60 protein-coding genes and 1 tRNA gene (2 of these 61 only partly in view) are annotated in these 54,001 nt (G+C 74.5%); 26 read left to right on the plus strand and 35 right to left on the minus strand.

Going from position 1 to position 54,001, the window contains the following annotated elements:
- Nucleotides 1-1,014: the 3' portion of an NADP-dependent phosphogluconate dehydrogenase gene (gndA, locus tag FGD68_RS13780; RefSeq protein ID WP_119373162.1), read on the plus strand. It extends 441 nt beyond the left edge of the window; the window shows 1,014 of its 1,455 coding nt (coding positions 442-1,455); its start codon lies off the left edge, out of view; its stop codon occupies nt 1,012-1,014.
- Between the two features lie 111 nt (nt 1,015-1,125).
- Here the strand turns inward: gndA and FGD68_RS13785 are convergent, their stop codons facing one another.
- On the minus strand, nt 1,126-1,518 hold the full coding sequence (locus tag FGD68_RS13785; protein WP_147361667.1) for a hypothetical protein: 393 nt from the start codon (nt 1,516-1,518) through the stop codon (nt 1,126-1,128).
- A 159-nt stretch (nt 1,519-1,677) separates the two neighbouring features.
- On the opposite strand from FGD68_RS13785, the gene FGD68_RS13790 reads away from it, so the two are divergent.
- Nucleotides 1,678-2,052: a hypothetical protein gene (locus FGD68_RS13790; RefSeq protein WP_104234960.1), complete on the plus strand. Its 375-nt coding sequence runs from the start codon at nt 1,678-1,680 to the stop codon at nt 2,050-2,052.
- Nucleotides 2,053-2,096: 44 nt separating this feature from the next.
- On the opposite strand, the gene FGD68_RS13795 is transcribed toward FGD68_RS13790, so the two are convergent.
- The 3 genes from FGD68_RS13795 to FGD68_RS13805 all read right to left on the minus strand — a co-directional run bounded on the left by FGD68_RS13795 (nt 2,097) and on the right by FGD68_RS13805 (nt 4,753).
- Nucleotides 2,097-3,074: a ribose-phosphate diphosphokinase gene (locus FGD68_RS13795; RefSeq protein WP_012038964.1), complete on the minus strand. Its 978-nt coding sequence runs from the start codon at nt 3,072-3,074 to the stop codon at nt 2,097-2,099.
- A 14-nt stretch (nt 3,075-3,088) separates the two neighbouring features.
- Nucleotides 3,089-4,630, minus strand: coding sequence for a bifunctional UDP-N-acetylglucosamine diphosphorylase/glucosamine-1-phosphate N-acetyltransferase GlmU (gene glmU, locus FGD68_RS13800; protein WP_119373160.1), 1,542 nt, complete (start codon nt 4,628-4,630; stop codon nt 3,089-3,091).
- Between the two features lie 48 nt (nt 4,631-4,678).
- Nucleotides 4,679-4,753, minus strand: a tRNA-Gln gene (locus tag FGD68_RS13805).
- 129 nt (nt 4,754-4,882) lie between these two features.
- Between FGD68_RS13805 and FGD68_RS13810 the strand changes: the two genes are divergently transcribed.
- Nucleotides 4,883-5,386 (plus strand): MarR family winged helix-turn-helix transcriptional regulator, encoded by a 504-nt coding sequence (locus FGD68_RS13810; protein WP_119373159.1) that lies wholly within the window; start codon nt 4,883-4,885, stop codon nt 5,384-5,386.
- 30 nt (nt 5,387-5,416) lie between these two features.
- Here the strand turns inward: FGD68_RS13810 and FGD68_RS13815 are convergent, their stop codons facing one another.
- Genes FGD68_RS13815 through FGD68_RS13825 form a run of 3 tightly spaced genes read right to left on the minus strand, consistent with a single transcriptional unit; the run spans nt 5,417 to nt 7,609 of the window.
- Nucleotides 5,417-5,767 carry a TraR/DksA family transcriptional regulator gene (locus tag FGD68_RS13815; RefSeq protein WP_237609572.1) on the minus strand — a complete coding sequence of 117 codons (351 nt, stop codon included), beginning with the start codon at nt 5,765-5,767 and terminating at the stop codon, nt 5,417-5,419.
- Between the two features lie 10 nt (nt 5,768-5,777).
- Nucleotides 5,778-6,785 (minus strand): LLM class flavin-dependent oxidoreductase, encoded by a 1,008-nt coding sequence (locus FGD68_RS13820; RefSeq protein WP_119373842.1) that lies wholly within the window; start codon nt 6,783-6,785, stop codon nt 5,778-5,780.
- Between the two features lie 2 nt (nt 6,786-6,787).
- Nucleotides 6,788-7,609 (minus strand): LysE/ArgO family amino acid transporter, encoded by an 822-nt coding sequence (locus tag FGD68_RS13825; RefSeq protein ID WP_317207882.1) that lies wholly within the window; start codon nt 7,607-7,609, stop codon nt 6,788-6,790.
- Between the two features lie 69 nt (nt 7,610-7,678).
- On the opposite strand from FGD68_RS13825, the gene FGD68_RS13830 reads away from it, so the two are divergent.
- Complete coding sequence (locus tag FGD68_RS13830) at nt 7,679-8,575, plus strand: LysR family transcriptional regulator ArgP (protein WP_119373464.1); 897 nt, start codon at nt 7,679-7,681, stop codon at nt 8,573-8,575.
- A gap of 34 nt (nt 8,576-8,609) precedes the next feature.
- Here FGD68_RS13830 and FGD68_RS13835 read toward each other — a convergent pair whose 3' ends face one another.
- Genes FGD68_RS13835 through FGD68_RS13845 form a run of 3 tightly spaced genes read right to left on the minus strand, consistent with a single transcriptional unit; the run spans nt 8,610 to nt 11,237 of the window.
- On the minus strand, nt 8,610-9,269 hold the full coding sequence (locus FGD68_RS13835; RefSeq protein ID WP_119373465.1) for a methionine ABC transporter permease: 660 nt from the start codon (nt 9,267-9,269) through the stop codon (nt 8,610-8,612).
- Between the two features lies 1 nt (nt 9,270).
- Entirely contained in the window at nt 9,271-10,308 is a 1,038-nt protein-coding gene (locus tag FGD68_RS13840; RefSeq protein ID WP_119373466.1) for a methionine ABC transporter ATP-binding protein, read from the minus strand.
- Entirely contained in the window at nt 10,305-11,237 is a 933-nt protein-coding gene (locus FGD68_RS13845; RefSeq protein ID WP_119373467.1) for a MetQ/NlpA family ABC transporter substrate-binding protein, read from the minus strand. Before FGD68_RS13845 ends, FGD68_RS13840 begins: the two co-directional genes overlap by 4 nt.
- Before the next feature lie 357 nt (nt 11,238-11,594).
- Here FGD68_RS13845 and FGD68_RS13850 point away from each other — a divergent pair, with 357 nt between their 5' ends.
- The gene (locus FGD68_RS13850; protein ID WP_237609573.1) at nt 11,595-12,482 is read left to right on the plus strand and encodes a hypothetical protein; all 888 of its coding nucleotides are present in this window, start codon (nt 11,595-11,597) and stop codon (nt 12,480-12,482) included.
- A 61-nt stretch (nt 12,483-12,543) separates the two neighbouring features.
- Nucleotides 12,544-13,380 carry a hypothetical protein gene (locus tag FGD68_RS13855; RefSeq protein WP_237609574.1) on the plus strand — a complete coding sequence of 279 codons (837 nt, stop codon included), beginning with the start codon at nt 12,544-12,546 and terminating at the stop codon, nt 13,378-13,380.
- 12 nt (nt 13,381-13,392) lie between these two features.
- Here FGD68_RS13855 and FGD68_RS13860 read toward each other — a convergent pair whose 3' ends face one another.
- Nucleotides 13,393-15,210 carry an ABC-F family ATP-binding cassette domain-containing protein gene (locus FGD68_RS13860; protein ID WP_104234971.1) on the minus strand — a complete coding sequence of 606 codons (1,818 nt, stop codon included), beginning with the start codon at nt 15,208-15,210 and terminating at the stop codon, nt 13,393-13,395.
- A gap of 150 nt (nt 15,211-15,360) precedes the next feature.
- On the opposite strand from FGD68_RS13860, the gene FGD68_RS13865 reads away from it, so the two are divergent.
- Complete coding sequence (locus FGD68_RS13865) at nt 15,361-16,662, plus strand: MFS transporter (RefSeq protein ID WP_119373532.1); 1,302 nt, start codon at nt 15,361-15,363, stop codon at nt 16,660-16,662.
- Between the two features lie 336 nt (nt 16,663-16,998).
- Here the strand turns inward: FGD68_RS13865 and FGD68_RS13870 are convergent, their stop codons facing one another.
- From FGD68_RS13870 to FGD68_RS13885, 4 genes are read right to left on the minus strand one after another with little or no spacing between them, the layout of a single operon-like run.
- Nucleotides 16,999-17,430: a molybdenum cofactor biosynthesis protein MoaE gene (locus FGD68_RS13870; protein WP_012039001.1), complete on the minus strand. Its 432-nt coding sequence runs from the start codon at nt 17,428-17,430 to the stop codon at nt 16,999-17,001.
- Entirely contained in the window at nt 17,427-17,975 is a 549-nt protein-coding gene (locus FGD68_RS13875) for a MogA/MoaB family molybdenum cofactor biosynthesis protein (RefSeq protein ID WP_237609575.1), read from the minus strand. The genes FGD68_RS13870 and FGD68_RS13875 overlap by 4 nt, the downstream gene beginning before the upstream one ends.
- Nucleotides 17,972-18,469 carry a cyclic pyranopterin monophosphate synthase MoaC gene (gene moaC, locus FGD68_RS13880; RefSeq protein WP_119373924.1) on the minus strand — a complete coding sequence of 166 codons (498 nt, stop codon included), beginning with the start codon at nt 18,467-18,469 and terminating at the stop codon, nt 17,972-17,974. Before moaC ends, FGD68_RS13875 begins: the two co-directional genes overlap by 4 nt.
- On the minus strand, nt 18,462-19,757 hold the full coding sequence (locus FGD68_RS13885; RefSeq protein WP_237609576.1) for a molybdopterin molybdotransferase MoeA: 1,296 nt from the start codon (nt 19,755-19,757) through the stop codon (nt 18,462-18,464). The genes moaC and FGD68_RS13885 overlap by 8 nt, the downstream gene beginning before the upstream one ends.
- A gap of 132 nt (nt 19,758-19,889) precedes the next feature.
- On the opposite strand from FGD68_RS13885, the gene FGD68_RS13890 reads away from it, so the two are divergent.
- From FGD68_RS13890 to FGD68_RS13915, 6 genes are all read left to right on the plus strand, one after another.
- Entirely contained in the window at nt 19,890-20,114 is a 225-nt protein-coding gene (locus FGD68_RS13890) for a hypothetical protein (RefSeq protein ID WP_104235152.1), read from the plus strand.
- A 97-nt stretch (nt 20,115-20,211) separates the two neighbouring features.
- On the plus strand, nt 20,212-20,985 hold the full coding sequence (locus FGD68_RS13895) for an isocitrate lyase/PEP mutase family protein (RefSeq protein ID WP_119372951.1): 774 nt from the start codon (nt 20,212-20,214) through the stop codon (nt 20,983-20,985).
- A gap of 58 nt (nt 20,986-21,043) precedes the next feature.
- On the plus strand, nt 21,044-21,808 hold the full coding sequence (locus FGD68_RS13900) for an MBL fold metallo-hydrolase (RefSeq protein ID WP_119372950.1): 765 nt from the start codon (nt 21,044-21,046) through the stop codon (nt 21,806-21,808).
- Nucleotides 21,809-21,882: 74 nt separating this feature from the next.
- On the plus strand, nt 21,883-22,785 hold the full coding sequence (locus tag FGD68_RS13905) for an MTAP family purine nucleoside phosphorylase (RefSeq protein WP_119372949.1): 903 nt from the start codon (nt 21,883-21,885) through the stop codon (nt 22,783-22,785).
- Nucleotides 22,782-23,846, plus strand: a complete 1,065-nt coding sequence (locus FGD68_RS13910) for an NAD-dependent epimerase/dehydratase family protein (RefSeq protein ID WP_119372948.1) — start codon at nt 22,782-22,784, stop codon at nt 23,844-23,846. The genes FGD68_RS13905 and FGD68_RS13910 overlap by 4 nt, the downstream gene beginning before the upstream one ends.
- A gap of 121 nt (nt 23,847-23,967) precedes the next feature.
- Nucleotides 23,968-24,417 carry a hypothetical protein gene (locus FGD68_RS13915; protein ID WP_119372947.1) on the plus strand — a complete coding sequence of 150 codons (450 nt, stop codon included), beginning with the start codon at nt 23,968-23,970 and terminating at the stop codon, nt 24,415-24,417.
- Between the two features lie 53 nt (nt 24,418-24,470).
- Here the strand turns inward: FGD68_RS13915 and FGD68_RS13920 are convergent, their stop codons facing one another.
- The 4 genes from FGD68_RS13920 to FGD68_RS13935 form a co-directional block, all read right to left on the minus strand.
- Entirely contained in the window at nt 24,471-25,259 is a 789-nt protein-coding gene (locus FGD68_RS13920) for a glucose 1-dehydrogenase (protein WP_119372946.1), read from the minus strand.
- A gap of 76 nt (nt 25,260-25,335) precedes the next feature.
- Nucleotides 25,336-26,352, minus strand: a complete 1,017-nt coding sequence (locus tag FGD68_RS13925) for a CPBP family glutamic-type intramembrane protease (RefSeq protein ID WP_237609577.1) — start codon at nt 26,350-26,352, stop codon at nt 25,336-25,338.
- 97 nt (nt 26,353-26,449) lie between these two features.
- Nucleotides 26,450-26,914, minus strand: a complete 465-nt coding sequence (locus tag FGD68_RS13930; RefSeq protein WP_119372945.1) for a Dabb family protein — start codon at nt 26,912-26,914, stop codon at nt 26,450-26,452.
- Nucleotides 26,915-26,988: 74 nt separating this feature from the next.
- Complete coding sequence (locus FGD68_RS13935) at nt 26,989-27,171, minus strand: hypothetical protein (protein ID WP_104234983.1); 183 nt, start codon at nt 27,169-27,171, stop codon at nt 26,989-26,991.
- Nucleotides 27,172-27,299: 128 nt separating this feature from the next.
- Here FGD68_RS13935 and FGD68_RS13940 point away from each other — a divergent pair, with 128 nt between their 5' ends.
- The 5 genes from FGD68_RS13940 to FGD68_RS13960 all read left to right on the plus strand — a co-directional run bounded on the left by FGD68_RS13940 (nt 27,300) and on the right by FGD68_RS13960 (nt 33,081).
- The gene (locus FGD68_RS13940) at nt 27,300-28,418 is read left to right on the plus strand and encodes a hypothetical protein (RefSeq protein ID WP_119372944.1); all 1,119 of its coding nucleotides are present in this window, start codon (nt 27,300-27,302) and stop codon (nt 28,416-28,418) included.
- Nucleotides 28,415-29,476, plus strand: coding sequence for a serine/threonine-protein kinase (locus FGD68_RS13945; protein ID WP_237609578.1), 1,062 nt, complete (start codon nt 28,415-28,417; stop codon nt 29,474-29,476). The genes FGD68_RS13940 and FGD68_RS13945 overlap by 4 nt, the downstream gene beginning before the upstream one ends.
- A gap of 414 nt (nt 29,477-29,890) precedes the next feature.
- Nucleotides 29,891-30,781 (plus strand): permease, encoded by an 891-nt coding sequence (locus tag FGD68_RS13950; RefSeq protein WP_104235155.1) that lies wholly within the window; start codon nt 29,891-29,893, stop codon nt 30,779-30,781.
- A complete protein-coding gene (locus tag FGD68_RS13955; protein ID WP_237609579.1) occupies nt 30,768-31,682 on the plus strand; it encodes a TIGR03943 family putative permease subunit in 915 nt (304 codons plus the stop codon). Before FGD68_RS13950 ends, FGD68_RS13955 begins: the two co-directional genes overlap by 14 nt.
- Before the next feature lie 7 nt (nt 31,683-31,689).
- Nucleotides 31,690-33,081, plus strand: a complete 1,392-nt coding sequence (locus FGD68_RS13960) for a hypothetical protein (protein WP_119373584.1) — start codon at nt 31,690-31,692, stop codon at nt 33,079-33,081.
- Between the two features lie 128 nt (nt 33,082-33,209).
- Here FGD68_RS13960 and FGD68_RS13965 read toward each other — a convergent pair whose 3' ends face one another.
- On the minus strand, nt 33,210-33,902 hold the full coding sequence (locus FGD68_RS13965; RefSeq protein WP_104234986.1) for a hypothetical protein: 693 nt from the start codon (nt 33,900-33,902) through the stop codon (nt 33,210-33,212).
- 264 nt (nt 33,903-34,166) lie between these two features.
- Between FGD68_RS13965 and FGD68_RS13970 the strand changes: the two genes are divergently transcribed.
- The gene (locus FGD68_RS13970) at nt 34,167-34,850 is read left to right on the plus strand and encodes a PadR family transcriptional regulator (RefSeq protein ID WP_104234987.1); all 684 of its coding nucleotides are present in this window, start codon (nt 34,167-34,169) and stop codon (nt 34,848-34,850) included.
- 76 nt (nt 34,851-34,926) lie between these two features.
- Here the strand turns inward: FGD68_RS13970 and FGD68_RS13975 are convergent, their stop codons facing one another.
- The 4 genes from FGD68_RS13975 to FGD68_RS13990 form a co-directional block, all read right to left on the minus strand.
- Nucleotides 34,927-35,181 (minus strand): hypothetical protein, encoded by a 255-nt coding sequence (locus FGD68_RS13975; protein WP_119373809.1) that lies wholly within the window; start codon nt 35,179-35,181, stop codon nt 34,927-34,929.
- A 116-nt stretch (nt 35,182-35,297) separates the two neighbouring features.
- On the minus strand, nt 35,298-36,917 hold the full coding sequence (locus FGD68_RS13980; protein WP_237609580.1) for a molybdopterin-dependent oxidoreductase: 1,620 nt from the start codon (nt 36,915-36,917) through the stop codon (nt 35,298-35,300).
- Entirely contained in the window at nt 36,914-38,176 is a 1,263-nt protein-coding gene (locus FGD68_RS13985) for a sensor histidine kinase (protein WP_104234989.1), read from the minus strand. The genes FGD68_RS13980 and FGD68_RS13985 overlap by 4 nt, the downstream gene beginning before the upstream one ends.
- Nucleotides 38,173-39,009: a response regulator transcription factor gene (locus FGD68_RS13990; protein WP_119373656.1), complete on the minus strand. Its 837-nt coding sequence runs from the start codon at nt 39,007-39,009 to the stop codon at nt 38,173-38,175. The genes FGD68_RS13985 and FGD68_RS13990 overlap by 4 nt, the downstream gene beginning before the upstream one ends.
- A gap of 148 nt (nt 39,010-39,157) precedes the next feature.
- Here FGD68_RS13990 and FGD68_RS13995 point away from each other — a divergent pair, with 148 nt between their 5' ends.
- From FGD68_RS13995 to FGD68_RS14005, 3 genes are read left to right on the plus strand one after another with little or no spacing between them, the layout of a single operon-like run.
- Nucleotides 39,158-39,865, plus strand: a complete 708-nt coding sequence (locus FGD68_RS13995) for a glycosyltransferase family 2 protein (protein ID WP_043583485.1) — start codon at nt 39,158-39,160, stop codon at nt 39,863-39,865.
- The gene (locus FGD68_RS14000; RefSeq protein ID WP_104234992.1) at nt 39,862-40,545 is read left to right on the plus strand and encodes a TIGR04282 family arsenosugar biosynthesis glycosyltransferase; all 684 of its coding nucleotides are present in this window, start codon (nt 39,862-39,864) and stop codon (nt 40,543-40,545) included. The genes FGD68_RS13995 and FGD68_RS14000 overlap by 4 nt, the downstream gene beginning before the upstream one ends.
- The gene (locus FGD68_RS14005; RefSeq protein WP_104234993.1) at nt 40,542-41,243 is read left to right on the plus strand and encodes a class I SAM-dependent methyltransferase; all 702 of its coding nucleotides are present in this window, start codon (nt 40,542-40,544) and stop codon (nt 41,241-41,243) included. Before FGD68_RS14000 ends, FGD68_RS14005 begins: the two co-directional genes overlap by 4 nt.
- On the opposite strand, the gene FGD68_RS14010 is transcribed toward FGD68_RS14005, so the two are convergent.
- Nucleotides 41,192-41,671, minus strand: a complete 480-nt coding sequence (locus FGD68_RS14010) for a hypothetical protein (RefSeq protein WP_119373394.1) — start codon at nt 41,669-41,671, stop codon at nt 41,192-41,194. The two genes, FGD68_RS14005 and FGD68_RS14010, sit on opposite strands and share 52 nt — an antisense overlap.
- Nucleotides 41,671-42,918, minus strand: a complete 1,248-nt coding sequence (locus FGD68_RS14015; RefSeq protein ID WP_119373395.1) for a molybdopterin-dependent oxidoreductase — start codon at nt 42,916-42,918, stop codon at nt 41,671-41,673. Before FGD68_RS14015 ends, FGD68_RS14010 begins: the two co-directional genes overlap by 1 nt.
- Nucleotides 42,919-42,996: 78 nt before the next feature.
- Here FGD68_RS14015 and FGD68_RS14020 point away from each other — a divergent pair, with 78 nt between their 5' ends.
- Nucleotides 42,997-44,445 carry a glycosyltransferase family 87 protein gene (locus FGD68_RS14020; protein ID WP_237609581.1) on the plus strand — a complete coding sequence of 483 codons (1,449 nt, stop codon included), beginning with the start codon at nt 42,997-42,999 and terminating at the stop codon, nt 44,443-44,445.
- Here the strand turns inward: FGD68_RS14020 and FGD68_RS14025 are convergent, their stop codons facing one another.
- From FGD68_RS14025 to FGD68_RS14040, 4 genes are read right to left on the minus strand one after another with little or no spacing between them, the layout of a single operon-like run.
- Nucleotides 44,446-45,513 carry an ABC transporter ATP-binding protein gene (locus FGD68_RS14025; RefSeq protein WP_237609582.1) on the minus strand — a complete coding sequence of 356 codons (1,068 nt, stop codon included), beginning with the start codon at nt 45,511-45,513 and terminating at the stop codon, nt 44,446-44,448.
- Nucleotides 45,510-46,367 (minus strand): ABC transporter permease, encoded by an 858-nt coding sequence (locus FGD68_RS14030; protein ID WP_237609583.1) that lies wholly within the window; start codon nt 46,365-46,367, stop codon nt 45,510-45,512. Before FGD68_RS14030 ends, FGD68_RS14025 begins: the two co-directional genes overlap by 4 nt.
- Nucleotides 46,357-47,163: a molybdate ABC transporter substrate-binding protein gene (gene modA / locus FGD68_RS14035; RefSeq protein WP_237609584.1), complete on the minus strand. Its 807-nt coding sequence runs from the start codon at nt 47,161-47,163 to the stop codon at nt 46,357-46,359. The genes FGD68_RS14030 and modA overlap by 11 nt, the downstream gene beginning before the upstream one ends.
- On the minus strand, nt 47,163-47,675 hold the full coding sequence (locus FGD68_RS14040; protein WP_119373381.1) for a TOBE domain-containing protein: 513 nt from the start codon (nt 47,673-47,675) through the stop codon (nt 47,163-47,165). The genes modA and FGD68_RS14040 overlap by 1 nt, the downstream gene beginning before the upstream one ends.
- Nucleotides 47,676-47,768: 93 nt before the next feature.
- Here FGD68_RS14040 and moaA point away from each other — a divergent pair, with 93 nt between their 5' ends.
- The 3 genes from moaA to FGD68_RS14055 are packed head-to-tail and all read left to right on the plus strand — an operon-like array spanning nt 47,769 to nt 49,506.
- Nucleotides 47,769-48,854, plus strand: a complete 1,086-nt coding sequence (moaA, locus tag FGD68_RS14045; RefSeq protein WP_390611053.1) for a GTP 3',8-cyclase MoaA — start codon at nt 47,769-47,771, stop codon at nt 48,852-48,854.
- A gap of 1 nt (nt 48,855) precedes the next feature.
- Nucleotides 48,856-49,122 carry a MoaD/ThiS family protein gene (locus FGD68_RS14050; RefSeq protein WP_119373382.1) on the plus strand — a complete coding sequence of 89 codons (267 nt, stop codon included), beginning with the start codon at nt 48,856-48,858 and terminating at the stop codon, nt 49,120-49,122.
- A 54-nt stretch (nt 49,123-49,176) separates the two neighbouring features.
- Nucleotides 49,177-49,506, plus strand: coding sequence for a hypothetical protein (locus tag FGD68_RS14055; protein WP_119373383.1), 330 nt, complete (start codon nt 49,177-49,179; stop codon nt 49,504-49,506).
- 187 nt (nt 49,507-49,693) lie between these two features.
- On the opposite strand, the gene FGD68_RS14060 is transcribed toward FGD68_RS14055, so the two are convergent.
- The 5 genes from FGD68_RS14060 to FGD68_RS14080 all read right to left on the minus strand — a co-directional run.
- Nucleotides 49,694-50,173: a VOC family protein gene (locus FGD68_RS14060; protein WP_119373384.1), complete on the minus strand. Its 480-nt coding sequence runs from the start codon at nt 50,171-50,173 to the stop codon at nt 49,694-49,696.
- A 109-nt stretch (nt 50,174-50,282) separates the two neighbouring features.
- Nucleotides 50,283-51,248: a DUF1648 domain-containing protein gene (locus tag FGD68_RS14065; RefSeq protein WP_119373385.1), complete on the minus strand. Its 966-nt coding sequence runs from the start codon at nt 51,246-51,248 to the stop codon at nt 50,283-50,285.
- On the minus strand, nt 51,245-51,595 hold the full coding sequence (locus FGD68_RS14070; RefSeq protein WP_119373386.1) for a GntR family transcriptional regulator: 351 nt from the start codon (nt 51,593-51,595) through the stop codon (nt 51,245-51,247). Before FGD68_RS14070 ends, FGD68_RS14065 begins: the two co-directional genes overlap by 4 nt.
- Before the next feature lie 44 nt (nt 51,596-51,639).
- Complete coding sequence (locus tag FGD68_RS14075; protein WP_237609585.1) at nt 51,640-52,671, minus strand: LacI family DNA-binding transcriptional regulator; 1,032 nt, start codon at nt 52,669-52,671, stop codon at nt 51,640-51,642.
- A protein-coding gene (locus FGD68_RS14080) for an aldo/keto reductase (protein WP_119372383.1) crosses the window boundary here: on the minus strand, nt 52,650-54,001 show its 3' portion. The gene runs 682 nt beyond the window's last position; only the last 1,352 of its 2,034 coding nucleotides appear in the window; the start codon falls outside the window, past its right edge; the stop codon is at nt 52,650-52,652. The genes FGD68_RS14075 and FGD68_RS14080 overlap by 22 nt, the downstream gene beginning before the upstream one ends.

The raw sequence follows: 54,001 nt of genomic DNA on the forward strand, positions 1-54,001 counted from the left end.
CCCGGCGGAACGGCAGAGGCGTACGAGACGCTCGGCCCGATCCTCGAGTCGATCGCCGCGGTCGCGGAGGGCAAGCCCTGCGTCACCCACATCGGCACCGACGGCGCCGGCCACTTCGTGAAGATGATCCACAACGGCATCGAGTACGCCGACATGCAGCTCATCGCGGAGTCCTTCGACCTGCTGCGCCGCGTCGGCGGCCACGAGCCGGACGCCATCGCCGACGTGTTCGAGGAGTGGAACGGGGGCGACCTCGAGTCGTACCTCATCGAGATCACCGCCGAGGTGCTCCGCCAGGAGGACGCCGCGACCGGGAAGCCGCTCGTCGACGTCATCGTCGACCAGGCCGGATCCAAGGGCACGGGCGTCTGGACCGTCCAGAACGCGGTGGGCCTCGGCGTGCCGGTGGGCGGGATCGCGGAGGCCGTGTTCGCGCGCGCCGTGTCCTCCAAGCCCGAGCAGCGGAAGGCCGTCCAGGCCACCATCACGAGCCGTCCGGAGATCCAGTCGGGCGGCGACACCTTCGAGGACGACGTGCGCGCCGCGCTCTACGCGAGCAAGGTCGTCGCGTACGCGCAGGGCTTCGACGCGATCATCGCGGGCGCGACGGAGTACGGCTGGGACATCGACAAGGGCAAGGTCGCGGAGATCTGGCGCGGCGGCTGCATCATCCGCGCGCAGTTCCTCAACCGGATCGTCGAGGCGTACGAGAAGGACTCCGGTCTCGCGACGCTGCTCGAGGACCCGTACTTCGCCAAGGCCGTCGCGGACGGCGAGCAGGCGTGGCGCCGGGTCGTCTCGGTCGCCGCGCTGTCGGGGATCCCGGTGCCCGGCTTCGCGTCGGCGCTGAGCTACTACGACTCGCTCGCCTCCGAGCGCCTGCCCGCCGCCCTCGTGCAGGGCCAGCGCGACTTCTTCGGCGCGCACACCTACCACCGCACCGACAGGGAGGGCACCTTCCACACGCTGTGGTCGGGCGACCGCTCCGAGGTCGAGGCGGAGGACACGCACTAGGCACGTCCCGCGCGACAGAGAGGCCCGCCGGTCATCGACCGGCGGGCCTCCGTGCGTCGCTGCTCAGTCGTGCCAGAACGTCAGGACCGGCGGATTCGGGTGCAGCCTGTCCTAGCCCGACGTGTACTCGTAGATCTTGTTGACCTGCGGGCCGAGGCACTCGTCGGAGCCGCGATCGGCGCCGATCCGCGAGCTGAACACCTCGCACGTCACCATCGCGAAGCTCAGCTGCGCGCTCGACCCCGGATACGCCTGGGCGTAGTACCTCCTCATGAAGTCCATCTTCTGGGTGCAGGTCTCTTTGTTCTCGTCGTCCTTGTAGATCTTCACCATGAGGCCCGTGCCGTACTGGCCGCCCGTCGCCGAGTTGTACACGCCGCACACGCGGTACCCCGACTCGGCGTGCGCGGCCGCGGCCGGCCCCATCACGGCGCCGGTCACCCCCAGCGCGATCGCGAGCAGCGCCGCGGGGGCGATCACCCTCGCGTGGATCCATGCCCTCATCTCTTCCGTCCTTCCGGGAACGCGGTGCAGGAGGCCACGGACCGATCGCCGCGGTCGCGCGCAGCCCAGGGAGGACTCCCCCCACGGCCGCGGGCTCCGTGCACCGCAGCCGCCTGCGCGCTCCCGGCAGCCCACGGGGCGTCTGCCACACTGGACCGGATGGACGACGACGAGCACCCCGAGCTCGCGGGCTACGAGCCGCACCGCCCGAAGAGCCTGCGCAGCCGGCGCACGCTGCTCGTGATGCGCGTGGTCGTCGTGGTCGGGATCGTGAGCCTGCTGCTCCCCGGCGTCGTCACCATGGTGCGCGTGGGTGCCAGCACGGCCGACATGGCCTGCGCCGACTTCGTCGCGTACGAGCGGCCCGACTCCCCGTCGTACGAGGTGCGGTTCCAGCTCTTCGGCCCCGGCGTCGTGGGCTACGAGTGCTACACGAAGTACGCATTCGGCGGCGACGAGCACATCGTGTCGCTCGGGCTCATCCCCTCGGGCCGCGTCGCGCGCGAGGTCGTCGAGCGGAACTCGCGGGACTGAACCCCGGGCGCCGGAGTCGCCGGCCCCGACCGCGCTGCTGGGGACTAGGCCGCGCCGTCGAACATGCTCGTGACGGATCCGTCGTCGAACACCTCGTGGATCGCGCGGGCCAGCAGCGGCGCGATGGGCAGCACCGTGAGCTTGTCCCAGCGCTTGTCCTCGGGGATCGGCAGCGTGTCGGTGACCACGACCGAGTCGATGTGCGGGCTGTCGAGGATCTGCGTGGCCGGGTCGGAGAAGACCGCGTGCGTGGCCGCGACGACGACGCCCGTGGCGCCGTTCTTCTTCAGGGCCTCGGCGGCGGAGACGATGGTGCGGCCGGTGTCGATCAGGTCGTCCACCAGGAGGCACACGCGGCCGGCGACGTCGCCGACGATCTCGTGGACGGTGACCTGGTTGTGCACCTTCGGGTCGCGGCGCTTGTGGATGATGGCGAGCGGCGCGCCGAGCTTGTCGCTCCAGATGTCGGCGACGCGCACGCGGCCCATGTCGGGCGAGACGACCGTGAGGGTCTTGGAGTCGAGCACGGAGCGCATGTGCTCGAGGAGCACGGGCATCGCGAAGAGGTGGTCGACGGGGCCGTCGAAGAAGCCCTGGATCTGCGCGGCGTGCAGGTCGACCGACATGATGCGGTCGGCACCGGCGGCCTTGAAGAGGTCGGCGACGAGGCGGGCGGAGATCGGCTCGCGGCCGCGGCCCTTCTTGTCCTGCCGGGCGTACGGGTAGAACGGGGCGACCACGGTGATCCGCTTGGCCGAGGCCCGCTTCATCGCGTCGACCATGATGAGCTGCTCCATGAGCCACTCGTTGATGGGCGCGGTGTGGGACTGGATGACGAACGCGTCGCTGCCGCGGACGCTCTCGTCGTACCGGATGTAGAGCTCGCCGTTGGCGAAGGTCCGCGCGTCGGTGTGCACGAGGGTCGTCTCGAGCTCCTCGGCGATCTGCTCGGCGAGCTCGGGGTGCGCGCGACCGGTGACGATCACGAGCCGCTTCTCTCCGGCGGTCTTGATTGCGGACACGGGACTCCGTCTCGTCAGTGCTGCTCGGTGTGCTCGGTCCCGGACGGATCGTCCTGGTGCCCCTCGGCCGCCTCGACGGCGGCCCGGGACTCGGGGGTACCCGGTCGCTTCGCCTCGGTCCAGCCGACCATGTTGCGTTGCGGCGCCACCGAGATGCCGAGTGCGCCGGGCGGGACGTCCTTGCGGATGACGGCACCGGCACCCGTGTAGGAGCCGGTACCGATCCTAACCGGTGCGACGAGGACGTTCCGCGAGCCGAGGTGCACGTGGTCGCCGACCTCCGTGCGGTGCTTGGAGACGCCGTCGTAGTTCGCGAAGACCGCGCCCGCGCCGATGTTGGTGTGCTCGCCGATGGTCGCGTCGCCCACGTAGCTGAGGTGCGGGACCTTGCTGCCCGCGCCGATCTCCACGTTCTTCGTCTCGACGTAGGCGCCGATCTTGCCGTCGTCGCCGAGGCGCGTGCCGGGGCGCAGGAAGGAGAACGGGCCGACCGTCGCGCGGGCCCCGATGACGGCCAGCTCCGCGTCGGTGCGGCGGACGGTCGCGTCCTCGCCGACCTCGGTGTCGCGGAGGGTGGTGTCGGGGCCGACCGTCGCGCCGGCGGCGACCGTGGACGCGCCGAGGATCTGCGTGCCCGGGAGGACCGTGACGTCGGCGGCGAGCGTCGCCTTGACGTCGATCCAGGTGGTGCGCGGATCCTGGATCGTCACGCCCGCGAGCTGCCAGCGGCGGATGATGCGCGCGTTCAGCTCGGTGGCCGCGGCCGTGAGCTGGACGCGGTCGTTGATGCCGGCGACGAGCCAGCTGTCGCGCACCGGCAGGCCCTCGATGGCGCCGCCCGCGCGGCGGATCACGTCGGCCGCGTCGGTGAGGTACTTCTCGCGCTGCGCGTTGTCGGTGCCGATCGCGCCGAGGGTCTGCCGGAGCGCCTCGGCGTCGAAGACGTAGACGCCCGCGTTGACCTCGTCGATGCGGAGCTGCTCGCCGGTCGCGTCCTTCTGCTCGACGATGGCCTCGAACGCGCCGTCCTGGCCGCGGATGATGCGGCCGTTGCCGGTCGGGTCGTCGAGGCGGGCGGTGAGGAGCGTGAGGTCGTTGCGCGCCTGGCGGTGCGCAGAGACGAGCGAGCGGAGCGTGGCGGCGTCGAGCAGGGGCACGTCGCCCGAGAGCACGACGACCTGGCCGGTGAAGCCGTCGGGCAGGGCCGTGATGCCCACCTCGACCGCGCGGCCGGTGCCGGGGATCTCGTCCTGGTCGACCACGAGGGCCTCGGGCGACAGCGCGCGCACGACCTCGACGACCTGGTCGCGATCGTGGCGCACGACCGTGACGATGTGGCGCGCGCCGAGCTCCTCGGCGGTCGCGAGCACGTGGCCGACGAGCGGCAGGCCCGCGAGCGGGTGCAGGACCTTCGGCAGGCGGGAGCGCATGCGGGTGCCCTGGCCGGCGGCGAGGATCACGACCGCGATGGAGGGGCTGCGCGGCTCGCCGTCGACGTCGAGCTCGCCCGTCACGATGGGGATCTCGCGCGTCGTCGGCGTGTCGTGGTCGGTCATGGCGATCTCCCTGGTCCTCGTGCGTCTGTCCGGCGCGGCCGGCGGGCGTGGCTCCGCCCCCAGGATTCGAACCTGGACCTCACAGCTCCAAAGGCTGAAGTGCTGCCGTTACACCAAGGCGGACCGCTCACGGTCCGGCCGTGCGCAGGACGAGTCTGCCAGAGGTGCCCGCGGGCGGAGACCGGCACGCGGCGGGTGGTCAGGCGTCGCGCGCGGCGCGGGCGGGAGCCCCCGGACCGGCATGATGGGGGGATGCCCAGCCGCGACGAGGTCGACCGCATCGTCGACGCGTGGCGGCGCGAGCGGCCCGACCTCGACTTCTCCCCGCTCGAGGTGCTGTCGCGGGTCGGCCGCCTGTCGCGGCTGCTGGAGCGCGCCCGGCGCTCGGCGTTCCAGGAGTCGGAGCTCGAGTCGTGGGAGTTCGACGTGCTGTCGGCGCTCCGGCGGGCGGGCGATCCCTACCAGCTGAGCCCCAAGGCCCTCCTGCAGCAGACGCTCGTCTCCTCCGGGACCATGACCAACCGCATCGACCGGCTCGTGGCGCGCGGGCTCGTGGAGCGGCGGACGGACCCGCACGACGGGCGCGGGATCCTCGTGATCATGTCGGACGCGGGCCGCACGCGCGTCGACACCGCGATCACCCGGCTCGTCGCCGAGGAGGCGGAGCTGCTGGAGACCCTGCCCGCGGCCGACCGCGACGTGCTCGCGGGGCTGCTGCGGCAGCTGATCCTCGACCTCGACGACGACGGGGCCTGACCCCCGACGCGCGCCGGCCTGCCGCACGGCTCAGGCGTGCGCGACGCAGCGGCGCGCGGCCGGGCGGATCTCGAGCCGGCCTGCGGGGATCGCCTCGCCGCAGACCTCGCAGCGCCCGTAGGTGCCGGCGTCGAGTCGCGCGACCGCGGCGTCGACGTCGGCGAGGCGCATGCGTGCCTCGCGGATCATCGCGTCGGACTGCGAGCGCTCGAACGCGAGGGTCGCGCCCTCGGGGTCGTGCTCGTCGTCGGAGTTCGCGTCCTGGCGGGCCTCGACGATCGCGGCCACGTCGCGGTCGAGGCCGCGGATGAGCGCGAGCGTGTCGGCGCGCACCGCCTCCAGGGCCGCGCGCGCGTCCGCCGGCGCGGCGTCGTCGGCCATGGATCCCGCGCTACGCGGCGACGAGCGCGTGCGCGTCCGCCATCAGCTCGACCGAGCGGAGGCGCTCGGGCGTCCGCTGCGACGCGTGCCCGACGATGACCTCGTCGACGCCCGCCTGCTCGGCGAACCGGTTGGCGTAGTCGGAGACCTCGGCGCCCGTGCCGACGGCCGTGTAGGTCATCATGCTGGCGACGTGCGCGCCGACCGGGGCCTCGAGGAGCCGGTCGAGCTCGTCGTCGCTGAAGGTCTGCGTGGCCGGGATCTGGCCGCTCTGTCGGAGCAGCATCATCAGGCGCGCACGGCGGACGCCGGCGAACTGGCGCTCGGCGTCGGCGCGGTCGTCGGCCGCGATGGCGTTGATGCCGGCGATCGCGTACGGCGCGTCGAGCTGCTCCGACGGGCGGAAGTCGCGGCGGTAGATCGCGATGGCGTCGAGCAGCATGTCGGGCGCGAAGTGCGACGCGAAGGCGAAGGGCAGGCCGAGGGCCGCCGCCAGCTGGGCGCCGAAGGTCGAGGATCCGAGGATGTAGAGGGGGACGCGCGTGCCGGCGCCGGGCGTCGCGGACACCCCGGGCACCTGGCTCTCGCCGGCGAGGAAGGCCTGCAGCTCGACGACGTCCTCCGGGAAGCGGTCCGAGGATCCGGGGTCGCGGCGGAGCGCGCGGAACGTGGCCTGGTCGCTGCCGGGGGCGCGGCCGAGGCCGAGGTCGATGCGGCCCGGGTGCAGCGTCTCGAGCGTCCCGAACTGCTCCGCGATGGTGAGCGGCGAGTGGTTCGGGAGCATGACGCCGCCGGACCCGAGCCGGATGGTGGACGTCTGGCTGGCGACGTGGGCGATGAGCACGCTCGTGGCGCTGGACGCGATCGACGCCATGTTGTGGTGCTCGGCGTACCAGACGCGACGGTAGCCGCTCCGCTCGGCCTGCTGGGCGAGGGCGACGGACGCGGCGAAGCTGTCGCGGGCGGTCTCCCCGGGGGCGATGGGGGCGAGGTCGAGGATGGAGAGCGGGACGGTCATGCTCATCTCAACAGCGCGGACGCCTCGACTGTTCCGAGCCCGTCCGGGGCGGGGGCGACGGGCGCGTCGGTCGTCGCCTCGTCGCAGCGAGCCGCGTCCGCGTCCGCGTCCGCGCGACGACGGCGCATGACCGACCACACGGCCACGGCGCCGGCGAGCGCCGCGCAGATCGCGGTGGCGACGGCGATCCGCGCCCCCACTCCCAGCCCGGCCGGCGTCAGCGGCAGCAGGATCTGCACGGCGAGCACGAGCATCACCCCGGCGATCACGGTGTCGAGCACGCGCCAGGCGGCCGGCCGGGCGAGCACGGGCGCGAAGACGCGGGCGGCCGTCGCGAGGAGCGTGAACCAGACGCAGCTGGCGACCATCGCGCCGACCCCGAACGCCCAGCGTCCGTCGCCGTGGCCGGCGGCGACGGATCCGACGAGGAGCACGGTGTCGAGGTAGACGTGCGGGTTCAGCCAGGTGAGCGCGAGGCACGCGGCCACCACGGCGCCGAGCGCGCGCGGTGCCGACGCGGCGACGGCGAGGCCCTCGGGCGCGACGGCGCGCAGCAGCGAGAGGGCCGCGTAGCCGGCGAGGAAGCAGGCGCCGAGGATGCGGATGACGACGATCGCGACGGGCGCCGCCTCGATGACCGCGCCGATCCCCGCGACGCCGAGGCCGATGAGGATCACGTCGGAGACCGCGCAGATGAGGACGACGACGAGCACGTGCTCGCGCCGCGTGCCCTGCCGGAGGATGAAGGCGTTCTGCGCGCCGATCGCCGCGATGAGCGAGAAGCCGAGGCCGAAGCCGGAGAGCGCGTGCGCGAGCGGGTGCATGGCCTCCACGCTAGGCACCGGGCACGCATCAGACCAGCTCATGTTCCTGCGGCACCATTAGCATCGCTGATGATGGACATCCGCACCGAGCACCTGCGCACCCTGGCCGCCGTCATCGACACGGGCACGCTCGACGCGGCCGCCCGGGCGCTCCGGCTGACGCCCTCCGCGGTGAGCCAGCGGATCACGGCGCTCGAGCGCAGCGCCGGACGCGTCCTCCTCCGCCGCACGCGACCCGCGACCACCACCGAGGCGGGCGATGCCGTGCTGCGGCACGCACGCCAGGTGCTGCTGCTCGAGCGCGACCTCGACGGGCTGCTCGGCGTGGGCGACGGCGAGGCACCCCGCGCGGGGACGGCGGCCGTGCCCGTGGTCGTGAACGGCGACTCGCTCGCGTCGTGGCTGCTGCCCGCGTTCGCCGCGCTCGCGGCCGAGACCGGCCAGGCGGTGGAGGTGCTGCGCGAGGACGAGCACCACTCCCTCGACCTGCTGCGCGACGGATCCGCGATGGCCGCCGTCACGAGCGTGAAGGACCCCGTGCAGGGCTGCACCTCGGAGCGCCTCGGCCGGATGCGGTACCGCGCGCTCGCGACGCCCGCATACGTCGCCGCGCACCTGCCCGACGGTCCCACTCCGAGCGCGCTGGCGGTCGCGCCGCTCGTGATGTTCGACCGCAAGGACGCCATGCAGGACCGCTGGCTGCGCGGCCGCCGCGCGTCCGCGGGACAGCCCCGGCACTACGTGCCGTCGTCGGCCGAGTTCGTCACCGCGGTCACGCTCGGCATGGGCTGGGGCATGCTGCCCGACCTGCAGAGCGAGGAGCTCGTCGCGTCGGGCGCGCTCGTGCCGCTCGACGCCGGATCCCACGTGGACGTGGCGCTGCACTGGCAGCGCTGGAGCGTCGACTCCCCCGTGCTCGCCGACCTCACCCGGCACGTGCGAGCCGCGGCCGCCTCGCTGAGGTAGCGGGGCGGCCGCGGGTCACGCCGAGGGGACCGCGTCAGCGCCGCAGCGCCGCCCGCGCCATCCGGTTGCCGGCGAACTGCACCACCTGCACGAGCACGATGATGATGAGCACGGCCGCCCACGTCACGACCGGCTCGAACTGCCGGTAGCCGTAGACGATCGCGAAGTTGCCGAGGCCCCCGGCGCCGATCGCACCGGCGACCGCGGTCATGTCGACGATGCCGACGAAGATGAACGTGTAGCCGAGGATCAGCGGGCCGAGCGCCTCCGGGATCAGCAGCGTGAAGATGATCCGCACCGGGCTCGCGCCCACGGACCGGGCGGCCTCGATCACGCCCGGCTGCACGGTGAGCAGGTTCTGCTCGACGATGCGGCTGATCGCGAAGGACGCCCCCAGCGACAGCGTGAAGATGATCGCCGGCTGCCCGATGCCGTTGCCCGTGACCAGGCGGGCGAGGGGCTGGGCCGCGACCAGGAAGATCACGAACGGGATCGGCCGGAAGGTGTTGACGACCAGGTTGAGGACGGCGAACACGGCGCGGTTCGGCAGCAGGCTGCCGGCGCGCGTGAGGTAGAGCCCGAGGCCCATGATCAGGCCGCCGAGCCCGCCGAACAGGAGCGTGAGCAGCACCATCACGAGCGTCTCGACCGTCGACCGGCCGAGGAGCGGCAGGAGCGGGGTCAGCGCGTCCATCTCAGACCACCTCCGTCACGGTGACGCCGGCGCGGTCGGCCGCGAGCACCTCGTCGATGCGCGCGGGGTCGCCCCCGAGCGCGAGGGTCAGGTTGCCGAACGTGCGGCCCTGGATGTCGGTGATGCCGCCGTGCACGACCTCGAACGCGATGCCCGCATCCGCGAGCGCCCGGAACACCTCGGCCTGCGTCGCGCCGCCGTCCGCGAAGGACAGCGTGACGAGGCGCCCCGGGTGACGGCTGCGGAGGCGCTGGACCTCGTGCGGCTCGGGCACGCCCGCGACCACGGTCGACACGAAGCGGCGCGCGGCATCGCTCGTCGGCCGGGAGAACACGTCGAAGACCTGGCCCTGCTCGATGACGCGGCCCGAGTCCATGACGGCCACGCGGTCGGCGATGGACTTGATGACCTCCATCTCGTGCGTGATGACGACGATGGTGACGCCGAGCTCCTCGTTGACCCGGCGCAGCAGCGCGAGGACCTCGCTCGTGGTCTCGGGATCCAGGGCGCTCGTGGCCTCGTCGGCCAGGAGGATCGCGGGGCTCGTGGCGAGCGCACGGGCGATGCCGACGCGCTGCTTCTGGCCGCCGGACAGCTCGTCGGGCCGGGCGTGCGCCTTGTCGGCGAGGCCGACGAAGTGCAGCAGGTCGCTGATCCGCCGCTGCTGCTGGTCCTTCGGCATGCCGGCCACCGTGAGCGGGTACGCGACGTTGCCCCACACCGTCTTCGAGGTGAAGAGGTTGAACTGCTGGAACACCATGCCGATGCCGAGGCGCAGCTTCCGCAGCTCGCGCTCGGGGAGGGCCTGGATCTCCCGCCCGTCGACCGCGACGGTGCCGGCGGTCGGCCGCTCGAGCGCGTTCACGAGCCGCACGAGCGTGCTCTTGCCCGCGCCGGAGTAGCCGATGATGCCGAACACCTCGCCGCGGCGGATGTCGAGGTCGACGTCGGCGAGGGCGTGGAGCCCCGCCTCCCCCTTCGCGCGGGGCGGGTACTGCTTGCCGACGCCGCGCAGGGAGACGTGCGGGGCGTCCGTCATCGAGCCGCCTTCTTCTCGGCGACGGCCTTCTCGGTGGTGGTGAGGAGGCTCTGCAGCTCGTCGGCCGGGGTCTGCAGCGGGATGGCGGTGCCGCCCGAGTTCTCGACGACCGCGTCCACGACGGCGGGGGTGTCCCGGAAGATCTGCGCGAGCTTGAGGTAGGTCTCGTTCTCGGCGTCGGCGGCGCGGGCCGCGAAGACGTTGACGTAGGCGAGCGCCTTCGGGTCGCTGGGGTCGTCCTGCGCGATCGCGTCGCCGGCGGTGAGGCCGGCGTCGGTGACGAAGTCGTTGTTGATGATGACGGCGTCCGCGTCCGGCAGCGAGGTGGCGGTGAGCGCGGCGTCCACCGTGGTGACGCTGACCTGCGAGGCGCCCTGGTCGATGTCGTCGAGCGTGGAGACGCTGGATCCGCCGCCCTTCAGCGTCAGGAGGCCCTCGCGCTGGAGCAGGAGGAGGCCGCGCGCGAGGTTCGACTCGTCGTTGGGCAGGATCACGGTGCCGCCCTGCGGGATGTCGGCGACCGACGCGTGCTTCGACGAGTACAGCCCGAGCGGGTAGATCGCCGTGGCGCCGATGGGCGTGAGGTCCTCGCCCGCGCCCTCGTTGTACTGCGCGAGGTAGACGAGGTGCTGGAACTGGTCGAGGTCGATCTCGCCCTCGCTGAGCGCCGGGTTCACCTGCGGGTACTCGGTGAAGTCGACGATCTCCACGTCGATGCCCTCCTCCTTCGCCGCCTCGACGAACAGGGGCCACTGCGGATCGCTCGCGCCGACGACGCCGATCTTCACGGCCTTGCCGCCGCCCGCGAACGCGCCGGTGGCGAAGAGGACGGCCGCGACGATCGCGACGACGACGACGACCGCGCCGATGATGAGTCCGAGGCGGTTCCTCCGCTTCGGGGCGTCGATCAGGGGTGCCTGGGTGGTCATGGTGGTCCTCTCGGTGGTGCGGGGCCGGTGCTGTCCGGTGGTGGCGCGGATGCGGTCGTGCGGGGATGCGGTCGTGCGTATGCGGTCGTGCGGGGATGCGGTGGCGGCCGGATGGCGCGCGGGTGCGCGCGCCGACGAGGTCGAGCGGAGGCACCAGGACGTCCGGACGGGATGCCTCGCGGGAGGAGTCGGGACGACGCTCCCGCCTGCGGTGCGGGACGCCGACGACGGCCGGTGGCCGCGTCCCTGCAGCACCTCGACGGTAGGCGGACGGACGGGGCGTGTCGAACCGGGCCGTAACACGGGGACACCCCGCATCGCCCGCGGGATGTGGCAGTGTCAGCCACGGAGGTGCCCATGCACGAGGACGACGACGCCGTCTCCGCGCTCCCCGTCGAGGAGCTGCGACGCCGCGTCTACGCGCAGGGGGCCGACGAGGCCGACGAGCGGTGGATCCGCGCGGCCGCCGAGCTCACCCGCCGCGAGCGCGCGTCCCGGCCCGCCGCGGGCGACGCCGTCCTCGCGGCGGGAGCGGGCGCCGGCGCCGGCGGGCGGGCGGATGCTGCGGCCCCCGCGGCGGCGGACGACGGGTCCTCCGACGACGACGACGACGACGACACCGCGACCTCCGCCGCCCCTCCCCGCGGATCCCGACGCGTCCTCGTCGGGATCGCCGCCGCCGCGCTGGCCGTCGGCCTCGCCGCGGGCGGGGCGGTGGGCGCATCGCTCGGCGCCGGATCCGCAGCGACGACGTCCGCCGACAGCACCCCGAGCCCCGGCGCGGATGCGCCGCCGGTCGCCGCGGGATCCACCCCGGCGGCCGCCGCGAGCCCCGACGGCCCCGCGCTCCTCGGCCCCGACTCCCTCTCCGACCAGCGCAGCCGCCCGGTCGGCGCGATCTTCGACGGCCCGCAGGAGGACGGCGACCGCCCGCCCAAGGCCGTCCGCGCCGACGTCGACGCCACCACGATCCGCGCCGTGCAGAGGAGCGTCGGCCTGTACGCCGGGCTCACCGTGTCGGGCGACCTGTGCCTTCTGGTGTTCCCGAGCGACGGCGCGGGCGTCGTCACGTGCGCGTCGCCCGACAGCATCGCCTCCGACGGCCTCCGCATCGCGTGGACCACCGAGTTCCCGTCGCGCAACCGCGACGGCTCGACGGGCCTGATCACGGGCGACGTGACGGCGACCTGGTCGGGCGACGACCTCATCACGCTCACCACGCCGGACCGCATCCTCGCGTACTGATCGGCGTCTCCGGGACCGCGTCGGACGTGTGGGAGGGTCGTCGCGGGAAGGGGCCACCACCATGGACGCACGCGCATCGGGGTCGGACGACGACCTCACCACGCTCCCGCTCGACGCGCTCCGTCAGCTCGTCTACGCGGAGGGCACCGACGAGACCGACGAGCGGTGGATCCGCGCGGCCGCCGAGCTGACCCGCCGCGAGCGCGCGGCCTCCCCCGCCACCCGCCCGGCGGATGCGGACGGACCGGACGCGGAGAGCGACGAGGCCGACGCGGCGGATCCGCCCGCGCGCTCCCGTCGGACGCTCGCGTGGGCCGGCGGCGCCCTCGTCGTCGGACTGCTCGCCGGCGCGGGCATCGCCACCGGGGTCGGCGGATCCACGGAACCGTCCGCCGGCGCGACTGCGACCCCCTCGGCCGCAGTCACCGACGAGGCCGCGCCGCCGCCGGATCCCGCGGGAGTGCGGTCGCTGCTCGGCACCGACATCAGCCGCACCTCGGACCCGATCGCGGTCGACGCGATCCTCGCCGCTCCGCAGACGGAGGCCGACACGCCGCCGCGCTCGCCGGGCGGCGACATCGACCTCACGTCCATCCGCGGGGTGCAGACGAGCGTGGGCCTCTACGTCGCGCGCACGATCTCCGGCGACGCGTGCCTGCTCGTCTACCCGTGGACGGGATCCGCCCCGGCGGCGGGGAACAGCCCCGGTTCGGGCGTCGCGTCCTGCGCGCCGCCCGCGCAGCTCGCCGTCTCGGGCCTCGAGATCACGTGGATCGCGGACGTCCCGGCGCGGGCCTTCGACGGCAGCGTGCGGATGTCCGGAGGCGGCCTCAGCGTCGTCTGGTCGCCCGACGGCACGCTGACGCTGAGCTCGCCGGACGTCCTGCTCGCCTACTGACCCCGCGGTGGATCAGCCCTCGAGCAGCTCGCTGAGCTCCATCCAGCGTGACTCGAAGGCCTCGACCTCGGCCTCGATGGCGCGCACGCCCTCGTTCGCCTTCGCCAGCCCCTCGTAGTCGTTGGGGTCGTGCTCGGCCATGGCGTCGAGCGCCTGGCGGCGGCGCGTGTCCGCCTTCTCGAGCTTCCGCGTGATGCTCGCGAGCTCCTTCTGCGCGTTCCGCAGCTCGGCGCCCTGCAGCTGCGAGCCGCCGGATCCGCCGAGCGTCGCGGTCGCCTGGCCGCCGACCTCGTCGGGCCGGGCGACGGTCGCCTTCTCGGCGTTGCCGGGCTGCGACCGGAGCTTCAGGTACTGCTCCACTCCGCCGGGGAGGTGGCGCAGGTTCCCGTTCATCACCGCGTACTGCTGGTCGGTGACGCGCTCGATGAGGTACCGGTCGTGGCTCACGACGAGGAGCGTGCCGGGGAACGAGTCGAGCAGGTCCTCCATCGCGGCGAGCATGTCGGTGTCGAGGTCGTTGGTGGGCTCGTCGAGGATCAGCACGTTCGGCTCGTCGAGCACGATGAGGAGGAGCTGGAGGCGGCGCTTCTGCCCGCCCGAGAGGTCCTTCACCGGGGTCGAGAGCTGCGCGCTCGTGAAGCCGAGGCGCTCCAGCAGCTGGCCGGGCGTCATCTCCTTGCCGCCCGCGACGTAGGTGGTGCGCTGGCGGCCGATGACCGTGGAGACGCGGTCCTCGAGCACGTCCTTCAGCTCGTCGAGCTGCTGCGTGAGCACCGCGACCTTGATGGTCTTGCCGCGCTTCACCCTGCCGGTGGTCGGCTGCAGGGATCCGGCGACCAGCGACAGCAGCGTGGACTTGCCCGCGCCGTTCACGCCGAGGATCCCGGTGCGCTCGCCGGGGGCGATTCGCCACTCGACGTCCTTCAGGATCTGCTTCTCGCCGTAGCTGACGGAGACGTCGAGGAGGTCGACGACGTCCTTGCCGAGCCGCTGCATGGCCATCGACGCGAGCGACACGGTGTCGCGTGCGGGCGGCTCGTCGGCGATGAGGGCGTTCGCCGCCTCGATCCGGAACTTCGGCTTGGCCGTGCGCGCGGGCGCCCCGCGGCGCAGCCACGCGAGCTCCTTCTTCATGAGGTTCTGGCGCTTCGCCTCGGAGACCGCGGCGCTGCGGTCGCGCTCGACGCGCTGCAGGATGTACGCCGCGTACCCGCCCTCGAACGGCTCGATGAGGCGGTCGTGGACCTCCCACGTGGCGTTCGCGACCTCGTCGAGGAACCAGCGATCGTGGGTCACGACGATGAGGCCGCCGGAGTTGGGCGCCCAGCGGCGACGGAGGTGGCCGGCGAGCCAGGCGATGCCCTCGACGTCGAGGTGGTTGGTGGGCTCGTCGAGGAAGAGGATGTCGTGGTCGCCGATGAGGAGCTTCGCGAGCGCGACCCGGCGGCGCTGGCCGCCCGAGAGGTTCGCGACGTCGGCGTCCCACGGCACGTCGGAGGCGAGGCCGTCGATCACGTCGCGGACGAGCGGGTTGCCCGCCCACTCGTGCTCGTCGATGCCGCCGACGATGGCCTCGCCGACGGTCTGGCCGTCCGGCAGGGTGTCGCTCTGGTCGAGCACGCCGATCGTGATCCCGCGGCGGCGCGTGACGCGACCGCGGTCGGGCTCGAGGCGCCCGGCGAGGAGGGAGAGGAGGGTCGACTTGCCGTCGCCGTTGCGTCCGACGATGCCGATGCGGTCGCCCTCGTTCACCCCGATGGTCACGTCGTCGAAGATCACGCGCGTCGGGAACTCGAGGTGGAGCGCTTCGGCTCCCAGCAGATGGGCCACCGCACGAGCCTAGGTGACCCCCGGCCGGGGAATTCCCGCGAGCCGCCCGCCGTTGCCCCTCATCGTGGCCCGCGCAGGGCCGCGCGCTCGACGGGGAGCAGCCCGCCCCGCCGCCCGTGCGCGGGGATCCGCCCACCGCGAGGAGCGCACATGACGACCAGCCGCACCGAGACCGCATCGATCCCCGTCTCCGGCTCGAGCGCCGCATCCGCCGCGGACGCCGCGTCCCCCGCCCGCCGCGAGTCCGCCGCCGGCCTCCTCGTCTACGCGCTCACGCTGCTCGTCCTCGTCGCATCCGGCGCCGCTCCCTCGCCGCTCTACCCCGTGTACCAGGAGGAGTGGACGCTGCCGCCCGTGGTGCTCACGCTCGTGTTCGCCGTCTACGTCGCCGGCCTCCTCGCGACCCTGCTCACGGCCGGCCGGCTCTCCGACCACATCGGCCGCCGCCCCGTGATCCTCGGCGCCCTCGTCGTGTCCGTCGCCGCCATGCTCGTCTTCGCCTTCGCGCACGAGGGGCTCGCGCTCGTGGTCGCGCGCATCCTGCAGGGCCTCGCCATCGGCCTCGCGACCGGCGCCCTCGGCGCCGGGATGATCGACCACCAGCCGTCGCGCCGATCCGGCCTCGCCGCCTTCCTCAACGGCGTCGTGCCGCCCGTGGCGCTCACGGTCGGCGCGCTCGGCAGCGGCTTCCTCGTCGCCTACGGCCCCGCGCCCGAGGAGACGGTGTTCCTCGTGCTCGCCGCGCTCATGGTCGCCGCGGGCGTCGCCGTCGCGTTCGTGCCCGAGCGCCAGCCGCGCCGCTCGGGCGCGCTGCGCTCGCTCGTCCCGTCGGTCGCCGTGCCGCGCGCCGCGCGCCGCGTCTTCACCGCGGTCGTCGGCGGCATGATCGCCAGCTGGGCGCTCGGCGGCATGTTCCTGGCCTTCATCGGATCCGTGCTCGGCACCACGTTCGGCCTGCACAGCGCCGCGCTCACGGGGACCGCGATCGCGCTGTTCACCGGGACGGGTGCCATCACCGGCATCGTGATCCGCACCCGCGACGCCCGCCGCAGCCTCATCGTCGGCGTGGTCGCGCTCGTGCTCGGCCCGATCGGCCTCGTCGCCGCGATCTGGACCGCGTCGCTCCCCCTCTTCGCGATCGCCGCGGTGATCGGCGGCGTCGGCTTCGGCGCGGGCTTCCAGGCGGGCCTCCGGCTCGTGCTCGCCGAGGCGCCCGTCGACCAGCGCGCGAGCCTCCTCTCCTCCGTCTACGTCGCGAGCTACCTCGCCTTCGGCGTCCCGAGCATCATCGCGGGCGTCTTCGTCGAGGCGGACGGGCTGCCGATCGTGCTGACGGTCTACGGCGCCTTCGTCGCGGCGAGCGCCCTGGTCGCGCTCGTGCTGCAGCTCACCGGGCGCCGCACGCGCCGGGCCGAGCGGATCGCCGACGCGCTCGACGCTGCCGCGCGCTGAGCTCCCCGCCCGGCCGGCCCCGATGCCACCCCGCCCGGTCGCCGGCCGGGGTGGCATCGGGCGCCGCGCGGAGGATCCAGGTGCCCAAGCGCGCCCCTCCCCGGCGCCGTTCCGGCCGGTCCCGAACGTGAGGTCACCCCGTCGCGTCGATCGTCGTCCTGCTGGTCCTCGGGCTGAGCCTCACGGTGGTCGGCTTCCCCGTCGAGGGCCTCATCTGGCTCGGGATCATCGGCATCATCCTGATCCTCGGGACGATCGCCCTCGGCAGCCTGCGCCGCCGCTGCAGCGCCGCGAAGACCCCCCATGCGCAGCTCCGGTCGGTCGCCTCGGATCGGGTCAGCCGAGCGAGGCCACCCACTCGCTCGTGCCGTCGTCGAAGGCCTGCTGCTTCCAGATGGGGACGCGCTGCTTCACCTCGTCGACCAGCAGGCCGCACGCGGCGAAGGCGTCCGCGCGGTGCGCGGAGGAGACGGCGCAGGTGAGCGCGACGTCGCCGATGCCGAGGCGGCCGATGCGGTGCTCGACGGCGATCCGCACCTCGGGGTACCGCGCGGAGACGTCGAGCGCGACCTGCCGGATCGCCTGGCGGGCTGCCGGATGCGCGGAGTAGTCGAGCCAGAGCACGCCGCGGCCGTCGTCGTGGTCGCGCACCACGCCCTCGAAGGTCACGACGGCGCCCGCGTCGTCGGCGCGCACCGCGTCGGCGCAGTCCTCGACGCGGATCGCCCCGCCGGCGATGCGCGCGAAGAGGACGCGATCGGCGGTCACGAGCCGGCTCCGGCGCGGTCGGACGACGGGTCGGTGTCGGCCGCCGCGTCCGTCGCCGGGTGCACGGCGCCGCGGGCCTGCTCGAGCACGTGGTCGAGGATCCGGTCGAGGAGGCCGAGGCCGTCGCGCACACCGCCCGGCGAGCCGGGCAGGTTCATGACGAACGCGCCGCCCGCGAGGCCCGCGTGCCCGCGCGTGAGGACGGCCGTGGGCGTGTGGGCCGTGCCGATGCGGCGCGCCTCCTCCATGATCCCGGGGATCTCGAGGTCGAGCAGCGGCGCCGTCGCCTCGGGTGTGCGGTCGGTGGGGGTGATCCCCGTGCCGCCCGTGGTGAGGATCACGCGCGCGCCGCCCGTCACGGCCTCGGCGAGCGCCGCGGCGACCCCGGGGCCGTCGGCGCGGACGACCGGCGCGCCCACCTCGAACCCGCGCTCGGCGAGCCAGGCGGCGATGACGGGGCCGGTGCGGTCCTCGTACTCCCCCGCGGCGGCGCGCGTGGAGGCGACGATCACGACGGCGCGGCCGCGCGGATCCGCCGCGCTCACGGCCGGGCCCAGTCGCCGGACTTGCCGCCCTGCTTCTCGCGCACGAGCACATCGGTGATGACGGCTCGCGCGTCGACGGCCTTGACCATGTCGTAGAGCGTGAGCGCCGCGACCGAGGCCGCGGTGAGCGCCTCCATCTCGACGCCCGTGACGCCCGTGGTGCTCACCGACGCGACCACCGTGAGCCGGTCGTCGTCGCCCGTGATGTCGATCTCGATGCGGCCGAGGGGCAGCGGGTGGCACAGCGGGATGAGGCTGGAGGTCTGCTTCGCCGCCATGACCCCCGCGATGCGCGCCGTGCCGACCGCCTCGCCCTTGGGGAGGTCGCCCGAGATCACGGCCGACACCACCTCGGGCCGGGTCACGAGCACGGCCTGCGCGACGGCGCGGCGCTTCGTGACGGCCTTGTCGGTGACGTCCACCATGTGCGCGGATCCGTCCTGCCGCAGGTGGGTGAGGGACGGCGCGGCGGCGCCCGTCGCGGGATCAGTCATCGATGCTCCAGACGGTGACGGGGTCGCCGGCCTCCAGCCGGACGACACCTGCGGGGATGTGGACGAGGTGGGTGGCGGTCGCGTACGCATGCAGGAGGTGCGATCCGGGTCCGCCGACCGCGACGACCCGGCCGTCGGCGTCGAGGCGCCCGCGCCGCACCTGGTGCTTGGCGGCGGGCGAGTCGAGGCGCGCGGCGAGCGGCGCCTCGCGGGACGCACGCTCGGGCCGCGGGTGCCCGGCGATCTCCCGCAGGACCGGGCGCAGGAACAGCTCGAAGGACACCAGCGCGCTCACGGGGTTGCCGGGGAAGGCGACCACGGGGATCCGCGCGCCGCCGACCTCCGCCGACCCGAGCCCCTGCGGCCCGCCCGGCTGCACGGCGACGGAGGCGAACTCGACGCCGCCGCCCTCGAGCACGTCGCGGACGACCTCGTAGGCGCCGGCGCTCACGCCGCCCGTCGTGAGGAGGAGGTCGATGCCGGCGGCGGCATCGCGGAGAGCGTCGCGCACCCGGTCGGCGTCGTCGGACGCGACCTGCAGCGTGCGGACCTCCGCCCCCGCGCCGGAGAGCGCGGCGGCGAGCGCGACCGAGTTGGCGTCGTGGATCTGCCCGTGAGCGAGCTCCTCACCGGGCCCGCGCAGCTCGAGGCCCGTGGCGAGGAGGAGCACGACGGGTCGGCGGCGCACGGCGACGGTCGCGATGCCGGCCGAGGCGAGCACGCCCCAGTGCGACGGGAGGAGGCGCGTGCCCGCCGCGACCAGCACGGCACCCGCGGCGAGGTCGCTGCCCTGGGCGCGGACGAAGGCGCCGGGATCCACGGGGGCGGTGAAGGAGACGATCGCGTCAGTCGCCTCCTCGTCGACGAAGCGGTCGGGGTTCGCGGCCTCGATGGGGACGATGGCGTCGGCGCCGGGCGGGACGGGGGCGCCGGTCATGCAGGGCGCGGCGGTGCCGGACGCGAGGGGGGCGGGGGCGACGCCCGCGGGGATCCTCGCGGCGATGCGGAGGGCGGCGGGGCGCGCGTCGGTGGCGCCGGCGAGGTCCGCCGCGCGCACCGCGTAGCCGTCCATCTGCGAGTTGCGGAACGGCGGCAGGTCGAGCGGGCTGGTGATGTCGCGGGCGAGGACGCGGCCGGCGTACCGGTGCGGATCCGCGCTCACGGCGTCCGCGGCGACGGGCAGCTCCTCGGCGGGCAGGCCGGCGAGCGGGGCGAGGAGCGCGGACACGGCCGCGCGGTGCTCGTCGACCGTGCGTCGTCGTCGGTCCGCGGGGCGGTCGGGGGTCATGGGTCCATCATCCCCGACGCGGGTGCGTCCTCTCCGGTCGCCGTCGGATCCCGATGCGCGGTCGTCCTCCCCGTGGTTCGCGCCCCGGACACGGGCCTTGCCGTCGCGGTCCGGTCGCGGGACCCTGTGCGCATGGATCCGCATGAGCGCCGCGGCGCCGTCCGCCGCCGCACGACCACCGCGATCGGCGCCGTGCTGCTCGCCGCCGCGATCGGCCTGGGCGTCGCCGGAGTCGTCGTCTACACGGGCGGATCCGACCTCGGGCTGTTGCTGCTCGTGGCGGCGCTCATGCTGCTGACGGCGGGTGCGGGCCTCGTCGTCGCGGCCGTGCGATCCGCCGCGGGCCGCCCGCGCTGACGCGGGCCCGCTCCTCCCCGGTACGCGTCGGCGGATCCGTGTCCGCCTCCCGAAGAAGCCCCTGACGTGCGCCGCCCGGCCGCCCTAGGGTCGGAACATGACCATCGCCGCCCGCGGGCAGACCCTCGTCGACCTCCACACCGCACCTGAGCTCCTGAGGGTGGTGAACGTGTGGGACGCCATCACGGCCGCCGCCATCGGCGCTCTCCCCGAGACGAAGGCGCTCGCCACCGCGAGCCACTCCATCGCCGCCACCTTCGGCTACGAGGACGGCGAGAGGATCCCGCTCGACCTCCACCTCGACATGATCGGCCGCATCGTCGCCGCGGTCGAGCAGCCCGTCTCCGCCGACCTCGAGTCGGGCTACGGGGATGCGGGCGAGACCGTGCGCCGCGCCATCGGCGTGGGCGTCGTCGGCGCGAACCTGGAGGACGGCATGCGCCCCCTCGACGACTCGATCCGTGCCGTCGAGGCGGCCGTCGCGGCGGCGCAGGCGGAGGGCGTGCCGTTCGCGCTCAACGCCCGCACCGACGCGTACGTGCTGGGCGGCGACCGCGACCGGTCCGAGATCCTCGCCGACGCCGTCGAGCGCACGCGCGCCTACATGGCCGCGGGCGCCACGAGCGTCTTCGTGCCCGGTCCGCTCACGGAGGATGAGGTGCGCACCCTCGTCGACGCCGTCGGCCCGCAGCGCCTCACCGTCATCGGCGTCCCCGGATCCCTCTCCCCCGCCCGCTTCGAGGAGCTCGGCATCGGCCGCATCTCCTACGGCCCGTGGACCCAGCGCGTCGCGCTCACGGCCCTGCAGGACACCGCGAAGGACCTCTACGCGGGCGGCGCGCTGCCCGAGGGGACCAGGCCGCTCAACTGAGCGGATCCCGCGCCTCGGGCAGGCTGGTGCTGCGGCACGTGCTCCGTACCCTGAGGGGATGCGACGACTGCAGGAGCCGGCCCCGGGCGTCCTCGTGGCGACGAGCCGCAGGATGTCCACCACCTCCACGATCGTGACCGGCGGATCCGACGCGCTGGTCATCGATCCCGCCTGGCTGCCCGACGAGCTCGACGCCCTCGGCCGCACGCTGGAGGCGCGCGGCCTTCGGGTCACGGGCGGGTTCGCCACGCACGCGCACCACGACCACCTGCTCTGGCATCCGCGACTCGGCTCCGCGCCGCGGTGGGCGTCCCCGGAGACTGCGCGCCTGGCCGGGACCGAGCGGGCGGGCCTCGTCGAGCAGTTGGGCGCCGGCTTCCCGACCGAGCTCGTCGAGCTCATGGGTCGAGTCCAGGGGGTCGAGGGCGAGCTCCCCGCGGAGTCGACGCCGCTCGGATCCACCGTCCGTCTGATCGTGCACGACGGGCACGCGCCCGGGCACACCGCCGTGTGGCTGCCGGAGCAGCGGGTGCTCATCGCGGGCGACATGCTCAGCGACATCGAGATCCCCCTGCCGTTCTGGCCCGACGACCTCCCTGCCTACGTCCGGGCGCTCGACCTCCTCGCGCCCATAGCGGCCGAGGCGCGCGTCGTCGTGCCCGGTCACGGATCCGTGGGCGGCGACGCCCTCGCGCGGCTGGACGCGGACCGCAGGATCATCGACGACGCCGTCGCCGGGCGTCGCACGGACGACGCGCGCATCGACGCCCCGGGGATGCGGGAGGCGTTCGCGCAGCTGCGGGAGCTCGCCTCAGCGCTGTGATCCGCCGGTCGCAGGCCATGGGGCCCGCATCCAACCGGCCACTGCTTGACTGGGTCGACGACCCGAGGAGTCCCATGACCGACACCACCGCACCCGAACCCGCGACCACTGCCCCGCGCGCCGACATCGGCGTCATCGGCGGATCCGGCCTGTACTCCCTGCTCGACCCCGCGACGAGCGACTCGCACCGCATCGAGACGCCCTTCGGCCCCACCTCGAGCGAGGTGACGGTCGGCGAGCTCGCCGGGCGCCGCGTCGCGTTCCTCACCCGGCACGGCGCGGACCACTCGGTCGCGCCGCACCTCATCGACTACCGCGCCAACATCTGGGCGCTCGCCTCGCTCGGCGTCTCGGCAATCGTGTCGTCGTCCGCGGTGGGCGGCGTCTCGCCGGACTACCCGCCGGGATCGCTCGTGCTCACCGACCAGCTGCTCGACCGCACGTGGGGCCGCGCGGACACCTTCTTCGACGCCGGCGTCGTGCAGCACCTCTCCGCGGCGGATCCCTTCGATCCCGAGCTGCACGCGCTCGCGGCCGCCGCGCTGGTCGAGCTCGAGGGCGGCGAGCACGCGGATCCCGCGGGACCGCTGCGCACCTCGGGCACCGTCGTCGTGATCCAGGGCCCGCGCTTCTCCACGCGCGCCGAGTCGCTGTGGTTCCGCCAGGCGGGCGCGCACATCGTCAACATGACCCAGTACCCCGAGGTCGTGCTCGCCTCCGAGCTCAACATCGGCACCGTGAACCTGTCGTTCGTCACCGATGCGGATGCCGGCCTCGCCCCGCTGCCCGGCGAGCAGGGCGACGCGGTGACGGCCGAGCTGGTCTTCACGCGCCTGAAGGAGGCGCAGCCGCGCATCGTGCGGGCGATCGAGGCGGTCATCCGGGCGATCCCCGACGACTACCGCGGACGCCCGCTCATCGATCCGGACGCCGTCGCGTCCGTGCTCGCGCGTCCGACGACCGGCGCGCGCTCGTGAGCGACGGGATCCTCCTCGTCACGGGAGGCGCGGGCTTCATCGGCGGCGCGATCGTCCAGGCCGCGCTTGAGGAGGGACGCCGCGTGCGCGTGCTCGACTCGCTGCGCGCCGACGTGCACGGCGGGGACCCGGAGATCGACCCTCGCGTCGAGCTCGTGCGCGGCGATGTCACCGACCCGGACGCCGTCGCCGACGCGCTCGACGGCGTGGCCGTCGTGTGCCACCAGGCCGCGAAGGTCGGGCTCGGCGTCGACTTCCTCGACGCACCCGACTACGTGACGACCAACGACGGCGGCACCGCGATCCTGCTGGCCGCGATGACCCGCGCGGGCATCGACCGGCTCGTGCTCGCGAGCTCGATGGTCGTCTACGGCGAGGGCGCCTACGCGGGCGCCGACGGACCGGTGCGCCCGCCCGCGCGCCGCGTCGCCGACCTCGACGCGGGGCTCTTCGACCCGGTCGATCCCGCGACGGGCGAGCCGCTCGTCCCGCAGCTCATCGGCGAGGACGTGCCGCTGGATCCGCGCAACGTCTACGCCACCACCAAGCTCGCGCAGGAGAACCTCGCGAGCTCATGGACGCGTGCCACCGGCGGTCGGGCGGCCGCGCTGCGGTACCACAACGTGTACGGGCCGGGCATGCCGCAGAACACGCCGTACGCGGGCGTCGCCTCGCTGTTCCGCTCGGCGCTCGCGCGCGGCGAGGCGCCGCGCGTCTTCGAGGACGGTCGGCAGCGCCGCGACTTCGTCCACGTGCGCGACGTCGCCGGCGCGAACCTCGCCGCGCTCGCCTGGACCGCCGACCGCGAGGCGGGATCCTTCCGGGCCTTCAACGTCGGCAGCGGCACCGTGCACACCATCGGCGAGATGGCGGAGGCGCTCGCGCGGGAGGCCGGAGGATCCGCGCCCGTCACCACGGGCGAGTACCGGCTGGGAGACGTGCGGCACATCACGGCGTCGTCGGAGCGACTGCGCAGGGAGCTCGGCTGGGAGCCGCGGATGACCTTCGAGGAGGGCATGCGCGAGTTCGCGACGGCGCCGCTGCGGAGCGCGGTGGTCTGAGCCGCGGGCGCCCGGCGGCCGCGGCGGATCCATGCCGGGTCGTACCCGGGTGCCGCTCGTCCGCCGAGCCCGGCACCTCCGACGGACGAGGTCGGGGTCGTCCGCTCGCCACACTTGGGGCATGACCTCCGCATCGCCTCGCCGCACGGCCGCGCGCTCCGGCATCGCCCTGGCCGTCGGCGCCGCGTCGCTCGCCCTCGTCGGCTGCTCGAGCATCACCGACGACATCGCCGACATCTACGCGATCACCTACGAGGTGACGGCCACCGGCCCGGCCGGCAGCGGCCTGACGGACGTCTCGTACGCCGAGGCCTCCCACCGCGGGCGCCCGTCGATCGTGAAGGAGGTCGGCCAGGCGTCGCTCGCGCCCGGCGACGACTCGGCGAGCTCGGTCTGGTCGGTGGAGTCCGTCGTGACCGCCGAGGACTGGGCGTTCGTGCAGGCCACCCCGGTGGACGGCGAGGCGCTGACCTGCCGGATCCTCGTGGACGGCGTGAAGGAGATCGCGACCTCGACCGCGGCGCCGGGTCAGCCCGTGACGTGCCAGGTCCCGACGGCGCCGTTCGGCTGAGCGCACCCGCCGCCCGCGCCGACCGCCCTCGCGGCCGACGCGGCCAGCACCGGTCAGTACTTCGCGGACTGCCCGCCATCGATCGGCAGCACGGCCGCGTTCACGTACGCCGCGTCGTCCGAGAGCAGGAACGCGACGACCGAGGCGATCTCCTCGGCCTCGCCGTAGCGCTTGGTCGGGTTGCCCTGGATGAACTGCTCGGCGAAGCCGCGCGGGTCGTTCGCGTCGCTCTGCTTCATCGACGCCTCGACCATCGGGGTCCAGATGGCGCCGGGCGCGATGGCGTTGATGCGGATGCCGAACTGCCCGTACTCGACGGCCGAGTTGCGGGTGAGACCCACGACGCCGTGCTTCGCGGCCGCGTAGCCGGACTGGTTGCCGACGCCGCGGATCCCGCCGACGCTCGCGGTGTTGACAACCATGCCGGAGCCCTGCGCGCGCATGACGGCGAGGACCTTCTCGAGGCCGAGGAACACGCCACGGAGGTTGATCGCGACGACCCTGTCGAACTCGGCGGCCGTGAAGTCCTCGGTGAGGTTCTGGCGGCTCTCGATGCCCGCGTTGTTGAAGAACCCGTCGATGCGGCCGAAGCGCTCGACGGTCTGGCTGACGTACGCGTCGACGTCGGACTCCTGGGACACGTCGGCGGTGACGGTGAGGACCTCGGCCTCGGGCGAGCCGGCGCGGACGGCGTCGACGGTCGCGGCGAGGCCCTTCTCGGAGATGTCGACGAGGGCGAGGCGCGCGCCCTCGGTGGCGAGGCGCACGGCGGCGGCGCGGCCGAGGCCGGATCCGCCTCCCGTGATGAGGACGACCTTGTCGGTGAAGCGGGTGGTGGTCATGGGGTCTCCTGACGATCGGTGCGATGGCCCGACCATCGTGGGCGAGGCCACCATCCATGCGATCGCATGGACATCCCTACCGTAGGTCGGGTTTCTGAACGCGGGCTCCGCTGGCGGTCCGCAGCTCGGGCCGCCGCCGCTCCATCCGCTTCCGCACCGCGACGAAGACGATGCCGGCGAGGACGATGTGCACGAGCACCAGCGCGATCGCATCGGGCTCGACGAACGCGATCTCCCAGCCCGACGACGCCCAGCCCATCCCGCCCAGCAGCACGCGGGTCACCGTCAGCTGCGTCCAGTGGAACGCCATCGCGATGAGGAGCGCACCCTCCATCGGGATCCGCCGTGCGGCGACGAGCGCGAGGCCGAACAGACCGAGCTGGAGCACGTACACGACCGCGTCGTTCCCGGCGGGGATCGGCGTGAATGCGCCGGTGTCCGACCCCGCGATCGTCCGCACGATCCAGCGGCCGGACTCGATGACGACGCCGATCGCCGGGAAGAGGGCGGTGGTCACGACCGTCGCGATGACGAGGCCGGTGCCGTCGCGGAGGTTAGTCCACACGTAGCCGCGGAGGGCGAGCTCCTCGGGGATCGCCTCGTAGAGCGCGAGGACGACGCCGTTGAGGAGGAGGAACCCGGCGAACGCGGCGAGGTCGACGCCGTCGACGCGGATCCAGCCGAGGAGGCCCGCCGGGACCCAGACGACCGCGCCCGTCACCGCGCCCACGCCGACGCCCAGGGCGATCGGCGGCCCGATGCGGCAGGACAGGCCGAGGCTCGCGAGGCTCCGGCGGTCGAGGCGCCGCCGCAGGAGGACGACGGCGGGCACGACGAGCGCGGACATCAGCACGGCCTGCAGGACGATCCGGGCGAGCAGGCCGGCGCCGGTCGCCTGCTCCACCGCGTCCGTGATGCCGATGGCCAGGCCGAGCCCCACCCCGAGCACGACCCAGGCGAGGAGCGCCACCGCGACGGCGCGGATCCACGGCTGCGGGCGACGCGTCTGCGCGTCGAGGCGGCGATCCGGGGACTCGGCGCGCGCGGCGGTCGGCTCGGAGGACACGGCGGCGGGGCGGGCGGATGCGGGCACGGGACTCGTCTCGTCGGCGGGCGGTCGATCCAGACTGGCGGGCGGGTCGATGCCGCGCGACCTCTTCGGCGGCACGGCCCGCATCTGGGGCGCGGGATCAGGCCGCTGGCGCCCCCGCGATCGCGCCCGCCTCCGTCACCGGCTCCGTGAAGTCGAACACCAGCACCCCGTGCGGATCCGGCGCGAGCAGCGGCCCGACGAAGTCCGTGAAGGCGGCGTGCTGCGCGTCGATGCGCGCCGGATCCGCGATGAGCGGCTCCCCGAGGTAGAGGTTGCGGTCGCCCTCGGAGGAGAAGGTCAGCACGAAGCCGAGCTCGAATCCGCGGCCGACGCCCTCGGGGCTCGACTGCCGGCCGGAGTGCAGCGAGCGGATGTACCGGCCCGAGCCGTCCGGGTGCGGCGAGTCGGCGAGCGCCCGGAAGCGGTGCTCGACCTCGTCGCGGTCGGCGGGCGACGCGTCGTCCCGGAGCCGGAACAGCACGACGTGGTGCACGAGCCCGGGGACGTGGTCGCGGGCCGTGAGCTGGGCGTCGGTGAGGGCGGGACGGTCGTCGATGGTCATGTCCGGATCCTGGCCCCAACCGGCCGCGATGGCGCGGCCACGAGATGACGACGCGTCAGGAGGCGACGGCGCGCTCAGGAGGTGACGAGGAGCGGGACGCCGAACGCGAGCCCGGCCGCGCCGACCGCGAGCTGCGGCCACGTGCGGCGGGCGATCCCGCGCCCGGCTCGGCGCACGACGACGATCGCGGCCAGCGCGTCGAGGGTGACGAGGGCACCGGCGACGGTCAGGATCCAGGCGATGACGGTGGTGGCCACCCGCCCAGGGTACGGGCCGCCCCGCCGTGACCCGGACGGGGCCTCGCCGTCCCGGATCCGCCGCCGTAGCCTGGCGGTACGCGACCACCACCCCGGCCGCGACTCCCGGCCCTCGACGAGGAGGCCCCATGACCGAACCGCTCGACGCTCCCGACGACGCCCTCGCCCGGCGCCTCCGCGACGATCCCGACGCCGCGCGCCGTCTCGAGGAGCTGCGACGCCGCGCATACGGCCGGGACGGATCCACCGCGGCGCTCGTCGAGGTCCCCGCCGACCTCCGCGCGCGCACCGGCTACGACGCGGACGAGCTGCCGGCGCCGCTCGTCGCCCTGCTCGCGGAGGAGGCGCGGCTCGTCGACGAGGGCGCGGCGCTGCTGGCGTCCGAGCGTCCGGTGCCCGATGCCGCACGGGCCGCGCAGGCGGACGAGGGAGCGCGAACCGGAGACGACGCCGAGGCGGCCGCTCCACGTCGGCCACGCGCCCCCAGGATCCTCGTGATGGTCGTCGCGGGCCTCGTCGTGCTCGCCGGCCTCGGCACAGCGGCAGCCGTGGGTTCTCTCGACGCCGGATCCACCGCCTCGACGCCCCCGACCGCCGAGGGCGTCGGATCCGCCGAGGGCGTCGGATCCGCCGAGGGCGTCGGATCCGACGTGACCTCGACCGCCACCCCGCGCGGCCAGGCGATGGGCACGCCCGACGGGCGACGCGGATCCGTCGTCCCCGACTTCACGGCGGATCCGCCCGTCCGGGTCCCGCTGACCGAGGCCGAGCTCGCCGAGAGTCTGCGAGTCCGCGCCGATCAGGCGTGGAGCCTCGTGCTCGAGCAGCAGCCGGACGCGGTGCGGCCCGACGTCCGGATGGAGCGGGTGGTCGACGACGAGGAGGACTACGCGGAGCAGCAGGTGGCCTGTCTGCGGGACGCGGGCCTCACGGCGTTCATGGAGGGCCAGTCCAGCTTCAGCATCACCGACGGCGATCCGGTCGCCGTCTACGCGTGCTCGGTCCGCTTCCCCCTGCGCGACAACGGCGGTCGCACCGACGCCGAGCTCGCCTACATCCACGACTACTACGTCTCCTACCTGATCCCCTGCTACGCCGCGGAGGGGAGGCCGTACGTCGGCGAGGTCCCTGCCGTCGACGACTTCATCGCCGACGTGCGCGCCGAGCGGCCCTGGACCCCGTTCCCCGACGCGATGAGCGGCGGTCTGGCCGCGGCGTGCCCGGTGCTCCCCGCGGCGTACCGGTGACGACTCCGGGCTCGCCCGCCGACGCCCTGGATCGACGGCTGCGGGACGACCCGGACGCCGCTCGCGCCCTCGACGCCCTCCGGCGCGCCGCCTACGGTCGCGAGGACGGAGACGCCCCGGACGTGGAGGTGCCCGAGGGGATCCGGCTGGCCGCCGGGATCGAGGTCGACGCGCTCCCGGCACCGCTCGTCGCGCTCCTGGTCGAGGAGCACCGTCTCGTCGGCGAGGGCCGGGAGCTGCTCGCCGCCGATGCGCGGGCGACCCCGCGCGCGTCGGACGACGCCCCGACCGCGTCCGGGGAGACCGCGGATCCCCGCGCGCACCCGCGCGCCCCGCGCCGCCGCCTCCTCCGCCCCGGCCCGGTCGCCGCGGTGCTCGCGGGCGGGCTCCTCGTCGTCGGGCTCGGCACCGCATCCGCGGCCGGCCTCCTCGCCGACGACGACAGCTGGCGATCGCAGGAGCCCACCTCGACGCCCGGCCCGCCGAGCACGCCGGATCCCCGCATCGGCACGCCCGTGCCCGCGTTCACGGAGGGACCGCCGGCGAAGCTGCGCGAGGACCTCACCGACGTCGAGACCGCTCAGGCGCTCCGGGAGAGCGCCGACTCCCTCTGGGACCGGGTGCTCCTCGAGCGTCCCGACGCCGTGCGCCCGGATCTGCCCGTCGAGCGCGTCCTCGACGGCGAGGAGTGGGTCAGGCAGCAGGCCGCGTGCCTGGGCGAGTCGGGGGTGCGCGTCCAGGTCATCGGTACGGGCGAGGACACCCGGCTGGGCACCCACTCCGCGGATGCCGCCGTGGAGTACGCCTGCTCGGTCCGCTTCCCGACCACGCCCGGCGGCCCGTTGACGGACGCCGCGCTCGGCTGGCTGCACGACTACTACGTCGACTTCCTCATCCCCTGCTACGCATCCGAGGGCGAGCCGTACGAGGGCGAGGTGCCGGACCGCGACGCCTTCGTCGCGCTGTCCCACGCCGGCGACTACTGGCAGCCGTCCGTCGAGACGCGCGACGGCGTGCTGGACTCCCGCTGCCCGGAGGCGCCCGCGGGCCTCCGCTGACCCGCCGCGCCTGCTGAGGACGCTTCTCAGCGCGGTTAGGGTTGAATCTGTGCGCGCCCCCATCGGACCCCGGCCCCGCGCCACCGGTCCGCGATGACGGATCGCCGCACCCCGTGGGCGCCGGACGACGACGACGCGTCCCCCTTCGACCGGCCCGCGCGCCCGCGCCGCGAGCGCGCCCGCGACCGTCGCCGCGCTCGCGAGGACGGTCCCGGCGACGGATCCGCCACCGTGACCGCGGCACCCACCGCCACGCGCACCGCCACCCGCGAGCACCACGAGCACGACCACGACGCCCCGCGCCCCGCCCGCGCCGCCCCCACCGGGATCCGCACCGGCCTCGGGACGGGCCTCGCCCTCGTCCTCCTGCTCCTCGCCCTCCGCGCCGCCTCCCCGGCGCTCGGCGACAGCGTCCTGCCCGACCGGCTCCAGGACCTCGTCACCCTGAGCGTCAGCGTCATCGTGGAGTCGCTGCCGTTCGTGATCCTCGGCATCGTGCTGTCGATCGTCGTGCAGGTGTGGGTGCCGCCCGGCGTCATCGAGCGCCGGCTCCCCCGCAACCCGTTCGCGCGCCGCGCGTGCATCTCGTTCCTCGGCATGGCCCTGCCCGTGTGCGAGTGCGGCAACGTGCCGCTCGCGCGCGGTCTCGTGGTGCGCGGCTTCACGGTGCCGGAGTCGATCACGTTCCTGCTGGCCGCGCCGATCCTCAACCCCATCACCATCATCACGACGCACGCGGCCTTCGGCTGGGACGGCTGGATCCTCGTGGCCCGCCTCGTCGGCGGCTTCCTGATCGCGAACGTGGTCGGCTGGCTCTTCAGCCTGCACCCCGAGCCCGACCGCCTCCTCACGCCCGAGTTCCGCGCCGAGTGCGCCCTGCCCGACCCGCACGCCCACGGCGGCGCGCGCGTCCGGAAGTCGATCTCGCTGTTCGGGCGCGAGGCGACGACGATCATGCCGGCGCTCGTCATCGGATCCCTGCTGGCCGGCCTCATCCAGGTCGCGGTGCCGCGCGAGGTGCTCGTGACGCTCGGCGGCAGCCCGATCCTCTCGGTGCTCGCGCTGATGCTCCTCGCGTTCGTCGTCTCCGTCTGCTCCAACGTGGACGCGTTCTTCGTGCTCTCGTTCGGATCCGTGTTCCTGCCCGGCGGCATCGTCGCCTTCCTGGTGTTCGGGCCGGTCATCGACGTGAAGATGCTCGCGCTCATGCGCACCACCTACTCGACCCGCACGCTCGTGATGATCACCTCGGTCGTCGCGCTGATCAGCCTCGCGCTGGGATGGGGTGTCAATGCCATCGCCTGACGACCGGGACACGCTCGACCGGACCGCCGCCACGCTCCCCGGCGGCCTCCGCCGCGCCCGACGCCGCCGCGCCGCCGGCGGTCGGACCTCGTCCACGGTGGGCCTCGTGCTCCTCGCCGCGTGCATCGTCTCGACGCTGTGGCTGACGATCACCGGCCAGCTCGGCCTCTACATCCACCCGCGCTACTTCGTGTTCACCGGGATCATGGCGGTCATCGGCCTGGTCGCGACGGTCGCCGGGTTCGCGCTGCGCCCCGCCGACGCCGCGGAGGAGCACGACCACGACCACGGATCCGCCGCGCTCGACGACCTCGCCGAAGGGGCCGCCGGGGCCGCCGGACGCGCCGAGACCCCCGCCGCCCGATCCACCCTCCGCGCCCGCGCCTCCCGCGTCGCCGTCGCCGCCGTCGTGACCGTCACAGTGGTAGCCGTCCTCGTGCTCCCGCCGCGGACGCTCACCCAGAGCACCGTCACGCAGCGCGCGCTCAACTCGAGCACGGTCGCCTCCGACGCCGCGCCCGACCAGGAGCTCCTCGGCACGGACGACTTCTCCACCCTGGGCGTGAAGGACTGGTCGCAGCTGCTCGCGCAGACCACGGATCCGACCTTCTTCACCTCGAAGTCCGTCGACATCACGGGCTTCGTGAGCGCCGACCCCGACGACCCGGACGACGTGTTCTACGTCACGCGCTTCGTCGTCACCTGCTGCGCGGTCGACGCGCAGCCCGTCGGCGTCCCCGTCTACCAGCCGGGCTGGAAGTCGACGCTGCAGACCGACGAGTGGGTGCGCGTCACCGGCCCGTTCGCGTCGAACCCGAGCGCGAAGAGCCGGCAGCCGCTCGCGGTCATGCCGCAGGGCGTCCAGCAGGTCGACCAGCCCGCCGACCCCTACGTCTACTGAGCCGCCCGTGACCGATGCCCCCGCCTCCCCGCGCGCCTTCCGCCGGGCGTTCACCGCCGTGATCCTCGTGCTGGTCCTCGCCTGCGGCGGCCTGCTCGCGGTCGCCGGCAGCCAGGGGCCGCGGCTCGTGCGCACCGACGTGGATCCGCTCGCCGTCGTGCAGCAGTCCCGGCAGCGGCTCGTGCTCGCGGCGAACCGGCCGATCCAGCCGGTCGACGTCTCGCGCATCAGGATGGAGCCCGGCGCCGACTTCACCGTCGACACGCAGGCCGACCGCATCATCATCGACTTCACCCGGCCGCTCGCCTACGACGCCGACTACACGGTCGCGATCGACGGCGTCCAGGGCGTCGGCGGCGGCCCCTCGTCCGACCTCGCGACGTCGTTCCGCACGGGCGACCCCGGCATGTACGTCCTCGTCCGCGGCGGCGAGCAGCAGGCAGACCGGATCCTCCGGCAGAGCGTCGGCGGCGGCGGCCAGGGCGCGAACGACGAGGTGTTCGAGGCCACGAAGATCCAGGAGTACGCGGTCGTGGGGCAGTCGCTCGTGGTCGCCACGCTCCAGGACGACGGCACGAACGGCCTCGTGATCGCGGGGCTGGACGGCTCCGGCCAGGTCGACCTCCCGCTCCCCGGCCGCGGCACGCTCCAGGACCTCCATGCCGAGGACACGGGGACCACGATCGGCTTCCGCTTCACGAGCACGGACGGCGGCCCGTACGACGACACCCTCATGGTCGACGACGTCGGCGCGGGGGCCACGCCGGCGCCCGTGCTCGGGCTCGACGGCCAGGCGATCAGCGCGCAGGCGTGGGGCTTCGTGCCGGGGCGACCGCAGCTCGTCGCGCACGGGCAGGACGGCGACCTCTCCCTGGTCACGGTCGACGGGTCGTCGCCCATCGTCCCGCTCGGCCGCCACGGCACGCTCGGCCCGTTCTCCGCGGACGGCACGCGGCTCGCGGTCACGGATCCCGGTTCGACGACCGAGATCGACCTCCGCACCGCCCAGCAGACGCAGCTGCCCACCGAGACCGGCGGCGCCGACCTCCAGTACGACGGCGCGATCTCGTTCGTGCCCGGCGACGACGGCGCGGTGCTGCGCGTGCGCACGACGCTCGATCCCGCGACGGGCACCGCCACGCAGCGGCTCGTCGTCGTCCGCGACGGCCAGGCGAGCGACGTCTACGTGCCCGCGGACCCGGCCACCCGCATCACGGGCCTCTCTGTCACTCCGAACGGGCGCTTCGCCCTGCTCGAGACCGTCCCGGATCCCGCGCGCGGCGCGAGCGACGACTACCCCAGGGAGCCCCGCGACACGTCCGTGACCACGCTGCTGGTGGAGCTCGCGACCGGCACCGTGACCCGCAGCGTCGCCGGCTTCGAGGTCACGATCGGCTGACGCGACGGGCGTCGCAGCCCGACCCCGCACGCGCCGACGGCCCCGGCTCCCCGGAGGGAGACGAGGCCGTCGATGCGTTCTGCTGTGATCGCAGGTGGTGCTGTGCCGGGGTCGAGCCCGGGTGGGTGCTACTTGGTGTTGACGGTGATCTTGGCGATGCCGACGACGAGCTGGTCGGTGACCGCGGTCGTGCCGAACGTGCTGTTCAGGAGGCTGGCGGCGTCGGGGCTGACCTTGACCGTGGTGCCCTCGAGGACGGCGTTGTCGCCCTCCATGGCGAGGGGCTTCAGGGTCGTGCCGTCGAGGTTGAAGATGTAGACGTCCTTCATGACCTCGCCGTCGCCGACCTGGACCGAGCCCGTGAGGCGGCTGGTGCCGGGGTCGATGACGAAGTCGGTGAGCTTCACGACGGTGGAGCCGGCGGTGAGGCTGATGCCGGAGCCGGAGTGGTCGATCTCGCCCTGGACGTAGGGGCGGTAGGACTGCTCGGGGTCGAAGTACTTCACGTTGCCGCCGGTGATGGGGAACGCGAGGGTGCCGGTGGCGCCGTCGAGGGTCGCGGTGCCGATGACGCCGGGGGTCAGGCCCAGGGTCGTGAGGGCGCCGGTGAAGCCGGAGTCGAGGGTGACCTGGGTGTCGACGCCGGTCAGGGTCGGGATCGTCGCGAGCGGCGTGGGGTTGGCCTCGGTCGTCGCGGTCGCGGCGGGTGTGGAGGAGGTCGAGGACGAGGGGGTCTCGGCGGGGGTCGAGCAGGCCGCGAGGCCGACGACGAGGAAGCCCGCGGTGGCGAGGCCGAAGACGGACTTGGTGAGGTTGCGCATGGGAGTTCCTTCGCTGTGTGGACTGGGGATCCGCCCGGTTCCCCGGGCGACACAGGGACTTCGGCGCGGTCGCGGAACGGGTTGGGGCCGGTTCCCCTTTCCCAGGCGAACGCCAGCTTCACGCGGCGTTCCCCCGGGATCACGGGGATCGGCGGCGGGGCCCCTCGAGTTCGAGGCTTGACATCCGACTGTCGCCGATATATCGTCGCTACATCGCGACAGCACGCCGCGATCCACGACATCACCTGACCGGAAGGAGCGCTCATGCGCACCCACGACCACGACGACCACCTGTCGTCCCCCTCATCCGCCGAGGTCCCCACCGACCGCCACGAGCCCCGCATGCAGCACCACCGCGGCGGGCGCCCGCGCATCATGCCGGGTCACCCCCTCGCCCGCGGCTTCCGCCCGGGCGACGGCCCCGGCTTCCCCGGGTTCCCGGGCTTCCCGGGGATGGGCGGCTTCGGCGGCCCCGGCTTCGGCCCGGGCCGCGGACGCGGCGGACGGGGTCGCGCCCGCCGCGGCGACGTCCGCCTCGCGATCCTCTCCCTGCTCGCCGACGCCCCCTCGAACGGCTACGGCCTCATCACCGGCATCGCCGCGAAGACCGAGGGCGCCTGGCGGCCGAGCCCCGGATCCGTCTACCCCACGCTCCAGCAGCTCGTCGACGAGGACCTGATCGTCGCCGACGAGACAGGCGCCAAGAGCGTCTACTCCCTCACCGACCAGGGCCGCGCCCACGTCGAGGAGCACAAGGAGGAGATCGACGCCGCCTGGGCCGCGACCACCGACAAGTCCGAGGGCGAGGACGCGTTCCAGACCAGCCTCATGAAGCTCATGGGCGTGGTGAAGCCCCTCATGCACGACGCGACCGACGCCCAGCGCCAGGCCGCGGCGGCGAAGCTCGACGAGACGCGGCGCGCGCTGTACGCGATCCTCGCCGACTGATCCCCGCCGGCCTCCGGGCCCGGCACGACGACGGCCCCCGCTGATGCGGGGGCCGTCGTCGTGCGTGCGGGGCGGATCAGCGGATCGCCGCTCCCGTGTCGAGGTCGTCGCCGGCCTCGAGGTCCGGACCGTCGGACTCGGTGATGTCGATGCCCAGCCCGCCGCCCGGGTGGTCGTCCGCGACCCCGTCGTCGTCGAGCGGCACGATGCGCTCGGCGTCGACGGCCTCCTGCGCCTCGCGGGCGTCGGCTCCGGCGAGCTCCTCCTCGTCGACGCCGGTGTCGTCCAGGTCGCGGTCGGCGGGGTCGCGCGGGTTCTCGATGTCGCTCACGGTGCTCTCCTTCGCTCGTCGGTGCGGCGCGGACGCGCCGTGCATCGACGGTACGCGCCCCGGCTCCGTGCCCGCTGGCCCGATGCGTCCGGCGAGCGACGGGAGGGCGGCTCGGCTCAGGAGACGCCGACGGTGATCCGGTGCCAGCCCGTCGCGCCGTCGGGGGCGGGCGGCGCCTCGTCGGAGGTCTGCGTCGCGCCCGTGGTGTCGGTGGCGCGCACCTCGACGCTGTGGGATCCGCTCGCCGCGTCCCACGCGTACGACCACTGCCGCCACGTGTCGGTGCCGACGCCGTCGCCCAGCGTCGCCTCGACCCAGTCGCCCTCGTCGACGCGCACCTCCACCTTGGCGATGCCGGTGTGCTGCGCCCAGGCCATGCCGGCGATCGCGGTGCGTCCCGCGTCCACGCGCGCGCCGGAGCGCGGGGTGTCGATGCGGGACCCCGTCTTGATGGGACCGCGCTCGGTCCACCCGCGGGTCGACCAGTAGGCGACGTCCTCGGCGAAGGTCGTGACCTTGAGCTCGGTGACCCACTTCGTCGCGGAGACGTAGCCGTAGAGGCCGGGCACGACCATCCGCACGGGGAAGCCGTGCTGCTGCGGCAGGGGCTCGCCGTTCATGCCCACCGCGAGGATCGACGCGCGGTCCGGATCCGTGAGCGCCTCGAGCGGCGTGCTCGCGGTCCAGCCGTCCTGGCTCGTGGAGAGCACCATGTCGGCACCCGCGGTCGGCTTCGCGCGCTCGAGCAGGAGGCGGATCGGGTAGCCGAGCCAGAGCGCGTTGCCGATCAGGTTCCCGCCGACCTCGTTGGACACGCACGTGAGGGTGGTCACGTGCTCCGCGAGCGGGAGGGCGAGCAGCTCGGCGAACGTGATCTCGACCTCCTGCTCGACCATGCCCGTGATGCGGAGCTTCCAGGAGGCCGCGTCGACCGACGGCACCTGCAGCGCGGTGTCGATGCGGTAGAAGTCGCTCGCGGGCGTGAGGAAGGGCGCGAGGCCGGGGACCCCGAGCTCGGCTGTCGCGGGGATCGCGGCGGCCGGCGTCGCGGCGCGCGGGAGCACGAGCGTGCGGCGGAAGTCATCCACGCGGGCAGCGGCGGCGTTGAGGCCGCGGGCCACGGATCCGGCGACGACGGAGGCGACGCCCGCGACCACCGTCATGATCAGGAAGGTGCGGCGCTCGACGCGCCCACCCGCGCCGGGTGTGAGCGGGGCGCGCGCGGCCGGGCGGGCGATGCCGCGCACGGGCCCGGCCACCGCCGCGGATGCGGATGCCGCGCGGTCCGCCGCGTCCCGCCAGTCGCGGAGGCGCTCGGCGCCGCGGTGGAGGATGAAGACGCCGGCGATCATGCCGACGATGGTGGGGATCGCCGCGGCACCCGTCGCCCCGGCGCGCGTGGTGGCCGCGAGCACGGCGACGCCGGCGAAGAGCGCGAGCACCACCACGCCGAGCGGCGGGCGGCGCACCTGGAGGATCCCGGCCAGCCCGGCCGCGGCGAGCACCACGAGGCCGAGCACGACGATCAGGGCGACCTTGTCGCCCGTGCCGAACAGGGCGATCACCGTGTCCTTGACGCCCGCGGGCACGAGGTCGATGACGAGCGCGCCGACCGCGAGCACCGGGCTCGCCGCGGGTGCGACGAACGCCGCGGCGATCTCGGCGACGGCCAGCACGGCGAGCGCCGCCACCGCCCCGAGGAACGCGGACCACCAGCGGAGGGCCGCGCGGGTCACGAGGCGACCGGCTTGCTGTACGGGAGGATCACGTCGAAGCGGCAGCCGCCCTCGACGTTCTGGACGGTGACGTCGCCGTCGTGCGCGCGCACGATGCCGCGGACGATCGCGAGGCCGAGGCCCGCCCCGCCGCCGCCCGACGCGTAGCCGCCGTCGTGCGTGCCCTCTGCCTGCACCGCGGGATCCGGCGGCGTGGCCTCGACGGGCGCGGCCGGGAAGTCGGGGCCGAGCGCGGTCTTCTCGGCGGCGCTCTTCCCGTAGGCGCGCGGCGTGCGGGATCCGGTCGACCGCCAGCCGGCGTCGAACACGCGCGGGAGGTCGGCCTCGGGGATGCCGCCCGCGGTGTCCTCGACGGAGAGGACGGCGAGGTTGCCGGAGTCGCGGTGCGCGGAGATGACGATGCGGCCGCCGGGCAGCGACTGCTGGATGGCGTTCATCACCAGGTTGCCGACGACGCGGGAGAGCTCGCGCGGGTCGCCCTGCACCACGAGGTCGTCGTGCGCGGTCTCTCCGCGGAGGTCGACCTTGCGGGCCTGGGCGACCGGTCCGAGCTCGGCGACGGTGTCGCTGACGACGTCGTAGAGGGAGACGCGCTCGACGGCCAGCTCGAGGCTCCCCGAGTTGATGCGGGACAGCTCGAACAGGTCGTCGACCATGCCGTTGAGGCGGTTCGCCTGCACGCGGATCTGCCGGAAGTAGCGGTGCTCGTCGTCGACCATGCCGTCCTCCAGGGACTCGGCCATGGCGCGGATGCCGGCGAGCGGCGTGCGCAGGTCGTGCGACATCCACGCGATGAGCTCGCGACGGCTGCGCTCCTGCGCCTCCATCTTGTCGCGCGCGTCGGCGAGGCGGCGGTTGGCGGCGCTGAGCTCGCGGGCGAGCTGCGCGAACTCGGTGCTGGTGGGGCGGCCCGGCTCGACGGCGGCCTCCTCGCCCATGGACGCGGCGTAGCGGCCGAGCTCGCGGCTGCCGCGCACGAGGGTCATGCCGAGCATCGCGGCCATGACGAGCGAGACGAGCGCGGAGACGGCGGCGACGGAGAGGAACGCGGTGAGGCCGGCGTCGTCGACGAGCATGCTCGCGGTGACGGCGACCATGCCGCCGACGACCGAGAGCACCGCGGCGAGCGCGACCACGCATATCTGGAGCACGAGGGAGCGTCGGCGGAGGGCGCGCAGCAGGACGCTGGCGCCGAGGCCGACGACCGCGGCGCAGACGAGCGCGGTCAGGACGACGACGAGGAAGGAGTCGGCGGTCACGCGTCGGCCTCGGCGGGCGTCGCGGGCGCGGCAGGCGGGGAGGGTGCAGCGGGCGCGGCGGCGTCCGGGTCGAAGCGGTAGCCCACGCCCCAGACGGTGCCGAGGAGCACGGGGTGCGCGGGATCCGCCTCGATCTTCTCCCGCAGGCGCCGCACGTGCACGGTGACGGTGGAGAGGTCGCCGATCTCCCATCCCCACACCTGGCGCAGCAGGTCGTCGCGCCCGAAGACGCGGCGCGGGTTCCGCAGCAGGAAGGCCAGCAGGTCGAACTCGCGGGAGGTGAGCGACAGCATGACGCCGGCCTGGTGGATCTCGCGCGCGCCGAGGTCGAGCACGAACGGCCCCGCGACGAACGGCGGCTCGGGCACGGCCTCGGGCACCGTGCGGCGGAGCACGGCGCGGACCCGCAGCACGAGCTCGCGGGGGGAGAAGGGCTTGGCGAGGTAGTCGTCGGCGCCGGCGTCGAGGCCGTTGACGCGGTCCTCGCCCTGGCCGAGCGCGGTGAGCATCACGACGGGGACGGGCGACTCGGGGTGGTGGGCGCGGATCCGGCGGCAGACCTCGAGGCCGTCGAGGCCGGGGAGCATGCGGTCGAGCACGACGAGGTCGGGCATGCGCTCCGTGGCGACGCGCACGGCCTCGAGGCCGTCGGCGACGGTCTCCACCTGGAAGCCCGAGGCCTTGAGGTAGCGGCAGACGACCTCGTTCACCGTGGGGTCGTCCTCGACCACGAGGATGCGGCGGCCGCGCAGCGGATCCGGCCGCGAGGGATCGGGCCGCGCGGGGTCGGGGCGCCCGGCGTCGGCGCGCGCGGGATCGTAGGTGGGACTCACCCGGTCAGACTATGCGCGGTCCCTGGGCCCGACCCCGCGGGTGTCCTGCTTGCGAGCGAGCCGTCACCCCTCGGGTCGCGGCGGCGCGGCGGCGCGGCGATCGGGCGCGTGGCGGGCGGGCGCAGGCGCGGCCTCCTAGGCTCGACGGATGACGCCAGCGCTCGTGGACGTGGTCCTCCCCTGCCTCGACGAGGAGGAGGCCCTGCCCTGGGTCCTCTCCCGCCTGCCCGAGGGGTACCGCGCGATCGTCGTCGACAACGGATCCACCGACCGCTCCGCCGAGGTCGCGCGCGCGCACGGCGCCCTCGTGGTGGCGGAGTCGCGCCGCGGGTTCGGCGCCGCCGCGCACGCGGGGCTCGAGGCCGCGACCGCGCCGCTCGTGGCGTTCTGCGACGCCGACGCGTCGATGGATCCCGCGCTCCTCCCCCGCGTGGTCGACCCGGTCCGCGACGGCGAGCGCGACCTGGTGCTCGGCCGGCGGGTCCCGTCGGCGCGCGGGGCGTGGCCGCTGCACGCGCGGATCGCGAACCTCGAGCTGGCCAGGCGGCTGCGGCGGATCACGGGCGTCCCGCTGCACGACCTCGGCCCCATGCGCTGCGGGCGGCGCACCGAGCTGCTCGATCTCGGGATCCTCGACCGCCGCAGCGGCTATCCGCTGGAGATGCTGCTGCGGGCATCCGCCGCCGAGTGGCGCATCCTGGAGGTGGACATGCCGTACGCGCCGCGCGTGGGGCGGTCCAAGGTGACCGGCACCGTGCGCGGGACCGTCACGGCCGTGCGCGACATGTCGCGTGTGCTGGCCGAGGCGCGAGCGGCGGCAGCGGGAGCCGACCGCACCCCGGGAGGATCCGCGTGACCGCCGTCGTCGTCATCGCCAAGGAGTGCATCCCCGGCCGCGTGAAGACGCGCCTGCACCCGCCGTTCACGCTCGAGGAGGCGGCCGAGCTCGCGTCCGCCGCCCTCGCCGACACGCTCGCCGCCGTCGACGACGCCGCGCCCGAGCGCCGCGTGCTCCTGTTCGACGGCGGGAACCCGCCCGCGGAGGCCGCCGGCTACGACGTGATCCCGCAGGTGACGGGCGACCTCGACGAGCGGCTCGCCGCGATGTTCGACGCGCTCGACGGCCCTGTCCTCCTCGTCGGCATGGACACCCCGCAGCTCACCGCGGCCCTCCTCCGACCCGTGCTCGACTCCTGGGCCGACGGCGCGCGCGGCCCCGACGCCTGGTTCGGCCCCGCCAACGACGGCGGCTTCTGGGCGCTGGGCCTCCGGGATCCGGACGGCGCGCTCGTGCGCGGCGTGCCCATGTCGCGCGACGACACCGGCGCCGTGCAGCTGTCGCGCCTCATCGACGCCGGGCTCGACGTGGCGATGCTGCCCGAGCTCACCGACGTGGACACGGTCGACGACGCGCGGGAGGCCGCCGAGGCCGCGCCCGCCCATCGCTTCGCCCACGTGCTCCGAACCCTGGAGACCGGCGCGAGCACCCGCGCCGCCACCACCGCACCCGCGACATCGCAGAGGGACCCCGCATGAGCCTGGCCGTCGACCACCCCGAGGACCGCGCCTCCGCGCGCGTCCGCACCTTCGGATCCGGTGGCGGCGAGCCCTACGCCCGGGCCCTCCGCGACTCCGGCGAGGTCCTCTTCCTGTCCCTCGCGTCCTCCGACGACGACAGCGCCGAGGTCATGGACCTGGGCCGCTGGAGCGCGGACGCCGACGCGGTGGACGCGAGCCTCCTCGCCGACGCCGCCGGCCCCGTGCTCGACATCGGCTGCGGCCCGGGCCGCATGGTCCGCGCGGCCATGGACGCCGGGCTCGGCGCGCTCGGCATCGACGTCTCCCCCACCGTGGTCGAGATGGCCGCGGGCCTCGGCCTGCCCGTCCTCCACCGCTCGGTCTTCGAGCGCCTGCCCCGCGAGGGCGGCTGGGGCACGCTCCTCCTCCTCGACGGCAACATCGGCATCGGCGGCGACGCGGCCGCGCTCCTCGCGCGCTGCGGCGAGCTGCTCGACGACGACGGCTCCCTCGTGGTGGAGACCCACCCGGATCCCGCCCGCGACCGCACGTTCGAGTGCACGGTCGAGGACGGTCAGGGCCGCGCGAGCGACCCGTTCCCGTGGGCGCAGGTCGGCCGCGACGCCGTCGCGCGCATGGCGGGCGACGCGGGCCTCGACCTCGTTCAGTGCTGGGAGACCGAGGGCCGGTCCTTCTGCCGCCTCGTCCGCGCGTAGAGCGCCGCGACGACGGCCGTCGCCACCGCGGTGGCGACCCACATGAGCGCGAGGCGCGGCGCGTAGTCCGCGATGAGGATCGTCGGGTTGTCGTTGCCGAGGGCGCGTGCCCGGATCTCGGGGACGACCACCAGGGTCATCACCGCCATCACGACCACGCCCGCTTGCACGATCACGAGCGACCCCGGCGGCAGGCGCCGGCCGGCCCTGCGGATCAGCAGGCCCGCGACGAAGACGACGGGCGACAGGATCGCGTCGTGCACCAGGATCGCCAGCAGCAGGAACACGGAGACGCCCACGACCTGGTCGGTGCGCTGCGAGTCGAGCAGCACGAGCGCGCCGACGACGAGGCCGACGACCCCCACCGCGATGAGCGCGATGCGGGCGGCGAGGACGCCGCGCGTCGCGGGGATGCGGGTGCCGGTCATCACATGACCTCCAGGGTCGAGAGCCACTTGGTCTGCAGCACGCCGGGACGCCCGGGCGCGATCATGCGCGCCGGGTAGCCGTGCTGGATGTCGAGGGGCGCGCCGTCGAGTTCAAGCGCGACGAGGGTGAGCGGGTCGCGCACGTACTCCGGGCCCATCTCGGTGCGCCGGAAGCCGCCGCTCTTCTCGAGGCTCGTGACGCGGAGCCGAGCTCCGGGGTCGGCGCCGACCTGGTCCATGAGGTCCATGAGGCGGACGCCGCGCCAGGTCGCCGACTGGCTCCAGCCCTCGACGCAGGAGATGGGGAGCGTCGCGGTGACGAGCCCCATGCCGCGGAGGTCGTCCATCGTGAAGGCGCGGGAGGAGGATCCGTTCGAGACGGTGAGCGTCCACCCGGCGTCCATGGCCATCTCGGTCACGCCGGCGGCCTCAGCCGTGCGGTTGACGGGAAGCGCCTGCGGGCCGGTGCCCATGACGCGCGGGCCGAAGGCGTTGAACGGGGCGAGGATCCGGAACGACTGGCCCGCGGTGAGGCCCACGACCGCGGCGACGGACGCGCCGACCGCCACGAGGAAGCCGCGGCGGGCGACGGGGGTGGGCGTGACGGGGGTGTCGTCGATCCAGGCGAGCACGCGGCCGGTGATGCCGCGGGGCGCGCGGGCCGGAGTGCCGTCGAGAGCATCGGCGGGCGCGTCCTCCGCCTCGTCCCCGACGATGGGCGACTCGTCCGCCTGCCCGCGCCGCCAGTGCCCGGCGATGGCGGGCAGCTTGACGCCGATGTGGATCGCCAGCGACCCGATCACGACGAAGGCCAGCGCGAAGTGCGTCTGCCGGAAGTAGAACGGGAACGGCACCCACTGGAAGGTGTTGAGGAGGCCCATCGTCACCTCGAGCAGCGACGCCCCGACGAACACGGCGATGGACGTGCGCTCCAGGAAAGACACGACCCCGGTGACCGGCGGGTACGTGAGCAGCTCGGGGAAGACGATCCAGAGCTTGGCGAGCAGCAGCGGCACGCAGGCGATGCCGGCCGTGATGTGGATCCCCTGCGTCAGCCGGTAGAGCGACACGGGCGCGGTCGGGAAGCGCATCCACGGCAGCGGGTCCTGGAGGAAGTGGCTGTAGAGACCCGTCGTGAAGCACACGAGGAAGGCGATGCCGAGGAGGCGGCCGATCACGACCGCCAGCCGGGTCGTGCGCGCGGGCGAGGCCAGGCGGCGCCTGGCCTCGTGCATCAGCGTCCGCATGGGGGTCGTCCTTCGTCCGGGGAGCGGCGGGTCGGGGCCGGTCGGCGATCGCCCGGCCGCGCGCCGCCATGATGGAGTGTGCGCACCGCCCTCACCGCCCTCGTCCTCGCCGTCATGGCCGCGCTCACCGGGTGGTCGGTGGTCGCGTTCGATCTGTTCGGCGATGCCGACGACGAGGCGTTCTTCCGTCGCGAGGGTGCCGCGCCGCTGTTCTGGCTCGTGGTCGTCATCTGGGTGGTCTTCGGAGCGGCGGTCCTCCTGGTGCGGAAGCTGCCGGCCCGATCCGCCGCTGCGCTCATCATCCTCGGATCGGTGGGCCTCGGCGCGGTCGCCATGGCCGGACCGCCGAACACCAGCACCGACTCCGCGCGATACGCGTGGGACGGCATCGTGCAGAACGCGGGCGAGTCGCCCTACCGGTACACGCCGGCCGACCCGGAGCTGCGGGACCTCCGGCCCGACTGGCTCTATCCGAAGACCGTCGTCGGGTCGGACGGCGCCGCCACCTGCGAGGGGAAGCGGATCATGGGCGTCCGCGAGGAGGAGACGCACGAGCCGATGTGCACGGCGCTGAACCGCCCCAAGGTGCCCACCATCTACCCGCCGATGGCCGAGCTGTTCTTCGCGGGCGTGCGCGCGGTCGTCCCGGTGACGGCCGAGTACTGGGCGTTCCAGGCCGCCGGGCTCCTGATGATGACGGCCGTGACGCTGCTCCTCCTCCGCGCGCTGCGGAAGCGCGGCAGGCCCGTGTGGTGGGCCGCGCTCTGGGCGTGGTGCCCGCTCGTGGCGAGCGAGGTGGTCACGAACTCGCACGTCGACGCGCTGGGGGCGCTGCTCGCGCTCGCGGCGTCGCTGCTCGTCGCCGGGGGGATGCGGTGGCGCGGCGGCATCGCGCTCGGAGCGGCCATCGCGACCAAGCTCATCCCGGTGATAGCGGCGCCGGCGCTGCTCCGGAAGCAGCCGTGGAAGGTGATCACCGCGGCCGTCGTCACGTTCGCCCTGCTCTACGTGCCGTACGTGCTCAGCACCGGGATCGCCGTGCTCGGCTACCTGCCCGGCTACCTGCAGGAGGAGGGCTACGACGACGGCGGGCGCTTCCCCCTCATCGAGCTCGTCGTGCCCGGGCAGTACGGGCTCATCGCGGTCGCGCTGATCCTCGCGGTCACCGCCGGCCTCGTCTGGTGGAAGACGGACCCGGCGGATCCGTGGCTCGGCCAGCTCGTGATGATCGGCGTCACGCTCCTCGCGGTCAGCCCGCGCTACCCCTGGTACGCGCTGCTGCTCATCCCGTTCATCGCGATGACCGGCCGCGGCGAATGGTTCGCGGTCGTGGCTGCGCTCGCGCTGCGTCTGTTCGCGCCGGACGCCTGGGCGTGGCAGATCGCGCTCGCGACGGCGCTCGTGATCGTCGTGGCCGGCTCGCTCGTGCGGCTCGGACCGGACGGGCGCGCACGCCTCGCGCCGGCTCGGCTGCGGCGGCGGCTCCACCGGGAGCGCGTGCCGGCGGACGGGCCCGACGCGGGCTGATCAGACCCCGCGCGGGATCCGCACGGACAGGCGCTCGCCCGCGACCGGGCGGAGGACGGCGAAGGACGCGGCGTCGAGCTCGGCGGTGACGTCGCCCGCGAGCGCCGACGGGCCGTGGGGCGCGAGGCGGAGCGTGACGAGGATCCGGCCGGCGACGCCCTCGATGCGCCGGACCACGCCGGTCGCGACGTGGCCGGCGGCGGCCGGCGCAGGCTCGGATGCGCGGTCGCGGTCGCGATCACGGTCGCGGAACAGCCGCACGTCCGCCGGCGCGGCGATCAGCACGGTCGGCCGCCCGTCGGGATCCCGACCCGTCAGCCGGTTCATCCCCACGAGCCGGGCCACGTAGTCCGTCGCGGGCCGGGCGGCGACCTCGGCGGGAGCACCCTCCTGCACCTGGCGTCCGTCCTCGAGCACGTGGATCCGGTCGGCCAGCGCGAGCGCGTCCACCGGATCGTGCGTCACGAGCACCGCCGCGCCGCCGAACCGCAGCAGCTCGTCCGCGAGGAGATCGCGCACGTCGAGCCGCGTGCCCGCGTCGAGGGCCGCCATCGGCTCGTCGAGGAGGAGGAGCGGCGGTTCGAGCACGAGGGCGCGGGCGAGCGCGACCCGCTGCGACTGGCCGCCCGACAGCGCGGCGGGCCGGCGGTCGGCGAGGTGCGCGATCCCGAGCCGGTCGAGGAGCGCGCGCGCCCGGTCGTCGGCGACCGCGCGCGCGACGCCCCGCGCGCGCGGGCCGAACGCGACGTTCTGGAGCGCGGACAGGTGCGGGAAGAGGAGGTGGTCCTGGAAGACGACGCCGATGCCGCGGTGCTCGGCGGGGATCCGCACGGCGCTCTCGCCCGCATCCTCCAGCACCCGCCCGTCCAGTGCGACGCGGCCTTCGGTGAGCGGAGCGAGCCCGGCGAGCGCCCGGAGCAGCGTGGACTTGCCCGCGCCGTTGGGACCGACGACCGCGGTCGTGGATCCGGCCGGCACCGCGAGCGCGACGTCGAGCCGGAACGCGGCGCGCTCCACGACGACGCGCGCGTCCAGCCCGTCGGACGCCGGCCGTGCATCGGCCCTCACGCATGCACCCCCGACGCCCACCGGTCGCGCAGGCTCACCAGCACGACGACCGACACCGCGAGGAGCACGAGGCTCAGCACGACGGCGGCGTCCGGATCCGTCTGCAGCGCCAGGTAGGCCGACAGCGGCACCGTCTGCGTCACGCCGGGGAAGCTGCCCGCGAACGTGAGCGTGGCGCCGAACTCGCCGAGCGCGCGGGCGAAGCACAGCACCGCGCCCGCGCCGATCCCGGGCGCGACGAGCGGCAGCGTCACGCGCCGGAGCACGGTCCAGCGGCTCGCGCCGAGCGTCGCGGCGGCGTCCTCGAATCGGCGGTCGGCCCCGCGGAGGGCCCCCTCCACCGCGAGCACGAGGAACGGCATCGCCACGAAGGTCTCGGCGATCACCACGGCCGGCGTCGTGAACGGGATGGTGATCCCCGTCAGCGCCTCGAGCGGCCCGCCGATCAGCCCGCGGCGCCCGAGCAGGAGCAGGAGCGCCACGCCGCCGATCACGGGCGGCAGCACGAGCGGCACGGTCACGAGCGCACGGAGGATCCGCTGCACCACGGCCGGCCGGCCCGCCGAGCGGGAGAGCACGAACGCGAGCGGCACCCCGAGCACGAGGCTGAGCGCGGTCGCGGCGAGCGCGCTGCCGAGCGAGAGGCCGAGGGCGCGCGCGACGCCGGGATCCGCCAGCCGCTCCCCCAGCGTCGCCCACGGCGCGCGCACCACGAGGGCCGCGAGCGGCAGCACGAGGAACGCGAGAGCGACGCCGGCGGGGATCCAGAGGAGCGCCGGGACGCGGTCGGCGCGCTCGCCCGAGCGGACGCGAGACCGGACGCCGGTGCCGCTGCCCGCGCGCTCAGGGCGCACGGAATCCCGCGGCCTGGAACACGGCGCGGGCGTCGTCGCCGGCCATGTACTCGGCGAACGCGGCGGCGAGCGCGGGCGACGCGGATCCGGCGAGCGGCGCCACGACGCAGTCGGTCGTGGCGTCCACCTCGTCCGGCAGCGGCACGCCCTCGACCTCGTCGCCCGCGGCGCGCACGTCCGTCTCGTAGACGACCGCCGCGTCCACCTCGCCGAGCTCGACGCGGGTGAGGGCGGCGCGCACGTCCTGCTCGAGCGAGTCCGGCTGCGGCGTGATGCCCGCCGCGGCGAACGCCTGCGCCGCCGCGGCCCCGCACGGCACCTCAGGCGCGCAGAGGGCGAGCGTCCGGGCGGGGTCGGCGAAGTCCGCGAGGCCCGCGATGCGGCCGGGATTCCCGGGCGGCACCGCGATCTCGAGCGCGTTTCGGGCGAACACGCGCGGATCAGCGGCCGTCTCCCCCGCATCCACCACCGTCGTCATCGTCGCGTCCGAGGCGGACGCGAACACGTCCGCGGGCGCGCCCTGCACGATCTGCTGCGCGAGCGTCGAGCTGCCGCCGTACGAGACCGTGACGGTCACGCCCGGGTGCACGCTCTCGAAGTCACGGGCGACCTCGTCCATGCTGCCGGTGAGCGACGCCGCGGCCTGCACGACGAGCGTCCCGGCGAGGGAGTCGGGGGCGGGATCGGGGACGCCGGCGGGCGCGGATCCGGCCGCCGCGCACCCGGCGAGCAGCCCGGCCGCGAGCGCACCGACGACTGCCGCGCGCGCGACGGTCGCCCGACGTCGCCGGCGCATCACGCCCGCCCACCCGTCAGCGTCTCGGGCGCGAGCCGCTCGACGCCCACGTTCGTGGCCTTCACGGTCGCGGCGGCGGGAGCACCCACCTCGAGCCCGAGCTCGTCGGCGGCCTCGCGGCTGATGAGCGACACCATCCGGAACGGCCCCGCCTGGATCTCGACCTGCGCCATGACCCCGTCGCGCACGACGCGCGTGACTATGCCCGGCATGCGGTTCCGCGCCGAGGTCGGCGGGCGATCGGCGCCGGATGCGGCCAGCGACCCGTCCGCGGCGAGCTCGATCGCGAGGTGCGCGAGCTGCACGCCGTCGACCTGGATCAGCCGCCCCTCGCCGCGCACGAGGTCGAGCCGGCCGGCGTCGGCCCAGCGGCGGAGCGTGTCGTCGCTCACGCCGATGAGGGCGGCGGCCTCGCTCACGCGGTAGCGGAAGGGTCCGGATGCGGATCCCGCGGCGACGGGCGGCTCGGCATCCGCGGCGCGTTCGGGCGTGCGGTCCCTCTTCTGCGTCATGCGACGATCCTAAGCACCGCAGACGCGGCGCGCGCCCGTCGCCCTCAGCCGCTCCGCGTCGGCCCCGCTCCGGCGCGCGCGTAGCCTGGACGCATGAGCACCTCGCTGGGGATGCCGGCGATGCCGCGTCCCGCCGCCGCTCCGGGCCCCGCCCGGCCCGACGATCCGGCGCTCCTCGACCCCTTCGGCCGGCGCGCGACCGACCTCCGCATCTCGCTCACCGACCGCTGCAACCTGCGCTGCACCTACTGCATGCCGGCCGAGGGACTCCCGTTCACGCCCGACCGGCAGGCGCTGCAGCTCGCCGAGATCGAGCGGCTCGTGCGCATCGGCACGCGCGACCTCGGCGTCCGCCAGGTGCGCTTCACGGGCGGCGAGCCCCTGCTCCGCCGCGACCTCATCGAGATCATCGCCGCGTGCGCCGCGATCCCCGACCGACCCGAGATCTCCCTCACCACCAACGCGATCGGCCTCTCGTCGCGCGCGCAGGCCCTCAAGGACGCGGGGCTCGACCGGATCAACGTGTCGCTCGACTCCGTGCACGCCGAGACGTTCCGGCTCATCACGCGCCGCCCGTTCCTCGACCGCGTGCTCGACGGGATCGACGCCGCAGCTGCTGCGGGGCTCGCGCCCATCAAGATCAACGCGGTGCTCGTGCGCGGCGTCAACGACGACCAGGCGGCGGATCTCCTCGAGTGGGCGGTCGCGGGCGGACACCAGCTGCGCTTCATCGAGCAGATGCCGCTCGACGCCGACCACGCGTGGGACCGCGACGAGATGATCACGGCCGCCGAGATCCGCGCGCGCCTGTCGGAGCGCTTCACGCTCGTGCCCGACGAGGAGCCGCGCGACGGATCCCCCGCCGAGCTCTGGCGCGTGCACTCGCGCGAGGGCGGGGCGGGCACGGCGATGCTCGGCCGCGTGGGCGTCATCGCGAGCGTCACCGAGCCGTTCTGCGCCGACTGCCGCCGCACGCGCCTCACCGCGACGGGCGGCGTGCGCAGCTGCCTCTTCTCGCACACCGAGACCGACCTGCTCGCTCCTCTCCGCTCCGGCGCGTCCGACCAGGAGATCGCCGACCTCTGGCGCGGCGCGATGTGGGCGAAGCCGAAGGGCCACGGCATGGACGACGCCGACTTCATCCAGCCCGCCCGCTCCATGAGCGCGATCGGGGGCTGACGTGATCCTCTCCGTGGAGCTCTTCGCCGCAGCTGCCGCCGCGCTCGGCCGCACGACCGACGAGCTGGAACTGCCGTCCGCAGCTGTGCTCGGCGACCTCATGGACGCGCTCGGCGCCCGTGCCGCCGCGAGCTCGGATCCGGCGAACGCGTCCGCCGTCCTCGCCCGCTGCACCTACCTCGTCGAGGGCGTCGCGACCACGGACCGGGACGCACCCCTCACCGCCGGTAGCGCCGTGGACGTGCTGCCGCCGTTCTCGGGCGGCTGAATCCGACGCGCTCGCACCCGTTGGCAGGGACGCGTCGCAGCGGGAGGGTGGGGCATGCCCGGCGAACCCGACCCCGATCCCACCCGCGTCCGCGACCAGCCCGCGATCCGCATCGGGCGCCGCCGGCAGTGGCTCGTCCCCGCGGGGCTGATGGCGGGGATCACCGTCGGACTGCTCGTCGCGGCGCTCGGGCTGGAGACGGTGATCCCGCTGGCGGGGATCACCGCGACGGCCCTCCTCTACCTCGCCATGCTCGTCGTCGCAGCGGCGGTGAGCACAGCGCGCATCCGGAACCTCGCCTTCGCCTGGCTCATGGGCATCATCGCCGTCGTCGCGCTCGGGTCGCTGCTCCTCCTGCTGCTGTCGGAGCGCACGGGCGCCTGACGGCGGGGCGCCGCTCCCGCCGCTCCCCTGTGCGCGGAGGTCCAGCTCGGCGACGACCGCGGCGACGCGCCGACGGGCAGCGGCATCCAGCCCCGTCGTCGTCCGTGGGCGGGTGCGGGGATCACCGCATCCTGACGCGCGTGGGCGTCAGACGCCGGGCCCGGCGCGCTGACGCGCGCCCGCTCCGTCAGCGCCCGTCGTACGCCGCCTGCAGCTCGGCCACGACGAGCCGGCCCATGCCCATCATCGCGGCCATGGCGCGCGCGGCGCCCTCGGGGTCGGGCCCGCCGATCGTGGACGCCATCGCCTCCGGGACGACCTGCCACCAGAAGCCCCAGCGGTCGCGCACCCAGCCGCAGCGGCCCTCGGTCCCGCCGTCGGCGAAGGCGTCCCAGTAGCGGTCGACCTCCTCCTGGTCCGCGGCCGAGATCGACAGGGACACCGCCTCGGTCGCCTGCATGCCCGGGCCGCCGTTCAGCAGGCGGATCCCCTGGCCGTCGAGCTCGACGTCGATCACGAGGGCGGTGCCGCGGAGGGCCGGGTCGGGGAAGTCGTCGGGGTAGCGCGAGGTGTCGGTGATCCGCGAGTCGGGGAACAGGTCGACGTAGAACCGGGCCGCCTCCTCGATCTCCTCGCCGAACCAGAGGGTGGGGGTGATGCGCGGCATGGCTGCTCCTCGTGTCGGACGGCGGCATCGACGCGCGCCGGCGTCGCCACGCTAGCCACCGGAGAGCCTGCCGGCCAGAGCCCGACCGACAGCGGATGCGGCGGGCGACTCAGGACGTGCGGCGCCCCGCGAGGACTGCCTCGAGGACGGCAGCGCCGCGATCCGCGTCCGCCACGGTGACCAGCCGCGCTCGACCGCCGCTGAGCCGCACGACGAGGCCGGGCCCGGATCGGGTGACGTACGCCAGCCCACGACCTGAGAGGCGCAGGCCCCAGCCGCCCCACTGCCCCGGCGAGACGTCCTCCCACCCGGCCGACTCGATGCGGGCGAGCGGGACGCGCATGATCGGGATCCGCGTCCACGCCGACACGACGCGGAACCCGCGCCGGTCGACCGTGACGTCGACGCGGGCGAGAGCGAGCACGGCGACGCCGGCCACGACCAGCGGGATGCCGGTGAGCGCGGCGGTGCCGGCGTCCCCCGCCGACGCGCTGGCCGCGGCGACGAACCCGAGCACCACGACGGCCGCGCCGATGCCCGCGAACCATCCGCTGCCGGTGCGCCCGCGCCAGGCCACGCGGGCCGTGGCGGGGATCTCGAGCGGCGCCACGTCGTGCGCGGGGACGGGTCCGGCGGCGCGGACCAGGACGGCCACGGGGATCCCGGCCGCCACTGCTCCCACCCCGAGGAGCACGACGCTCCACGCGACGGGGAAGGTGCCGTCGCCGACGGCGGCGGACGCCGCGATCGCGATCCATCCCGCGGAGAGGATGCCCGTCACGAGGTTCGCGACGAGGAGCACCGTGGCCGCCGTGCGCCGGTCCCGTGCCCGCAGGGCGGCGACGGCCAGCGCCACGGACACGACCGCGAGGCCCAGCGCGACCGCGAGCATCACCCAGGGCGAGCCCCATCCGTCGGGCGTCCCGTCGGCGGCGAAGTGGACGGCTATGCGGGCGGGCAGCTCCGGCGCGAGCAGGACGGCCGCGACGCCGAGCGCAAGGGCGATGACCGCCGCCGGGGCGACCACCGCCACGCGCGCGCCGGTCGGCAGGGGCGAGGGTGCTGTGGTGGTCATCGTGCTCCCTTGATCATGGTGAGGAGGTCGTCGAGCGGCACCTCGAGGGTGTCCGCCTGGTCGCGCAGCTCCTCGACGAGCGTCCGCAGGCGGTCGAAGGACGCGTTGCCCGAGCGGATCACCGTCGCGCCGCGGCCTCGACGCAGCTCGATCAGCCCGTCCGCCTTGAGGCTCGCGTACGCGCGGAGCACCGTGTGCATGTTCACCTCGACGGAGGCGGCGAGGTCGCGCGCCGACGGCAGCCGCTCCCCGCTCGCGAGCTCGCCGCGCGCTATCGCGTAGCGGATCTGCGTGGCCACCTGCTCGGCGAGCGAGGCCTTCGCCGCAGGATCCACCGTGATGAGCATGTTCGCATTCTATGCGAACAATCTCCCTCAGAGCGAGGGGCGGGTCACGCCGACTCGCGCACCACCAGCTGGTGCCGCACCGTGCGGATCACCTCGGGGCCGGAGCGCGGCAGGTCGCCCGCGATCATCGCGACCGCGAGGTCGAGCGCGTGGCGGGCGAGCTCGTCGAGGTCGACCGCGAGCGTCGTGAGGGTCGGCGCGAGCAGGCGGCCGAGCGAGAGGCCGTCGATGCCGACCACGCGCACGTCGCCCGGCACGTCGACGCCCGCGCGACGGCAGGCGGAGAGCACGCCGAGGGCGCACACGTCGTTGAAGGCGACGATCGCGTCGGCCGTGCGCGGGCGGGCGACGACGCGCTCGGTCGCGACGGCGGCGGCCTCCGCCGTGGGCGCGGATGCGCGGACGACGGACACCTCCATCGACCGCGCCTCGAACGCGCGCACGAGCAGGGCGGCGCGGGGGCTGGGGCCCGCAGCGACCGCGGCGTCGAGCACGACCGGGTGCCGCACGCCGACCGCGTCGAGGTGGTCGGCGAGGGCGTCGATCGCCTCCGAGGGATCCAGCTGCACGGCGGCGCGCAGGGGGTCGCCGCGCGGATCCAGCTCGACGACCGGCACCGAGCCGAGCCGCGCGATCCACTCGGCGGCGCGCGATCCGAGGGTCCCGATCACGGCGTCGGTCTGCGCGCCGAGGGCTTCGACCATGCGGTCGGAGTCGGCGGCGAGGCCCACGTCGGCGAGCGACACGTTCCAGCCTCGTGCCGCCGCGATGCGCACGACCGCGGCCGCGAGCTCGGGCGACCACGGGTTCCGCAGGTCGTCGACCACGAGGCCGAGCTGGTGGTCCCCGCCCGTCACGAGCCCGCGCCCGAACCGCGACGGGCGGTACGCGAGCTGATCCGCGGCGTCGAGCACGCGCCGCTTCGTCTCCTCGCTGATGCCCGGCATGCCGTTCATCGCGCGCGTCACGGTCTGGCGGGAGACCCCGGCGGCGGCCGCGACGTCGTGGATCGTGGCGCGGCCGGCCGCCTCCCGGCCGGCCGCGCCCGACCCGCTCAGCCGCGCAGGTCCAGCCACGCCACCTGCTCCGGGGTGAGCTCGATCGACAGGCCGCGCATCGAGGAGCGGACCTCCGTGATGGTGCGCGGGCCGAACAGCGGGAAGGTCGGGAACGGCTGCGCGAGCACGTAGGCGAGCGCGATCGCCGTGGCCTGCACGCCGTGCTGGGCGGCGAGCTCCTCGGCGCGGCGGAGGCGCTCGAAGTTGTCGTCGCCGTAGTAGCAGCGCACGAGCTCCGGGTCGCTCAGGTCGTCGGGACGGGCGCGGCCCGTGAAGAAGCCGCGGGCCTGCGACGACCACGGCAGCAGCGGGATCTGCCGCTCCTCGAGCCAGGCCTTGGAGGCCGGATCCGTGACGTGCACGCATCCCGCCCACGGCACGTCGTACGCCTCGGCCAGGCCGAAGTGGTCGCTCAGCGCCTGGAACCCGGCCCGGCCGTTCGCCTTCGCGTAGGCCTGCGCCTCGTCGAAGCGCTCGGGCGTCCAGTTGGAGACGCCGTAGGAGCGGATCCGCCCGGCGCGCTGGTGCTCGTCCATCACGTCGACGAACTCCCCCACCGGCACCTCGAGGTTGTCGCGGTGCATGAGGTAGATGTCGGCGTAGTCGGTGCCCTGGCGCTCGAGGCTCTCCAGCAGCTGGCTCGTGAGCGACTCGGGATCGCAGTGCGGGGTGTGGGCGCCCTTGGTGATCACGACGACGTCCTCGCGGATGCCGCGGTTCCGGATCCACGTGCCCAGGCGGCCCTCGAGCACGCCGCCGCCGTAGATGTAGCCGGTGTCGAAGGCGTTGCCGCCCTGCTCGACGAAGTGGTCGAAGATCGCGGAGGCGTGCGCGAGGTCGGGCTGGTTGTCGACGCCCATGACGAGACGCGACATGCGCTTGCCGACTCCGGGGATCTCGCCGTAGAGCATCGGGCTGTCGTCGCGGACCGCGAGGGGCCGGCCGGAGACGGTGGGGATGTCCGCGTCCTCCGACTCGAACGGGTAGCGGAGCTGGAGCGCGGCGCGCCACCGGTCGAGCGTGCGGGCCGTGGCGAGCGTCTCGTCGAGCGTCATCTGGGCGGCCTCGCCGAGACCCGCCGCGAGCGCGTCGGTCGTGGCGTCGGCCTCGATCGCGTACGGCTTCGCGCCCGCGAAGGTGAGCGTGCGCGGCTCCTCGCCGACGACGGAGACCTCGATGGTGGGCGTGTCGCCGAGGGTCCACGGGTCGCTGAGGTGGATGCGGCCCTTCGAGCCGTGGATAGTGAGCGCCTGCGGCTCGTCGAGCGCGACGCCCGTGCGGAGGGTCGCGGTGATGCCCTGCTGCCCGGCGCCGCCGCGGTAGGTCGCGCGCGCGACGGACCACTCGT

Source organism: Clavibacter californiensis (assembly GCF_021952865.1).
In the GTDB taxonomy this organism is placed as follows: Bacteria; Actinomycetota; Actinomycetes; order Actinomycetales; family Microbacteriaceae; genus Clavibacter; species Clavibacter californiensis.

Excerpts from the sequence above, each read along its gene's own strand:
- FGD68_RS13785 (WP_147361667.1), bottom strand. The coding sequence starts at position 1,518 with ATGAGGGCATGGATCCACGCGAGGGTGATCGCCCCCGCGGCGCTGCTC.
- FGD68_RS13790 (WP_104234960.1), top strand. The coding sequence starts at position 1,678 with ATGGACGACGACGAGCACCCCGAGCTCGCGGGCTACGAGCCGCACCGC.
- glmU (WP_119373160.1), bottom strand. The coding sequence starts at position 4,630 with ATGACCGACCACGACACGCCGACGACGCGCGAGATCCCCATCGTGACG.
- FGD68_RS13810 (WP_119373159.1), top strand. The coding sequence starts at position 4,883 with ATGCCCAGCCGCGACGAGGTCGACCGCATCGTCGACGCGTGGCGGCGC.
- FGD68_RS13815 (WP_237609572.1), bottom strand. The coding sequence starts at position 5,767 with ATGGCCGACGACGCCGCGCCGGCGGACGCGCGCGCGGCCCTGGAGGCG.
- FGD68_RS13820 (WP_119373842.1), bottom strand. The coding sequence starts at position 6,785 with ATGACCGTCCCGCTCTCCATCCTCGACCTCGCCCCCATCGCCCCCGGG.
- FGD68_RS13825 (WP_317207882.1), bottom strand. The coding sequence starts at position 7,609 with ATGCACCCGCTCGCGCACGCGCTCTCCGGCTTCGGCCTCGGCTTCTCG.
- FGD68_RS13830 (WP_119373464.1), top strand. The coding sequence starts at position 7,679 with ATGATGGACATCCGCACCGAGCACCTGCGCACCCTGGCCGCCGTCATC.
- FGD68_RS13835 (WP_119373465.1), bottom strand. The coding sequence starts at position 9,269 with ATGGACGCGCTGACCCCGCTCCTGCCGCTCCTCGGCCGGTCGACGGTC.
- FGD68_RS13840 (WP_119373466.1), bottom strand. The coding sequence starts at position 10,308 with ATGACGGACGCCCCGCACGTCTCCCTGCGCGGCGTCGGCAAGCAGTAC.
- FGD68_RS13845 (WP_119373467.1), bottom strand. The coding sequence starts at position 11,237 with ATGACCACCCAGGCACCCCTGATCGACGCCCCGAAGCGGAGGAACCGC.
- FGD68_RS13850 (WP_237609573.1), top strand. The coding sequence starts at position 11,595 with ATGCACGAGGACGACGACGCCGTCTCCGCGCTCCCCGTCGAGGAGCTG.
- FGD68_RS13855 (WP_237609574.1), top strand. The coding sequence starts at position 12,544 with ATGGACGCACGCGCATCGGGGTCGGACGACGACCTCACCACGCTCCCG.
- FGD68_RS13865 (WP_119373532.1), top strand. The coding sequence starts at position 15,361 with ATGACGACCAGCCGCACCGAGACCGCATCGATCCCCGTCTCCGGCTCG.
- moaC (WP_119373924.1), bottom strand. The coding sequence starts at position 18,469 with ATGACTGATCCCGCGACGGGCGCCGCCGCGCCGTCCCTCACCCACCTG.
- FGD68_RS13885 (WP_237609576.1), bottom strand. The coding sequence starts at position 19,757 with ATGACCCCCGACCGCCCCGCGGACCGACGACGACGCACGGTCGACGAG.
- FGD68_RS13890 (WP_104235152.1), top strand. The coding sequence starts at position 19,890 with ATGGATCCGCATGAGCGCCGCGGCGCCGTCCGCCGCCGCACGACCACC.
- FGD68_RS13895 (WP_119372951.1), top strand. The coding sequence starts at position 20,212 with ATGACCATCGCCGCCCGCGGGCAGACCCTCGTCGACCTCCACACCGCA.
- FGD68_RS13900 (WP_119372950.1), top strand. The coding sequence starts at position 21,044 with ATGCGACGACTGCAGGAGCCGGCCCCGGGCGTCCTCGTGGCGACGAGC.
- FGD68_RS13905 (WP_119372949.1), top strand. The coding sequence starts at position 21,883 with ATGACCGACACCACCGCACCCGAACCCGCGACCACTGCCCCGCGCGCC.
- FGD68_RS13915 (WP_119372947.1), top strand. The coding sequence starts at position 23,968 with ATGACCTCCGCATCGCCTCGCCGCACGGCCGCGCGCTCCGGCATCGCC.
- FGD68_RS13920 (WP_119372946.1), bottom strand. The coding sequence starts at position 25,259 with ATGACCACCACCCGCTTCACCGACAAGGTCGTCCTCATCACGGGAGGC.
- FGD68_RS13930 (WP_119372945.1), bottom strand. The coding sequence starts at position 26,914 with ATGACCATCGACGACCGTCCCGCCCTCACCGACGCCCAGCTCACGGCC.
- FGD68_RS13940 (WP_119372944.1), top strand. The coding sequence starts at position 27,300 with ATGACCGAACCGCTCGACGCTCCCGACGACGCCCTCGCCCGGCGCCTC.
- FGD68_RS13955 (WP_237609579.1), top strand. The coding sequence starts at position 30,768 with ATGCCATCGCCTGACGACCGGGACACGCTCGACCGGACCGCCGCCACG.
- FGD68_RS13965 (WP_104234986.1), bottom strand. The coding sequence starts at position 33,902 with ATGCGCAACCTCACCAAGTCCGTCTTCGGCCTCGCCACCGCGGGCTTC.
- FGD68_RS13970 (WP_104234987.1), top strand. The coding sequence starts at position 34,167 with ATGCGCACCCACGACCACGACGACCACCTGTCGTCCCCCTCATCCGCC.
- FGD68_RS13995 (WP_043583485.1), top strand. The coding sequence starts at position 39,158 with ATGACGCCAGCGCTCGTGGACGTGGTCCTCCCCTGCCTCGACGAGGAG.
- FGD68_RS14005 (WP_104234993.1), top strand. The coding sequence starts at position 40,542 with ATGAGCCTGGCCGTCGACCACCCCGAGGACCGCGCCTCCGCGCGCGTC.
- FGD68_RS14010 (WP_119373394.1), bottom strand. The coding sequence starts at position 41,671 with ATGACCGGCACCCGCATCCCCGCGACGCGCGGCGTCCTCGCCGCCCGC.
- FGD68_RS14015 (WP_119373395.1), bottom strand. The coding sequence starts at position 42,918 with ATGCGGACGCTGATGCACGAGGCCAGGCGCCGCCTGGCCTCGCCCGCG.
- modA (WP_237609584.1), bottom strand. The coding sequence starts at position 47,163 with ATGCGCCGGCGACGTCGGGCGACCGTCGCGCGCGCGGCAGTCGTCGGT.
- FGD68_RS14040 (WP_119373381.1), bottom strand. The coding sequence starts at position 47,675 with ATGACGCAGAAGAGGGACCGCACGCCCGAACGCGCCGCGGATGCCGAG.
- moaA (WP_390611053.1), top strand. The coding sequence starts at position 47,769 with ATGAGCACCTCGCTGGGGATGCCGGCGATGCCGCGTCCCGCCGCCGCT.
- FGD68_RS14055 (WP_119373383.1), top strand. The coding sequence starts at position 49,177 with ATGCCCGGCGAACCCGACCCCGATCCCACCCGCGTCCGCGACCAGCCC.
- FGD68_RS14060 (WP_119373384.1), bottom strand. The coding sequence starts at position 50,173 with ATGCCGCGCATCACCCCCACCCTCTGGTTCGGCGAGGAGATCGAGGAG.
- FGD68_RS14065 (WP_119373385.1), bottom strand. The coding sequence starts at position 51,248 with ATGACCACCACAGCACCCTCGCCCCTGCCGACCGGCGCGCGCGTGGCG.
- FGD68_RS14070 (WP_119373386.1), bottom strand. The coding sequence starts at position 51,595 with ATGCTCATCACGGTGGATCCTGCGGCGAAGGCCTCGCTCGCCGAGCAG.